Here is a 56,423-nt window from a genome sequence, read left to right on the forward strand (position 1 = left end):
TATGCAGTAGCGGCCATAGTCTGGAAGCCCGAAGGGAATTCAGTTCCCGAGTTCAGATTTTTTATTTGCAGAAGTGGTTTCCCGGTCTGGCTGCGACGAGCTTAGCAGAGATATCCTTTCTTAAACAAATCCCTACTCACCTTTAATCTTTCAAAAATAACTCCCCAACCCCATAGTCAAGGCCTCCAATATTTCCGGAAGATTGTCCTCGTTTTGGGTTTAGTATTGGGTAAAGGCATACTGAACCAATTCATTCAGGACCAAAAGTAAAGTAGCAAGAAGTAGATTAAAGACACTGTAGCCAGTATTTGTAGACAAGACCGGAAATTGAAATTGTAGATAACTTCTTCATGTAATGGATCTTCGTGTTTTAGGTAAAACTAGGCGTGAACATCCTTCCAGACAATCCCTACTAATGAAGATATTGAGCCAGCTATATCCTTGTACAGACTTCTTCTCAAACAATCTTTATCTTGAAGGTTGAATACTGTAAATTAACCCTCATGCAATCTCGTCTACAACTCATTTGGATTATCCTGATCATTATATCTTGTACTGGTGAATCTTTTGATAACACAGCAGAACCCATCAAAGGTTTACAGGAGGATGTTGAAATCGTGCGGGATAAATGGGGTATCAATCACATCTATGCGCAAAATGAACATGATCTCTTCTTTGCGCAGGGTTATGCCGCGGCAAAGGATCGTTTGTTTCAATTCGAAATATGGCGGAGGCAAGCTACAGGTACTGTAGCCGAAATTTTGGGTGAGCGCGAATTGAAAAGGGATATCGGAACACGTTTATTTAAGTTCCGAGGTAATATGACCACAGAGATGGAGCACTACCATCCCAATGGGGTAGAAATCATCACAGCTTATACCGATGGAGTCAATGCTTATATTGATGAAATCTTAAAGCAACCGGACCGCCTCCCAATGGAGTTTAAACTCCTGGGCATTCAACCAGAAAAGTGGACTCCTGAAGTGGTTATTTCTCGTCATCAAGGTCTTTTGGGTAATATCGTTGCCGAATTGCAAATCGGGAGAGCAGTGGCCTTGCTAGGAGAAGAAAAGGTCAAAGAGCTGCTTTGGCTTCATCCCATGGAGCCGGACCTTACAATGGATGATAGAATAGATCAAAACCTTTTATTTCATGATATCCTCGATCTGTACCAAGCCTACCGTAAAGTAGTCAGTTTTAGGAGCAGTGATGTACTGCCTCAATACCGTAACCTTAAAGTAGAGACGGCTTTTAACCAACAAAAGCAGCCCAATCTGGATTCCCTATCAATCGGAAGTAACAATTGGGTAATTAGCGGAAAACTTATGAAGGATGGGAACACCTATATGGCCAATGATCCTCATCGGACAGTCGCTGTTCCGTCTTTGAGGTATATGGCACATCTGGTAGCGCCGGGATGGAATGTGATAGGTGGCGGAGAACCAGAGATTCCCGGTATATCCATCGGGCATAATGAATACGGTTCGTGGGGACTTACGGTTTTCAGAACAGATGGAGAGGATTTATACGTTTATGACCTCAATCCTGAGAACCACGACCAATACCAGTACAAAGGGGAATGGGTCGATATGACCATTGTACAGGAACGCATCCCCGTTAAGGGGCAGGAAGCGGTAGAAGTGGATTTAAAATATACACGACACGGCCCCGTGACCTATGTAGACTCAAAAAATCACAAAGCTTATGCAGTGCGCTGCGCTTGGTTAGAACCAGGAGGCTCGCCCTACCTGGCCTCGCTGCGAATGGATCAAGCAAAGACTTGGGAAGAATTTAGAGATGCTTGTAACTACAGTCACATTCCTGGCGAAAATATGATTTGGGCCGACAGGGAAGGAAACATCGGCTGGCAAGCGGTTGGAATAGCTCCTGTGAGGAATAATTTTAGTGGATTAGTTCCCGTTCCCGGGGATGGTCGTTATGAATGGGATGGGTATTTACCCATAGTCCAAAAGCCCCATGCGGTTAATCCTGAAAAGGGTTATATAGCGACCGCTAACCAAAATGTAACTCCACGGGATTACGTTCATTGGAATGCGATCGGGTACTCCTGGTCAGATCCTTACCGAGGGAATCGAGTCAATCAGGTACTCGACTCCACCCCAGACATGACCATGGAAGATATGAAGTCTTTACAGGTAGACGTAACCTCATTGCCTGCCCAGAGTTTAATTCCATTCCTGGAACTTATTGAGTTTGAAGGTCAAGCTGCTCAAGCGAAGGAGATGTTGTTGAATTGGAATCATCAATTAAATTCAAACTCCATTGAAGCGGCAATTTATGTCGCTTGGGAAAACACCTTAAGGCATCTGGCCCATGAGCGTTTTGTTCCTTCTAATGCTCAGAATTACATCAAAAGTATACAGCTGAAGAAAGTGATTGATTGGATTCAAACTCCTGACAATAAATTTGGACCACAGCCTGTTCTTGGTCGAAATCAGTATTTAAGCGAGGCCTTCACTTTAGCCATTAGAGATTTGGAAACTCGATTGGGCACCGACATGAGTCAATGGCAATACGGGCAGAAAAAGAACAAGCGTACAGAATTAATTCACGCTTTAGCCGACGCGGTGAATGACAGTATTGCAAAGCAGCTGATCTTGGGGCCCTTACCAAGAGGAGGGAATGGCTATACCCCTGGCTCAACTAGTAATGATTACCGTCAAAGAACAGGAGCTACTTTTCGGTTAATTGTTAATACGGGAGATTGGGATGCTGCCCTAGGCACAAATTCACCAGGGCAATCTGGAGATCCGAACAGTCCATTTTATGATAACTTATTCGGCCCTTGGGCAAAAGACGAGTTTTTCCCGATCTACTTTTCAAAAACGAAGATTGATTCTGTAGCCGTCAGCAGAATCACCCTGCAGGCCTATTGATTGAATTACGCTTTAACCAAATGAAATCACAAAAGAAGTCCGCTCATTCGGCACGGAAATTAACCTCAGCAAGCCTTCGTGGTTGCGAATGATCTGCTTCGATTGGCTAAGCCCAAAGCCGGCACCCATACTCGTGGTGGTAAAGAAGGGCTACTAGGGGAATCAGAGCCAAAATTCCCAAGAGAAATTTCCTTTAGCCTTTGGTTTATTCGGCGAGTAGCACAACCAAAATCCTCAGAACCCATAGCGCTTTCGGCTCAAATTGAAGGGTAATGGTCATGCCGCTAAAGATAGAACATGATCCAAAAGAAGCAAGCCCTTAAAGAAGTTCCTTTTCCATCGCGATTTTGATGATGCCTACGCTGTTTTTGGCTCCCAGTTTACTCATGATATTCATACGGTGGGTTTCCACCGTTTTCGGGCTGATAAAAAGCTTTTCAGATATCTGCTGGGTGGTCAGCTCTTCAGCAATGGCCTGAAGAACCTCGGTTTCGCGCCGGGTGAGTTTAGGTTGTAAGCCATTGTCAAAAGTTCCTTTGGAACTCACTTGATTCAGAAGGCGTTTGTGGATGTCACTTTGCAGAAAGAGTTCGCCGCCTTGGACGGTTTGAATGGCCTTTAAAAGCTCCTCCCGATCCGTGTTTTTTAGTAAGTACCATGGACGCCGTTTTTGAGCATTCTTTTGACAAAGGAGATGTCTTCAAAGTTGGTCAGGGCAATGATCTTGAGTTCGGGCTGGTCTTTCAGGAGCATCTTGGCTAGATCAATCCCGTTGATATCGGGGAGATTGACATCTAAGAGCAGCAAAGTAGCCTCGTCTTTTTGAATGTTGTCTAGGGTTTCTTGGGCCGAGTTGTAGGTGCCAACAACTTCAATTCCGTCTAATCCTTTAAGCATGGCAACAACGCCTTCCAGGACCATTTGGTGATCATCGGTGATGGCTATTCGGGTGTTCATGGCAGTAGATTTTTGTTCATACTCAAGGTATAGGAAGTCCCTTCCTGGTTCGAAAGCACATCCTTGTCGGCTTGGAGGTAGTCCACCCGCGATTGGATGTTTGAAAGTCCGATCCCGGATTTGTTTTGCGCCGAGGTGTCGAAGCCTTTTCCGTCGTCTTCCACCGTCAGCTGGATCTCTTCTTCTCGGCAACTCAGCTGAACATTGATCTGCTGAGCTTCCGCATGTTTTAGAGCGTTGACCACCAATTCCTGTACGATTCTAAAGATGTTGATTTCGGCATTTTTAGAAAGTCGGGGGTGTTCTCCCAGATGCTGAAAGTCAATTTCTGGCTGGTGGATGCCGTTGGTGTTTTCGATATACTCCTCCAAAGCCTCCACCAGGTTAAAGTTTTCGAGCGAAGGTGGGACGAGGTTGTGGGAAATCGCCCGGACCTGTTTGCAGGAATCGTCAATCATGGCGACGGCTTCCCCGATGGCCGGATTCTCTTTATCACTCAAAGCCGAAAGCTTGAATTTAATGGCTGATAAATCCCCGTTGACCCCATCGTGCAATTCGCGTGCGATGCGGAAACGCTCTTTTTCCTCCCCTTGAATCAGGGATTCCAGGGTCTTGATTTGGTGCTCTTTTTTAAGGGAGTCAATTTCTTGGTTCTTGCGTTTTTGGCGTTGCCAGAAGACATAGCCTAATAGTACCAGGCTAAAGAGCAAGAAATACAGCTGGGCATTTCGGGACTGCAGTCGACCGTTGGCCTGTTCGATTTCCAGGTTTTGGGCAAGGAGTTCCTTGTCCTTTTTCGCCGTTTCGTACTTGGTTTCGATTTCCGAAACGTTCTTGAGGTTTTCTTCCTGTAGAATACTGTCGCGATAAAGGGTGTGAAGCTTGTAACTTTCTAAGGCCAGGGCAGATTCACCGAGTTCTTCATAGGTATTGGAACGGGTCTGGTAGATTTTGGAAAGCAAGGCCTGATCACCCAACTCAAGGCCCAATTCCAAGGCACGGTCAAAATGGAATTTCACTTGGGCGTTTTGTTTGAGTTTTCCGTAAGTATTACCCAGTTCAAAATAGGTTTCGGTCAGCTCTTTTTTATCGGCCAGCTCTTCTCGAAGGCTAAAGGCCTTCTTTAAGTAATCCAAAGCCTCTGTATAATTCCCCAGCTTGGATTGGGTGGCACCGATGTTCTGGTAATTCCGGGCGATCTCTCTTTTATTTTCATTGGCTTTATTGGCTTCAAGAGAACGCTGAAAATAGGTAAGCCCTTCCTCGAGTTGACCCAGTTCTATATAGATAGCACCAACGCCGTTAAGTATTGTACCCGAGGCGTAGCGGATGTTGGGGTTTTCACTGTTTTCAGATATTTCTACCGCTTCCAAAAGAAGTTCGATGGACTTTTGCTTATTCTCCAGTATGCTATAGACATTGGCGAGGTTGTTTAGCTTGATGAATTTGCCGTATTCATTGCCTTCTTTTTCATCCTCTATAATCCCTTCATAATAAATTCTTACCGCCCTATCCAGTTTCCCATTGTTTTTGTAAAGCATACCCAAGGAGGAGTAGATTGCTGATTTCTTTAGCTCGTGTTTTTTGGCAATACCGAAGGCCTGTTTATAAAAGACTTCCGCCGAGTCCATTCTGTTCGAAAAGAGGAAGGCATTTCCTGTATAGAGTTTAGCGTTCGCCCGGACCTTGTGGTAACCGATTTCTTCGGCAAAATCATAGGCCTTGTGGCCATAGTAGACCGCGGTATCGGTGTCTTGGTAGAGGTAGTAGTAGGCCAGATCATTCAGCACCATGGCGCGGGTCGTATCGGCCTGATCCTTGACGAGCTCCAATTTCAGACTGTCAATAATGGACCCGGTCTGAGCGAAGAGCGAGCTGCTCATCAAAAAGAGAAATAATCGCATGAGAATACGCATAGGACAAAAATCAGTTAAGGAAAGATACTACTTCCGTCTACAAGTCTCAGGTCGAGTAATTAGTTCTCGCCAGAAAGATCATCAGTAGGTGCCCGGTCTTCAAAGTAGATGGTCCGTTCGGCTTCAGCCGTGTTTCCGGCGGTGTCTGCCACTAAATATTTTACCGTGTATTCGCCCGCTTCTGTGGTGCTGAAGTTTCTGAACATATCATAGGTTAAAGTTGTTTCTCGCATTGTTATTCTCCGGTTGTAGGCTTCTTGACCAGCACTGTTCTCTACAATGATTTGCACATAATCTATGGTGATGTCGTCCATGGCAATAAAATGCAGGTCGGCTTGTCTTCGTGGGCCTTCACTCGTGTAGAATACATCTCCATCGTCTGGGAGGATAACCTGTAAAGTAGGTGGATTGGTCTCTTCGGTAAATGGGTCTTCCTGTGCTTTTGTGCAACTGTTTAAAAGCACGATAGCACTCATTAAGGAGAAAAAGGCGAATAGTCGATTGATTTTCATGATTACTTTTTTTGAGTTCAATTACCTCCGCAAATTAGAATCCAGGGGTCTGAAAAGCCTGAGGGGATTCTCTGAAATCGAAAAACTCAGGGTATTCCCTTAAAAAAAGCCATTGGATTCGTCCAATGGCTTTGACGAAAATCTCAAGACCCTCTAGCCAGAGATCACCGAGAAGGAAATCCGATTAGAAGCCTTTTTGCGGATGAACTTAACCACTAAATAAATCGCGGCTACCCTAAACGTTTTACCCGCCGGTATTTTGAAGTCGAAGTACCGTTTGAAGAAAAATTTGGGTCGGATAAAGAAACCGATCTCACCCAGTTGTTGAACGCACTCTAGCGCTTTCTGACCTTAATATCGTAGAAATTCCAGCAGTTACCTCCGGCCTCAGCACAGCCAACTTCGGTCAATGAGTAAACGTTTTCCACATTCGAAATCTTGGCAAAATGCAGTTTGATTATACGCTCGGTATAGGCGGGAATACTAATTGAACCAAAACCTTGGGCTTCTGGTCCTCGCCAGCCTTCCTGATATTTTAAAGCGAATCGGTTTCCAAATTTATCACTTAAAACGTAAGGGTACTGCCCCCCCGGTGCATGCAAGGTTCCATTGATCGGATTGGTTGAATAAAATTCAATCTGGACGATGGTGGTGTAGTCATCATTGAATACATCTGTCACTTTCATGTAATCATAAGGGGCGGTCTTACCCACGGTAACCAGATTGACCGTCTTCGGTTTACTGACTTTCGAGGAGCTGGTATTTTTTTGACCCATGACCTCAGTTCCTCGCAAGAGGGAAGTGGGGCAAATCTTAACCATTTCAAACCCCATGAGTTCTCCTAGGGCGTTCATGTCGGCTTCATTGGAAATACTGTAGTGCTTTTGTACTTCCTTGGAGTGTGCCATCAGGGACTTGGAGAAACAATTCAAATATTCTGTTGAAAATTTCTCTTGACTTACATCATCGGCTATTTTTCCGATACAAGCGCAGACCTCTTTAGACATCGTTGTGATGTAGGGTTTGTCAGCTTGTGCTTGAAGAGAGAGCGTACTGATCAAGACGAAAAGGAGCGATAGAGGGTGGACTTTTTCATGTGAGGATGGTTATTTCGATTGAATATAAAGTAAAATCATAATAAATGACAGGTAAGGCACTACTTCTTCTTGTACCCCAGTTGCTTGTAGAGCTTTTTGGAGGCGTGTAGGAAGCGTTTTTGTGCCGTTGCTTCAAACCAGGCCTTGGCCACCAGTTTGTTATTGCTCAATCGAGCGTCTTTCCAATGTTCTATTCCGGCAATCGATAAGCTGGTCCAGTCTTCGTTGATAAAGCTGACCGCCTTGATGTTCTTTTTATGGATGAAGTTGAAGTAGGGGACAAACCACTCTTCCCAGACTTTGGTATTGTCCATATCAATCCCTTGAATCGGATTGGATTCTGCGATCATAACCGGCTTGGCGTGCTCCTTGGCAAAAGCCAAGACAGCATCGCATTCGGATCCAAAATCGTCTCCACCGTAAGCATGATCAAAGATGGAAACACCGACCCAATCGACATAATCGTCACCGGGGTACCAGTCTGCTATACTATAGTTCTTATAGGGCTTCGCTGCATAGGAATGCCATACAAAGGCAATGTTTTCAACGTTTTCGGCCCGAAAAAGATCCACGATACGTCTATAGGCTCGAATGTAATCCCGGGGTTCCAATTCGTTGTGCGGTCCATCAAATTCATATCCAATTCGCAGGTAAATAGGTCTGTTGACATTCTTCGCCCATCTCGCGTACTCTTTAATAACCCTATCGTAGGTGCCGAGTCCAGTTTTTTTGGCAATATCCAAAATCCCAACCATCCACATCGCACTATGGACAACGGTGTTCGGGAATTCGTCGACGAGCATCTGGTGATTCTGGGTGCTGCCGGTATTGTTTTTAAAAGCACTGGCCACTCCTTTGAATTCAGGGATTCCCCAGTAGGCCGACCAGCCTCCAGGTTGTTTTTCGTCACCGAAGTTGTTTTGATAATCGGTTATTCCCTCTTTGGTCTGCCCCATAATAAGCAGGGTCTTGCCAGTAGGAGGAACAAACTTGCTGCCTTGGTATTCGTAGATAAACTGGGCATCCGTTTCTGTCGATATGGCTGCTGCCATTTGTTCAGAAGATTGGCCGTGAAGGCCAGTAAATAAACCAAACAGACCCAAGAAAAGCAGGGTAGAGCTCAATTTCATGCTGCGATTTTTTTATGAAATTACTTTAGCTACTTCTTTAACGCAATCATTTCCTCTGGAATTGTAGAAAGGTGAAACCAAGAAAGGGACCAATGGCCAGCAGAAGGAAGAAATAGATGCTGCTATTATCGGTGCTCAAAGCGTTGAGTAGCTCGATACTGAGGATGGAAATGGCAAAACCAATGCAGTTGACCAGGGTTAGTGCTGTGCCTTTGATTTCTGCAGGTGCGTTTTTTGCGACCAAGGAGGAGAATAGAGGGGAGTCCGCGATCACCAGCATTCCCCAGACCAAGAGAAAAACCAGAAAAGCGACCGGATGGGCCTCATAGAATACCGTTGGGAAGAGTAGACAACAAATTCCGGAAAGAAGAAGAGCACCTTTGGCCACGCCTTTGTTGCTCAGTGCTTTCCCCAAGTAACCACTGATGATACAGGCTAGGCCACCCAAACCAATCACCAGGCAAGAAAGCAGAGAAACCGGGAATCCTAAATCCGGCCAGTAGTTGTTAAAGCGTTCGATAAAGAAGGGAACAAAGGCCCAAAAAGCATAGAGTTCCCACATATGCCCAAAATAACCCAAGGCTGCAGCTCTGAACTCCTTATTGGCAAAGACTCTTTGAAAGTCTTGAATATTTACTTTTTGACCGGCTTTTCTAAAGGGTCCATCGGGTACGCCCAGAAAGAGCAGAACACCCCCGAAGCTGGCGAGGCCAGAAGTGGTTAGAATAACGGCTTGCCAGGAATAATCCGTACTGAGCTCTTTGAGTAAATGCGGAAAGGCCGTACCCAGTACCAGGGCGCCTACCAAGTATCCCAAGGATACACCCAGGCCTTTTTCGAAATAGTCTGCTGCGATTTTCATTCCCACCGGATAGATGCCTGCCAAAAAGAAACCCGTGAAAAAACGGAGAGCTAAAAGACTACCGAGTTGGTTCCCCTCCCAGATGATGCCGACGTTTACCAGAGCGCCCAATAAGGCACTAATCATAAATACCTTGGATGGGGAGAAGCGGTCGGCAAAGGAAAGGAGGGCGAATACCAGGGTACCTGAAATAAAACCCAATTGTACCACAGAGGTTAAATAACCCATGGCTGCAGCGGGTAAACCAAATGCGGCCGATAGATCAGCCATCACCCCGTTACCGGCGAACCACAGAGAGGTGCATAAAAATTGAGCAAAGACAATTAAGAAGAGAACACGTCTGGAAGATTTCATACCCCGGCAACTTAATGAATTTTATTTGGAGCCAGATCTGAAACAATTTTAACACCCGGGATGGGAACCTCTATTTTGGGTTTAACGCTACCTTAGTACTGCATCTGAAAAAACAAAAACCTAAGCAGTAATACATGAAATGGCTTCAAGAATTTCGTCTTCAAGGGGAACATGTACGTTTGGAACCTTTGAGGCGAGAGCACCGCGATGAACTCAATGCCGCGGCACAGGACGGAGATCTTTACAACCTCTGGTTCACCAGTGTCCCCACCCAGGACAAGATGGACAGCTTTATCGAAACCGCTCTTCAGGGCTATGAAGCAGACCACAGCCTGCCCTTTGTGGTCAGGGAGCTCAGTACCGATCAACTGATTGGTTCGACCCGTTTTTTAAATGCCGATGCAAAGAACAGGCGGCTCGAAATAGGCCACACCTGGTATTCCAAAAGCTGGCAAGGAACCCGCATCAATAAGGAATGCAAATTGCTCCTGTTACAACACGCTTTTGAAGGATTAGAATGTATTGCTGTGGAGTTTCGAACCAACTTCCACAACTGGCCTTCGCGGAGAGCTATTGAATCTTTGGGGGCAAAGAAGGACGGGGTTCTGCGCAATCATCGGGTGGATGCTCAGGGACTTTTGCGCGATACCGTGGTTTATTCCATCATCGACCAAGAATGGCCAACGGTTAAATTCTCTCTACAACACAAACTGAAGCGATGAAGCGCTGGGGAGTTTTGTTAGTCCTTTCTTTTCTGTTGATGGGCATGACCTGCCGCAAGTTGCCCCACCCCAAGGTGTATTCCACTGATCAGCTTGAAATTATACAACTCCGGCAAGGACTTTATTTGCATATCTCACAGATCGCCCTAAGCAATGGAAGTACTTTTCCGTGCAATGGTTTAATCTACACCGACCAGGGGGAAGCCGTGATTTTTGACAGCCCGGCTTCGGATGCGGGAACGGCCGAACTGCTGTCCTGGATAGAAGCACAACAACTAAAACTTAAGGCGGTTGTACCCAATCACTTTCACGAAGACTGTGTTCAGGGCTTACCCCAGATGATTGAGAAAGGGGCCTTGGTGTATTTGAATATTCGGACTTATGTGGAACTGGATGAACCCAAAGACAACAGCCCGTATCGGGTTTTTGATAGTATTCAGGAGTTGAAGATCGGTCGCAAAACAATCGTAAACCGTTACTTCGGCCCGGCCCACACGAGCGATAATATTGTTTCTTACCTCCCCGCTGAAAAGGTGCTGTTTGGAGGTTGCCAGGTCAAGGCCATGGGGGCAGGAAGAGGCAATGTCGCCGATGCCAATACGGCTCTTTGGCCCATGCAAGCCAGGGCTATAAAAGAAGCCTATCCCGAGGCAGAACTCATCGTCCCCGGCCATGGAGGTATTGGTGGATCCGGTTTATTGGATTTTACCGCGGAACTGTTTTCTGAAAAGTGATTATTCCTTGATGCGCGCTTGCTTGATGTAGTCGAGCTTGGGCCATCCTTTGCGCAAGTACTCGTTGCCGAATTGAGCGATGGAATCCTGTTTATCCTGAATGTCGGCGCCATATCCTTTGTAAAGGGCGTCAACCACATCCATTCCTTGGGTCACTTTGGCAATCACCGGAAACCCTTTGACCTTATTAAAGCTGATGGTGTCCAGGCGGTTGTTGTCTTTTAGATTGATGTACAACTGTGAGGTGCGGGTTTGTGCCGTATCTCGTGCAAAGGCGATAGTACCTCGGTCATTCCCCTGAATAACCTCCTCATCCGGCACAGGAATGCGGTTCCAAGTGGCGTAGAGGGTACTGTCGTTGCTGATCCCAAACTGGGCAACAAAGTTGGGAATTACTCGGAAGAAGGCGATGTCCTCGTAGTATCCACTCTTGATCAAAACGTAAAGGCGGTCGACCGCAGCCGGAGACCATTCTCGTCGGGCCTCAATTTCGAAGGTGCCCTTGGTGGTTTCGAATTCCGCTACAAAGCGTTCTGGAGCCGTTTTCTTGGCCCATTGTGCAGGTTTGGTGGGGCCACAGGAGGCAACCAGAACCAGGGCAAAAAGGGCGATGGTGCAAAGAGTGGTGTTTTTCATCTGGGTGGGTTTATTCACAAATATAGCAGATTAGTCCGCTCCCCAAATTCGCTCGATCGGATGGGCAAAATCAGGATCAAAGACCAGCAAGGCATTGATCAGCTGAAATCCTTCGTACTCTTTCAGGTCGCTCAAGGTAATCCGTCTTTCTGTGAACAGGCCTTCCGACAAAAGTTTCGCCCTCTTGGTACCCGGCAATAAAGGGGTGTCAGGGGTAAACCACCTGCCTTCCTTCAAGAAAGCGATATTGGCGTAGGAGCTGTCTCGTATGACCCCGTTTTGATGTAATAAAATGTCATCCGCTCCCTCTCGTTTTTCAAAACAGGCTTGAAGTGGCTCTCGGTCTGACCACTTGATGGGGTAGGACCAATCTTGAATTTCGACAAGTTGAAGGGTGTTGGGGTGTTTGGGCGTGTAGGCCAGGATCTGTGTTTGTGTACGGTAGCGCCCATAGCGAATGCGCAATTTATAGCGCTGTCCTGCAGGAGGAAAGTGAATTCCCTTTAGGGCGGAGGACAGGCGGTAGGGAGGAGGGTTCCCGTAGAGGCTCTGTAGCTCTGCTCGAAGCGCCATTGGTGCCAGTTCAGGTTTTTGACCTGTCCATTCTCCAGGGCCAGACTTTCAAAGAGTGGGAATGTAGACTTTTTGGAGAAGCTCATCGAATTCGTGTTCGCATTGACTCAGGTGGGTTATGCCCCCACCGGCTCGGTAATATAGCCTATTGTTTTGGTTTTCAATATAGCGGATAGCCACCGCACTTTCGATTGTTTTTCCGTCATAGAGTCCAAAGACTCCTGTGTAAAAGCCCCGATCTTGGCCCTCTTCCCGGCGAATGATTTCGAGGGTTTGGGGTTTGGGGGCACCCGAAACGGATCCGGCCGGAAGCAGTCGGTTCAGGTAGTCACCAAAGTGGGTTTTCCAGTCCAGGGGAAGCTCGGCCTTGATGTGGCTGCTGGTTTGCCAGAGCCCGCCTTGGGGACGCTTGATTTCTTCCAGGTAGCGGTACTTTTCTACCCGCACCTTTTGGGCAAACTGCGAGAGGTCGTTGCGCAGAAGATCGACAATGGTGGCGTGTTCCGCTTGCTCCTTGTAGTCGGCCAATAATTCTTCTGCAGCCTCTTTGGAATGGGCGGATCGCGTTCCCTTCATCGGAAAGGTTTCTACCTCTTGGTTCTGAATACGAATAAAGGATTCGGGCGAGAAAACCGTAAATCGGCCTTCCCAATAGAGCTTAAATGGGGCCTTACTTTGCCAGAACACCTGTTCCAATCGGCCTTGAAGATCAACCTCTACCGGGAAGGTGAGGTTGAGCAAAAAGGAGTTTCCCCAATTGATTTCTTTGGTGACTCCTTCGAAGGCTTTTTGGTATCGCTCAAGTAGCTCCGTTTTTTTCTTGGGATCGACCTCTAGGTGGACGCCTATGGACTGCGCGTCGGCCGGTGGGCTGGCATTGGTGGTGCCTTTGATATTGTAAAACAAACCGGCCTCCGTGGCCTCTTTTTCAGAAAAAAGGTGCCAGTACTTTTTTTCAAAATCAATCAGAAAAATAAAGGGCCTTTCGGCTTCTAAGAAAGCCGTGCATTTTTCAGCAAATTCCGGGTAATGCATAGAAGTCTGCACGCTGTCGATTTTGGCCTTGCAAAGTTAGGACTATCGGCGCTTCAGTTGAAATTTAGATTGATGACGGTAGACCTCTCCCGCTTTTAATTCAGCACTCGGGAATTGCAGAAAATTAGGGGCGTCGGGGACGTTTTGAAACTCAAAGCAAATCGACGGAAAAGGCACTTGCTTTTCTTTGAGATCAATATTGACCTGCAAGTGTTCTGGCGCAAAAACCACCACAGCCGCTTGGTTGGTCCAGCCTTCCAAGGCAAGGTCTCCCTTGGTGGATTGGTATCGAATGGCCGGCTCCCCGGCCTTGATTTGATCCAGTAAAAAACAGTGATCCAGTCCGCCATAAGAGGGCAATGCTTCCAGGCTTTTCTGTTTTCTAAAGTCCTTCGCGTCTTCTTCCAAGGGGGTGAATCGTCCTGTAGGCAACAAATACTCATTGGTTTCAAGACAACGTGCTGAGGACAGTTGAAGCGACTGTTCGGTGAGGGGATTCCCGTCGAGATTGAAGTAGACGTGATTGGTCAAATTCAGCACAGTATCAGCATCTGAAACCGCGCGGTATTCCAATTCCAAAGAGTCATCGTCCTGCAAACAGTAACGGGCTTCAATCTCCAGAGCCCCCGGATAACCTCCTTCTCCGGCTTTTGAGCGGGTGTAAAGCACCAAAGTTTGAGGTAAGTCGGAAGCCTCTTCATCCAGTTCCCAGAGCTTTCGGTCAATGCCCTCTGCCCCCCCGTGCAAATGCACCCCCTGCTCATTGGACTCCAGGGGGTAATATTGGCCATTGAGGCGGAAACCTTCGCGAATTCGTCCGGCATAGCGCCCAATGGTGGCACCAAAGTAGTAAGGCACGCTTTCGAAAACGCTGAGGTAGTCCGAGATTTGATCAGGTCCAACGATAATGTCGCGCTCCGTTCCTCCTTCTTCCCGAATCTTCCAGCGGTGTAAAATAGCTCCTAAATTGAGGATTTCGACTTCCGTTCCTAGGCTGTTGTGCAGCTTGAATTTTTGGATGGAATTAACGCTTGGGTTGGGCAGCATGGAGTAATTTTAAGAATCCAATTCTAACAGTCCAAAAGTAATGGGATTCACAGTAACCAACAATGCAGAAAACAAGCGCTATCAAGCGGAGGTGGAAGGGCATCTGGTCAAGATCGATTACCTGGTTACCAAAAATAAAATCTACTTAACCCATACCGAAGTACCTCAGGTATTGGAGGGTAGAGGTATAGGGAAAACCTTGGTGGAAGCGGCTTTAAACGATATCGAAGCCCAGGAGAAGCAATTGGTTCCGCTCTGTCCTTTTGTCGCTGCCTACCTCAAAAGACATCCCGACTGGGCTAGAATTCTGGCTCCGGGTTTTAACGTATCTTAGAGGAAAACCACCACATGGCTGAAATTGTCAAAGACTACACCAAGGGCGACTTAACCATTCATTGGAAACCCGCCAAATGCATCCATTCGGAAATCTGTATAAAAACCCTGCCGGAAGTATACAAACCTTCAGAGAAACCCTGGATTCAGCCAGAGGGAGCTTCCGAGGAAGACCTGATGAAGCAAATCGACCGCTGCCCTTCGGCGGCCCTTACCTATATCAGGAAAGGTCAAGATGCTCAAGAGGTGGTCTCTAACACAGAAATCGAAATCATGGTCAACGGCCCTTTACTCGTAAAAGGGAACATCCGTCTGGTGCGCAAAGGGGAAACCGAAGAAAAGGAGGGTCCTGTAGCGCTCTGCCGATGTGGAGAATCAGCCAACAAGCCTTTTTGCGACGGCGCCCACAAGCGAATTGATTTCCAGGGATAAAGCCTACTTTTTTCGAAATTCGATTACCTTTGCGCCTCGGTATTTTTGAAGGAGAATTATGAGAGCGACTATTTGTCGAAAAGCCCACTTTAACGCAGCCCACCGCCTGTTCAATCCAGCATGGAGTGAAGAGAAGAACCGGGAGGTCTTCGGAAAGTGTTTTAGCCCACATTACCACGGCCACAATTTTGATCTCGAAGTGCGTATTCGCGGTGAGGTAGACCCAGATACGGGCTTTATTATGGATTTAGCTGTTTTAGGGGATCTCATCAAGACCGAGGTGGAAGAGCGATTTGACCACAAAAACCTCAATATCGAGTGTCCTGAGTTCGAAGGGATCATGCCCTCTACAGAATACTTTGTCAAGATTATATACGACTTGCTCAAACCCCATTTAAAGGGGGATCAGCAATTGCATATCACCCTGCATGAAACCAAAAAGAACTCCGCCGAGTACGGAGATTGGTAGACTTATTCTTCGAAGAGAACGATCTCTAAATCTTTGTTTTGTTTCTGAATCTCAATCAGATCCAACTCCCGAATATCCTCATTGGGTTTGAGGTGAATAACCAGTTTCAATAGGCTACCGGACTTTACTAGTTTACCCAAGTCATCAATTTTATCGGGCTTTACAAAAAGCTCCTTAAACGTACGGGTGTCCAGTTCCAGGAATGAAATTTTTGAATCTTCCCACTTGAGTTTTTCTACCTCGATCTTGTCAAATTGCAACTGATTATTGCCAAAAATGATAAGCGTGTCCAATCTCTGCACTAAGGTGTCAGAAAGATGAATGGTGTTGTAGAGATTGGAGTTATTGGTCAGTTCAAGAATTTTTAGACCCTCAAGATTCCCGAACTGCGGTAAGGTCGATAGTTTGGGGTTATCACTTATTTGAAGGTGCGTCAATTCGGAAAGATTCATCAAACCTGAAATATCTTCAAGACTTTTGTTTTCTATCAAGGCCAATTTTTTCAAAGAAGGCATTCCGTCCAGGAAGTTCACATCACGTAAATGCAAGTCGTTCCCCGCCAAAATCAAAGTGTCTAAGCTTGTCAATTTTGAAATTTGACGGTAGTCTTTAATGTTCATGTTATTCCTGAGCTCCAAAAAGTGGAGTTCCTTGTTCTCTAACAAGGAAGGAATGGCGCGTAGGCGCTCGTTATTAGCCAGAGTCAATTCTTTGAGTTTACTGAGCAATTCCAGTTTGGGGACTTCTCGAATTCGGGCGTTATTTGAAATGGTCAGTTGCTCCAGATTTTCTAGTTGAATAGATCCTAGGTCGATCCACTTCCCATTATCTTTTAGCGTCAAGGATTTTAGGGTCGGAATACCCGAAAAGCTAGGGCCTGTCCAATTGCCAGGAAGGTTGTCATTATGGCCATGAATAATAAGCTCTTCAAGAGATTTGAATTTTCTTCCTTCTTCTGTAACCAAATTGAAGTCGTATTTAAAGTAGGGGCCATTGACTTTTAGGTACTTTAATTTTTGAAGTGAAGCAATATTGTCAAAGCTATTTCCTTTCAGGAACCACTCGTCTCCCAGTTGGCTTATTTCCAAAGAATCAAGGTAGTTCGTTCCAAACCGAGCCAGAGGGCCTAACGCCTTGAACTTGGGCATGGAATCAAGTCTGAGGTAGTTGATTCTCCAACGGTTCCCAAGATCAGGTAGGTTTTCTAGATTTCTGTTGTTGCTCAAGATTAATCGCTTAAGGCCCCTTCCACCATAGGGAATCTTGATGTCTACCAGGCTACTGTTGTTGATAATCTGTGCGGATTGTACAGATTGCGGAAGAGTGACGGATTCTAACACCGTGTTTTTGTCGATTTCCGCATTTATCAAGTTTTTAAGCCGATAGAGATATACATTTTTTAGACTGCGATTTCCATTGAGGTAAAGTGTTTCAATACTACTCGGTAAAGCAGGTAGGTAAGCGAGTTCAGCTAAACCAATCTTTAAGGTTAAAAGAGAAGAAAGGCTGTCAATGTCTTCAAGCTTTTTGATTACCGGATTCTCTGTTATGGCAAGAAAACTCATTTTTTTAAGCCCATTCAAACCTTGAATCGTTTTCAGGTTATCGTTGTAATCAATGGTTAGTTTTGTGAGATTAGGAGATCGTTCAAGGCCTTGAACACTCTCAAGGAGGCTATTTCCAGAGATTACCATACTGTCTAGCGCAGCGGGCAGACTAACATCAAAATTTTGATAGGCATCATTCCCTACAAACCGTAACCCCTTCAATTCTTCCATGTTCGCTAGAGAAGGCATTGTGCTGAGTCCATCGTTGTCTTCAATGTTGAGGAACTCCAAACCTCTAGGCAAATCAATAGAGTCCAAGAAATTTAGACGCAGGTTTCGTTTTAATTCCAGTTTGCTCAGGTTGTCTAGTTCGCGGATTCCGTCCAAAGAAGAAAGTTTGTTCAGATGAACCAGCGACAGCGTTTTTAAATTGGTCTTGAGGGTGGTAAACTCGCTTTGCGTTTCCATCTCTGCCTTGACCTGATTAAAGTGCTCAATACGTGGATTATTCATGAGCTCCAGACCCTCTACATTAGCAAAGTACCTCAGGTTTTGCTTTAGCGGGATGTTGTACTTCAGTGAGTACTGGCTGTTGAGTTCTTCTAGGGTTCCGCTGGCCAGACTCAGGGTTTGGGGTTCCTGCAGACTTGCTTTGACCTTCAGAAAGTTTTTAAGCATCTCGGGGCGGGCATTCACCACATTGTTCAGGAACTGCTCTTTTTGGATGTAGGGTTTAAACGCCAAGAAGTAAAAAAGTGTCATCAAGATTCCCAGTAGGAAAGGAATCGAAAAAATAAAGAGCTGGCTTACCTTACTCTTACGCAAAAAGCGCTTGATAGAATGGTCGTAGAAGTCCTTGTTCTTTTGTTGCCAAAGTACCGCATTTCGCAGGCGTTTGCCACGGTAAAGACTGCCCTTCTTTTCTTCGTAATCCCGGACATCTCTGATTAGGCGTTTTTGCAATTTTAGGGCTTCGCGTCTTTCTTCAACCCACTGCTGCAGCTTCGGCCATTTGCTGATAAGTTCCTCGTGCACCAAGGTGACACAAGAACCTGTTTCGGTTCCTTCTAAAGAATCGCAATTACTTTCTCTTCCCGTAACTAAAAGGAGTCGACTCTTTTGACTGACGAGTTCTTCAAATACCTGCTCCACATCCATGGTTGGGTAGTGATCCAGTTTTTCAAACAGTTTTTTTTTGGAAAGGGTGCGCTTGAGATCTCCGTGCTCATCACTTACCTCGACCAGGTTGAGCAGCATGCTTTTGAGAATGTTTTCGCGAACCTTGTCTTTTCCCTTTTTGGAAATTTTTGAGGCCACCGAGTTGGCGTGGTTCTGCAGCAAACCAATTATTCCTTTACCCTGCGAAAGCTTCAGCAATTCGGAGTATTTGATCTGGTGATCTTTGATCACTTTGGGATCCCAGAGCTGGTACAACGTCATTTGCAGAATGGGCAGGCATCCATCGAGGTCTTCGAGTTCCTGAATCAAACTACTGACCAGTTCCGATTCCAAACTCACCCCGTGTTTTTCGGCAGGGGCGGTGATGATCTCTGTAATGCTCTGTTCCCATTGGGCGTTGTTCTTCTTGAAGTCAAAGCTCTTGGGATAGAATTCCTGAGCATGTACCCCGACAAAAGCATGCTGAGATAAGGTTTCTGCAAAATCACTGCGGTAGGTCAAGAACAGGAGTATATTCAGATTTGGATGGGAGGCCAGCTCATTCATCAAGCGAATAAAGGCTTCCTTTTCTTTTGCTGATTCCTCCGTATGTCCCTGAGTATAGAGTTCTTCGAGTTGGTCGATGAACAAGAGCAATTTAGCTCCTTCAAAGTTCTTTGCAGACAATTCCTGATCGTGAATTCCCGCGTGACGTCTCAGTTGGTACTTGAGGTTGGTCAGAGGCTGCTCCCCTGGGCGGAAGATGAGCGGGATGTGCTCGGAATAGCCCATCACTTCCTCTGCAACATGCGGTGCATAACCCCGGCGCGAACAAACGAACTCTTACCGATCCCTGAATCCCCTACTACCGAGAAGACCCGCTCATTTTCGGTGGTCAGGATGAGTTTGATGAATTTTTCAATTTCGAGTTCACGGCCAAAAAAGTAACTGCCGTCTTCGATCTGAAAGGGGTTCATTCCCCGGTACGGGTTCTCTGTATTGATCTCCTTGAAGTGATTGAGGAGGCTTTTAAGGAAGATCCCTTCCAGTTCCGCTTCATCGTTGAAGTAAGTGACGTGTTTCCCTTCAAAGGAGTCCCGCAGTGCTTTGTGTTTGACCGGATCGTCAATGGTCTTTTCGTCAATATTCTCGAGTTGCAGGCGGTAGATGAATTTATCTTCCTCCATGGCCGTCTGGTACTCGATCTCGGTATAGGTGCGGCTTTCATTTGGGGGATAAGAACCAACAGAGTTCCCCAAAATGATAAAGTAGATATCGCATTCTTTGACGGCAGCTACGCATTCCTCAACATAGGTGGAGGAGGACCCATCATCGAACATGTGCTCCATGATCTCGCAGAGCTCAAATTTGCCCTTGAGTTGCTTGTGGAAAAGACTGATCAAAGTGGTCCTGTATTCCTTAAAGTCTTTATAGGTTGAGGAGATGTAGACTTTTTGCATGGTGGTTGGTTCTCAGCAAATTGACGCCAGAAAGTAGGCAAATAAAATGGTTCCCCCTAATAATGTTCGTAAAATGGAATCACTCTTGAAAACTGCATTCAGAAAATTGTCATTTTTCAGTTACCTTTGCCGTCCTCAGAACAGGGACATTAGCTCAGTTGGTTTAGAGCGCTGCCTTGACAGGGCAGAGGTCACTGGTTCGAATCCAGTATGTCCCACATCAAGCAGAAAATCCATGCCAAAAGGCATGGATTTTTTTATTCCGGACAATCGAAAAGCTTGCTTTATCGATTGGGAGGGATAAAGAAATCAGGCGCGCCTGCGCCTGGATTTTCTATTTGCAGGAGCGGTACAGATGGAAGCCCGCAGGGAATCCAGCGCCTGCGCCTGGATTTTCTATTTGCAGGAGCGGTACAGATGGAAGCCCGCAGGGAATCCAGTCAGCAATTTGTAACACTATCCCTAACTTACCTACTGATCAGTAAACCGCAATGCATGTTCAAATTCTTTCGAAATCTGAGAAGAGGCTTTTTAGAAGAAAACAGGATTGGGAAGTACTTCAAGTACGCCTTTGGGGAAGTCATCCTGGTGGTCATTGGTATTTTGATCGCACTTCAATTGAACAACCTCAACGAGCAGGATAAGCTTCGCAAGGCCGAGAAAGTACTACTGGAAGATTTACTGGAAGAAATGAATTTTAACCTGGAGGAGATTGAAAGGGCACGGCAAATAAATAGCATGAATATAGAAGGAACCGGAGAGTTTTTATCTCTTTTTCCGCCTGAGATTCATCAAGAAAAAACAGACATTGAAATTGCTCTTACCCTCACAAAGTCACTACAGGAGAAAACTGAATTTCATCCTCGATTCAGTGTGATCAACTCGGGTCGTCTCGACCTTCTTTCCAATAACAGCTTGCGAAATGATTTACTACGATTACCTCCTTCCGTCGATCGTTTTAATGATGCCGAACGAACCGTAATTCAGATTCGTTGGGAATGTACACAACTCGTTACCGAAATCGGAAATATGCGCCGAAATATTGATTCCATCATGGATACCTCCGGCTGGTATAGTAGCCCCACGAGCGCTTTTGAAAATACGACCCGTGAACTCTTTAAGTCTCGCGTATTCGAAAACAAGCTTACCCTCTTTCTTGCCACTTCCATAAATGCTGATCAGATTTTTTTAAGCCCTATGAATGATACCCTCCAGGTAATACAGCAGAGGATCACCAAGGAATTAGAACGGGATTTTTGAACAGAGATCTATGAGCGATTACATTTCCTAACCATTCTTCTTCCCCAAACTCACCAGACCGTAATGTAAAGGCAAAATGAACCACAAAACGCCGATTACTCTGGTGTCCATCTCGTAATAGGTGCCGATAAGGATAAAGGCAATGACAAGGGTAAACATGACCAGTCCGGCTGTTCGGCCCACCCGGCCCTTACCTGAAATACTCGAAACCAGGTAGATCAATCCAAAAAGAGCAGAACCGAATTTGCCGATGGTATAGAGCGGAAGAACAATTCGACGCACAGATTCAAAAGGTGCAGGCTGTGTATCGTAAATCTCTAGGGCGGAACCGTAAGAGGTTTGGGTTATGATCATAGAGACAACCAGCAAGACCCCGCAAACCGAGAGCAAGGCCCAAAGGATCTTTAATCCCCCTTTACTCAGTCGGAAGTACGAGATATAGGCCAGCATAAAGAAAAAGTAACCCAGTGCCTGAAGCATCCAGATAGGCGAGAGGTCTTTCCAATTCTCCACCATAAAGTCAATATTCCCTTCGGCGCTCCTCTCTTCACCGATCCAACCAATTTGGTATTCAAAATAGATACTACCTAAAACGAGGATACTCGCGAGGACCATCATCGTGCCTGCAAAACTGTTGGATTTCATGGGTGGTTGGTTTTTTGTATTCCTCTAAAGGTACTAAACTCAGGGACTGTTTGTTAGCTTAATAGAGTAATGGTCACATCTGACCAATTTGATAGTCTTCTCGGAAGGCCGTAACTTTTATACAGCCTAGTCCAAAGAAAATGTTTATTCATGAAAATTTTACTGACCGGAGCCAACGGGTATATTGGGATGCGGCTGTTGCCACAGCTGCTGGATATGGGGCATCAGGTGGTTTGCGCGGTACGGGACGAAAAGCGCCTATCCATCGATCAGGAAACCCGCGAACGGGTAGAGGTGATTGAAATTGACTTTTTAAAAGAGGTTCAAGACCAGCTTTTGCCCGAAGACATTGAAGCTGCCTATTTTTTGATCCACTCCATGAGTTCAAGTACCAAGCACTTTGATGAGCTGGAAGCCCAGGCTGCACAGAATTTCAATACCTACCTCCAATCCACCCAGGTGAAGCAGGTGATCTACCTCAGTGGTATTGTCAATGATGAGCAGTTGTCCAAACACCTCAGTTCAAGAAAGAAGGTCGAAGACATCCTTTATCAGGGTTCATTTAGCCTGACGGTCCTTCGTGCCGGTATCATTGTGGGATCAGGCAGTTCCTCCTTTGAAATTATCCGGGATCTCTGCGAAAAGCTTCCCATCATGATTACCCCGAAGTGGGTTTTAACCAAATCCCAGCCTATCGCCATACGCAACGTCATCGCGTTTTTAACCGGGGTGCTAGGTCGAGAAGATACCTACAACGATTCCTTTGATGTCGCCGGACCGGATGTGCTCACCTACAAAGAAATGCTGCACCAGTATGCGGAGGTCAGGGGATTCAAAAATTGGATTTATACCGTCCCCGTGATGACGCCAAAGCTTTCGTCTTATTGGCTGTATTTTGTAACCTCAACCACTTATAAACTCGCCTTGAATTTGGTAGACAGTATGAAGATTGAGGTCGTCGCTAAGGATCAAAGACTTCAGGATTTATTGGGTATAGAGCCCTACAGTTACAAGGAAGCGATCGAAATGGCCTTTCGTAAAATCGCGCAAAACATGGTGGTGAGCAGTTGGAAAGACAGTATGGTCAGCGGTCGTTTCAACAAGAGCCTTTCCAAATACATTCAGGTGCCTCAGTATGGAGTGCTCAAGGATATTCAAACCCGAAAAATTGAAGATGTGCCCGCCACCCTGGACAATATATGGAGTATAGGGGGCGAAACCGGATGGTACTACGGCAATTGGCTGTGGAAAATCAGGGGTTATATTGATAAGCTTTACGGAGGCCCAGGCCTCAGAAGGGGCCGCACCAATCCCGATAAGATCTACCCCGGAGATGCTTTGGATTTTTGGCGCGTCCTTTTGGCTGATAAGAAGAAAAAAAGGCTGCTCCTCTTCGCAGAGATGCGATTGCCTGGGGAGGCTTGGTTGGAGTTCCGCATCGATGAGCACAATGTGCTTCATCAAACGGCCACTTTCCGCCCCAAAGGCTTGCGCGGGAGACTCTACTGGTACAGTGTTTTGCCTTTCCACTTTTTCATTTTCGGTGGGATGATTGACAATATCGTAAAGCCTAAAAAGGCTTAAGGGGATTCTCCTTTGTACATCTCTGCCCGACGCATGGGCATTCGATCGATGAGCTCAAATAACTCGGGGGGTTTTACGATTCTTTCTTTCCGCAATTTTACTCCCCCGTCCAGGCCGATTAGAACGACCTCGAATGGAGCATCTGATTTTTTGTAGCGCTTATATAAGTCCCCATTGGAATCAGCGGACGACTTGTTTATGCCCTTTTTGACTCGGGAGGAGCTGATCTGGTACACGACAATCTTTCGCTCTTTTAGAGCTTTTTCAGCCTGCTGGAAAAGTTGGAGTTGTTGTTTTAAGGTGTCTGAATCTAAGGAATCGCTGATGAGTAAAACGATCCGATCTTCCCAACGGTGTTTTCGCAAGTCCTGGGATTGAGCAGTTAGGCAAGTGAAGAAGAGCAGAACAGTAAGTAGTTTACCAGTCATTTTGGAAGTAGATAAAGCCAAAGACCAAAGCAAATACGAGGAGAAGGGTTAGTCGTTTGGCCATCTGGTGTAAAGTAATAAAAAAAACCGCTCATGGCGGGGTTAAGTGCGTTGACGAAGTTTTACAATTTGAAAACAGCCCCTACGTTCAGGCTGCTTCCGGCATTGGTGTTTGAAAAACCTTCTTCAGACTCGTCCACGATATTGGTCAACCCCAAAATACCCTGGCTAATCCCGAAGTTGAGGAACCACTTGCGCGTACTTCCGAAGTGCCAGCTGAGAGGTTATGACGAAATCGAAGCGGCGGATCTGGAACGGGAGGGCTGAGCACTTCTGCGATACGATTACCTCGATTTATCGTTGAGTTTTGAATACCAGCTGCCTTTGAAGGGACTCTTTTTTATAGGAGAGGGCTTTAGTTGGGAAAGAGAAATCAACACCCTCTCTTTGCGTTCCCAATCCTTTCGGGATTACCTTACCTATTATGCCGGATTGGGATTACGTTGGAAGCCATAAGGCTTTAAATCCAATCTTGGTCGTTTTTGGTCAGGGCCGATTCCACCTCCCCGGTATGTTTGGTTTCGCCGGGTTCGAAAAGCAGGATCCAGCATTCTTTTTCGGCCACTGGTCGGTGTTCAACACCTCTTGGGACAACGAGCATTTCGCCCTCCTGAAGGCGCACTTCTCGGTCCCGAAACTCAAGTGAGAGTTCTCCTTTGACGATGTAAAATAACTCGTCTTCATTTTCATGGGAATGCCAGACGAAGTCCCCTTCTACCTTGGCCAGCTTGACCTGTTGCCCGTTGAGCTCAGCCACAATTTTTGGGGTCCATTGCTCTTGAAAAAGATCGAATTTATGGAGGAGGTTGATTTTGCTCAAATTCATAATTGTTCAATTTTTTTGTCCAAAATCTCTAATAATTCCCAGTGAGTATTACGGATTTCGATGTAGAGGGGATTCAATTGATTGGAAATTACTTTTTGATTATCAACCATATTCAAGAAATAGGTGTCCTTCATCAATTGATTAAGAAGTTCTTCTGTCAAAAATTGCTGATTCAGACCATTTTTATATAAGGGGATGTGTTTTGTCATGAAGTCCATTCCTTCTTGTGCAGAATCTTGACCCAATCGTTCCCATTCCTTTGTAAATTTTATGTTAGACTCCCAACTGACTATGGATTGACGTAATCGATCATCTTGAATAATATTTACGTCCCCCGAGGCAAGAATGTCTTCAATGGTCCCATCTGAACTTTGGAATATGGTGTAAAACCCGATCGTTACGATGTGGCTTTCGATGGTATCTATCGGTATTTCAATTTGTTTTCTTTGACTCCATTGCAAAAGAGAATCCATCCTTTGAACGGTTTCTTCTCGCTTGCAAATAACCCGATCCAATTCGACCAGATTATTCAAGAGATCGACTCGATAAGCCTCCAGGTATTCCTTTTCTTTTTTTCGGTCCGCATTATCCTCATAGATACCGTTGATTTGAATGGCAATCAGAATACCGATGGTTACCAAGAGAATTTCGCCAAAAGCATAGGTGAGGTATTGGCGCAGTTTTCCTTGGGAGAGGAAGTGTTTACGCAGTTTTCGGAAGAGTCCAGTCATTGTGCATGATCGATTGAACGGAGGAAGATGGTTTGCAGCTTCAAGTTACGTATTCCCTTGATTTAAAGCCGACTTAATGAAAATCCATTATATTGGCGGGTAATCAACCAACAATGAACCGCGAAGGTCTGCTCTTTTTGACGCTGTCCTTGTGCTTTGCTTTTTCCGTCCGTGGGCAAATTAAAGTCACCCAGAAACTCGCTATTGATCGCTTTTTAGCAGAGATCGAGCTGACCAGTAATGGAATATCCCCAATTCCCGCTTTTTCTTTGGGCGAACCAGCCTGATCATGACCTCCAATTTTGGTAAGAATCGCTTCAGTGTAGAGCCCATGATCGCGATTTCCATGAAGAATATCAAGCCTTGGTCTGTAGGGGTCTTTGCTCGGTATAACTTGGTGGAGCAGGACTATTTCACCCTCCGTGTCGGTGTAAATCCGTCGGTTAATTTTCAGGTCGAAAACTACATACAAGACGGCAAAGAAGTCGAGTTAATTCAATCCCGTCGGTATTTTGGAGCCGAAATTGCTCCTCTATTCACCGTGATGAAAAAGTGGCGGGTAGGTTTTTATTACCTCCGAGCCAATGGCTTCGATGAGGGGCCCAAAAATGGGCACTTTTTTGGGTTCAACACCTCCATCAGCCGGGTGCGCCTATCCCGGTATTTTTATTTCAGTATGGTGCCTCAAATTTTTCATTTGCGTATAGATGACTCGGAGGGGTATTACGCTTCTGCAAGGCTGTCTTTACACTTTAGCGATTCGGCTTTTAGTCTGGCTTCTACCTTGAATCATTCCCTTAAAACCGAATTGGGTCCTGATTACGACCTGACCTGGAATCTCTCTTTGATTTACCGCATGGATTAAAGTAGGTCCAGAATACGTTCAAGGGCCATACCTCGGGAGCCTTTGATTAGCAAATGGGTGGGCGAGAAAGGGTTCTGTTTAACAAATTGAGCGAAGTCTTCATAGCTCTTGAACTGAGGGAAATCAGAAGATACACCGGCAAAATTCTTTCCTACCAAAAAGGCCCCGTCCAATTCCATGGATGTCAATTGATCGGCAATGGCCTGGTGCTCGGCTTGTGCGGCTTCTCCCAATTCAAACATATCACCCAACACCACATACTTAGACGAGGCGTCTACTTGCCCAAAGAGGCCAAGTGCGGCCGCCATGCTTGTGGGGTTGGCGTTGTAGGCGTCCAGCAAAATACAGTGCCCGGATTTTTCGACCCATTGGGTTCTCATGTTCTGGGGAACATAAGATTCGAGCGCCCTCTGAATAGACTTTAAGGGAACACCAAAGTACTTTCCGATGGTAATGGCCGCTGCGCAGTTGGTAAAGTTATAAACTCCGCTGAGTTGGGTCTGGATCTGAATGCCTTCAACTTCCAATTCGAGGGCAGGACTTTCTTTGAGGAGCTTTATATTGAAATAACGCTCGTCAGTTCGGCTGTAGCCCACTTTTTTGACATAGCCTTCCAGTTTCTCGCCTTGAATAGGATCATCTGCATTCAGAAAGACCGTCTTGTCTTGGGAGAGCAGGTAATCGTACATTTCACTTTTGCCTTTGATTACTCCTTCGACTCCGCCAAAGCCTTCGAGATGCGCTTTGCCAAAGTTGGTGATGTAGCCATAATCCGGTTCAGCCAGGCTGCAGAGAAAGGCAATTTCTTTTTGGTGGTTGGCGCCCATTTCAATCACCCCGATTTCGGTTTCTTTTGTCAGTCGTAGCAGGGTCAGGGGTACTCCAATATGATTGTTGAGGTTACCGGCTGTCGCGAGTGTCACTTTGCTTTGGCTTAATACAGCAGCGATAAGTTCCTTGGTGGTGGTCTTGCCATTGCTCCCAGTCAAAGCGACCAGGGGAGTTCCCAATTGTCGGCGGTGGTGTGTGCCCAATTCTTGTAGGAACGACAAACCATCATCAACCAACAAGAGTCGCTTCTTTTCTTCTTCGGTTAATCCTTCTGAGGCCAGGCCCCACTCATCAACCACAGCAAAGGCAGCTCCTTCTTTTAGTGCGTATCCGGCAAAGCGATTCCCATTAAAGTTGGGCCCTTTTAGTGCAATGAACAAGCAGTTCTCACTGAGTTTTCGAGTGTCGGTGCACACATCACTGCACTGAAGAAAGTGCGCATACAGCTGGTCAATTTTCATGGATTCTCTTAGAAGGTCTGACCGCAAAAATACGGACTCAACAAAGAAAAAGCCCCTGCAGATTAATCTGCAGGGGCTTTTTAATTGATGGAGCTTTATAGAGCTTGTTTATCTCGTGCGCTTTTTATGGCGTACGGTTTTGTTCTTTGTTTTGGACTTCGATCCGACACGGGATACCGCGCAACGGAATCCAATATCGTCAGTAGCCATATACTGTGGCAAGTAGCGACGCTGTGCTGGGTCTAGCCAGTAAGCGCGATCTCTCCAAGAACCTCCTTTGTACACACGAACTTCGTCGTCGATAAGGGAAGTACGGTAATTGGATTTATCGTAGTTGCGCAACAGTTTGCCAGTAGAGTCTCTCTCGACTTTATGGTCTGGCGAATCGTACATTTTACGGTTGTTTTCGTCGTCACTGAAACGCTCGTAGAAACGAGATGAGCCAGCGTCACCATCGCGGAATCCGCGGTTGTCGGAACGATCAAAGTTTGTTCTCAGGTAAGTTTCATCTGCACCTACAGGGACCATTTTGATTTCCCCTGGAAGGTTCACGGCAACGATGCGTCCGTTGGCTAAAGTGTCATAGACTACAGAGTCACGAAGCACCTTTACTTTGCCGTCTTCACCAATTGCTTTTTTCATAAAGATGTTTCCTCGGTAGTAGTTGAAGTCGCTGATTTCGTCATCAACGATAGGACGGTATACATCCGCTACCCATTCGCTTACGTTACCAGCCATATCGTATAGACCAAAATCGTTTGGCTTGTAGGATTGAACCTCCGTGGTGATGTCTGCACCATCGTCAGACCATCCGGCAATCCCGCCGTAATCACCTTTACCTTGCTTGAAGTTCGCCAGCTGATCTCCGCGACCTACACGCTGACCACTACGGGTGTAGTCTCCTTCCCAAGGGTATTTTTTACGCCCTCGGTAGTTGTTGTATTCCCGTGTACCAATCAGGGCCTGAGCAGCGTATTCCCACTCGGTTTCGGTCGGTAGTCGGTATTCTGGTGTAAAGACTCCACTGCTTCGCTTAGCAAAGACACTGGTAGAATCTTTCTTTAATTTTCCTTGAAGAGAATCGATGGCACCACCATAAACCGACTCCGGGTTGTTGATGTATGCTTCTGTGCTAAAGGCCCCTTGTACGTCACCGTTGTAGGCTGCGTAAAGTGCGTCCTCGGTCAGGTACCCTTCTTTGGTCAATAACAGTTCGTTTACACGATCTGTTCTCCATTCCGAGTACTGAGCTGCTTGTACCCAGTTGACACCGACTACAGGATATTCAGCATAGGCCGGGTGACGCAAATAGGTATTGGTCAGGGCCTCGTTAAATCCTAAACGGTTTCTCCATACCAAAGTATCTGGAACCGCCCCTTTGTAGATATTGGTGTACTTGGGATCCTCCGGTGGGTATACCGCCTTGATCCAATCCAAGTACTCGAGGTACATCTTATTGGTCACCTCTGTTTCGTCCATGTAGAACGACTGCACGTGTTGTTGTGTCGGGGAATTGTTCCAATCGTGCATGATATCATCCTGCACCTTTCCTTTGGTAAAGGTACCTCCTTCTATAAATACTGTTCCAGGGGGGGTAGCCTGCTCTTTAAAACTGGAGTTGAACTGAAAACCTCCGTCCTTTGAGTTAATTTTCCATCCAGTTGCTCTTGATACATTTCCTGAAGAGGAAGAGGACTTGGAGCAGCTTGAAAATCCACCGAGTACCAGCAGAAGAGAAAAAAGAGCTGAAATGTAATTTTTCATAGTAAGACCTTGAGTTCGATACCCGCATGTTCTCGCCAATGTTGGGCATTTTTTAATTTGATTGTAATCGTGTTTGCATTAAAACGGAAAGCAAGCCACATTATTTTGTTGTGCAAAAATAAATATGCCTATTCCGATTCCCGCTCTGAAAACCGAAAAACATAACGCTAAAAAAATGGGGCTAGTATCTCTTTATTCGTATTTTGCTTTTTCAAATGGGCTGTAAAATATGCAGTTCAACTAAAATTGCAGAATTAGAACACGAAAACATTGTATGTGGCGTTATAGTGCATGATATTTGCGCGCGAGCGAGAACTAAACGTCTGCCTATTACGTATAACTACACTACTAATCCTAATCATGTAGAAAATGAAAAAGATATTGGTTTATGCCCTACTCCTGTCTGCTTGCGCTCTAAAAGCACAGGAAACCAATCGCGTTATCACAACGGCCGTACCTTTCCTTACCATCGCCGGTGATGCTCGTTCTTCCGGAATGGGCGATATGGGAGTTGCGACCTCTGCTGATGCCTTTTCGGCTCAATGGAACGCTGCGAAAATGGCCTTTTCTGACCAAAGAATGCACATCGGTGTGAGCTACACGCCTTACCTAGAAAGTATTGTAAATGATGTTTCTCTTTTATCGGCCAACTTCACCAACAAGATTGACGACAAGTCAGCCTTCGGTTTGAGTTTGCGCTACTTCGGTCTGGGAAGCGTAGAATTGCGTCAGACCATCGACCAAGTGGCGACCATCGTCAAGCCAAACGAATTGGCTATTGATGGTCACTATGCCTTGAAGCTCAGTGAGACCTTCTCTATGGCTGTTGGTGGACGATTTATCAGTTCCAACCTGCGGTTTCAAGAAGGAACACAGGATTCTCAAGCGGCGAACTCTTTTGCTGTCGACGTTTCTGGTTTCTACCGCTCTCGTGAAATGGCCTACAACAGCTTTGACGGACGTTGGAGAGCAGGTTTCAATATCTCCAACCTTGGAGGAAAGATTCAATACGATGAAGGAGGTCAAGAAAACTTTTTGCCGACTAATCTGAAACTTGGAGTTGGATTTGATTTCATCTTTGACCAAGACAATGTTTTGGGACTACACACCGAATTCAACAAACTTCTCGTTCCAACTCCTCAGGATTTTGACGGAGATGGTGATATCGATTCAGAAGACAACAACACCTACCAGAACATCTCTTTCTTTAACGGAGTGTTCGAATCTTTCGGAGATGCCCCTGACGGATTCAGCGAAGAGTTGCAGGAAGTGACTCTGGCCTTAGGTGCAGAGTACAAGTACCAGGACGCTTTTATGTTGCGTGCCGGTTACTTCAGCGAAAACGAAAATAAAGGATTCCGTCAGTTTTTCACTTTGGGTGCTGGCTTTAAGTTCCGTTCTGCTCAGGTAGATTTGTCTTACCTGTTCTCTACTTCACAGGTACGTAACCCGCTGGAGAACACCTTGAGATTCTCTCTCACCTTTGGATTGGGAGAAGAGTTTTTGAACGACTAACGAGGTCCTTCTTACAAGAGATTAGAAACCCACCGGTCCGGTGGGTTTTTTTATGAAAACGAGCTGCAGAAACAAATTTGTGAAACCTCTACAAATCTTTTTGCAAAACAGATATAGTTGTATTTTTGTTTTCTTTGAAAATTAGCTCTATTTCAAATTTCGATACATGAAAGAAATCACCCAGGAAGTTTACCTCAAGTGGTACGAAGACATGCTCTTCTGGAGAAAGTTTGAAGACAAGCTCGCTGCTGTCTATATCCAACAAAAGGTTCGCGGCTTTTTGCATCTCTACAATGGTCAAGAAGCGGTTCTTGCCGGATCACTCCACGCTATGGAGTTGGGTAAAGACCGAATGATTACCGCTTATCGAAACCACGTACAGCCCATCGGTATGGGAGTGGATCCCCGCAAGGTAATGGCCGAACTATACGGTAAGGTTACCGGTACCTCAAAAGGGATGGGAGGATCTATGCACATCTTTTCGAAGGAACATGGTTTTTTTGGTGGACACGGAATTGTAGGAGGTCAGATTCCGCTGGGTGCGGGAATGGCTTTTGCTGATAAGTACTTCAAGAGAGATGCTGTAACCCTCTGTTATATGGGAGACGGGGCCGTTCGTCAGGGGTCTTTACACGAGACTTTCAATTTGGCCATGCTGTGGCAATTGCCAGTTGTTTTCATCTGTGAGAACAACGGGTATGCGATGGGAACTTCGGTAGAACGTACAGCACACACCACTGATATTTACAAATTAGGTCTTGGGTATGAAATGCCTTGTGGAGCAGTAGACGGAATGGATCCGGCTGTTGTTGCTCAAGAAGTTTATACAGCTGTGGAACGTGCGCGTTCTGGAGGAGGACCCACTTTCTTGGAAATGAAAACATACCGCTACCGCGGACACTCCATGTCTGATGCGCAGCATTACCGTACCAAGGAAGAAGTAGAGGAGTACAAGAAAATCGATCCAATTACTCAGGTAAAGGAACACCTTCTTGAGAATGGCTTCGCCACCAAAGACGAGATCAAGGAGATCGATCGCCGTGTGAAGAGTTTTGTTTCTGAATGCGAGAAGTTCGCTGAGGAGTCTGATTACCCACCGGTAGAACAACTCTACAACACCGTTTACGAACAACAAGATTACCCCTTTTTACCTCATAAACTCTAGTTAAGCACTATGGCAGAGATTATAAAAATGCCCCGCTTGAGCGATACCATGGAAGAAGGTGTCGTGGCCAAGTGGTTGAAGCAAGTAGGTGATTCGGTCGAAGAAGGAGATATCCTTGCCGAGATCGAGACAGATAAAGCAACCATGGAGTTCGAATCCTTTTACGAGGGTACCCTTTTGCATATCGGTATTCAAGAAGGGGAAGGAGCTCCTGTTGACGCTCTTTTGGCCATTGTTGGAGAAGAGGGTGAAAATATTTCTGCCCTTCTCGGGGGAGGTGAGTCTCCTGCCGCTCCAGCCGGGAGTGTTATTGAAGAAGATTTTAGCGCAGAAGAGCAAAACAGTTTGGATTCTGCTTTGGGTCAAGCGACTTCTGAGCCAGCACCCGCTGCTGCTCCGGCTGCCATTCCAGAAGGGGTTGAAATCGTGAAAATGCCACGATTGAGTGACACCATGGAAGAGGGAACGGTCGCTTCCTGGCTAAAACAAGTGGGTGATGAGGTGGAAGAAGGAGATATCCTTGCCGAGATCGAGACCGATAAAGCAACAATGGAATTCGAGTCTTTCTACTCTGGAAAGCTCCTTCATATAGGTATTCAAGAAGGAGAGTCAGCTCCTGTAGATTCTGTATTGGCTGTGATTGGACCAGACGGTACTGATGTTACTGCCGTTCTAGCAGGAGGAAGTGCTCCTGCCGCCGCTCCAACAGAGCCTGCCGCTCAAGAGGCCCCAACCGCTCCATCCGCTCCAGCTCCTGCTGCGCCTGCCGCAGCTCCTGCGCCTGCCGAGACTTCATCTGGAGATCGTCTATTTGTTTCTCCGCTTGCTAAGAAAATGGCAGAAGAAAAAGGCATCAACCTGCAACAGGTTAAAGGAAGTGGAGACCACGGCAGAATTGTGAAAAGAGATATTGAAACATTCGTGCCTGCAGTTAGTGCACCAGCACCGGTTGCTGCTCCTGTTGCCGCGACTGCTCCAGCTCCAGCTGCACCAGCACCGGTCAGTTTGCCTGGTGGTACCGAAGGATCTCGCGAAGAGAAAAATTCTCAAATGCGCAAGGTGATTGCTAAGCGTTTAGGAGAGTCCAAGTTCAGTGCACCGCACTATTACTTGACCATAGAGGTTGAAATGGATAACGCCATTACTTCCAGAAAGCAAATGAACAACCTGCCCAACACCAAAATTTCGTTTAATGATATGGTGTTGAAGGCTTGTGCAATGGCCCTCTTGAAGCACCCTCAGGTCAACACCAGTTGGAATGGGGATACTACCCGTTACTACGACCACGTACACATGGGTGTTGCCGTTGCCGTTGACGAAGGACTCGTCGTTCCTGTGCTAAAACATGCAGATCAAATGAATCTGAGCCAGATCAACGCCCAGGTCAAAGATATGGCGGGTCGTGCTCGGGATAAGAAACTCACTCCTCAAGAAATGGAAGGCAGCACCTTTACGGTGTCAAACCTCGGGATGTTTGGTATTGTGGAATTCACCTCTATTATCAACCAGCCGAATTCCGCTATCCTTTCTGTTGGAGCTATTGTTCCTCGTCCAGTGGTGCGCGAAGGCGAAATCGTGGTGCGCAGCATCATGAAGCTGACCTTGGCTTGTGATCACCGTACGGTAGATGGCGCCACCGGGGCTCAGTTCCTGCAAACCGTCCAAGCGTATTTGGAGAATCCGGTTATGATGTTGGCCTAAGTCATAAAAAGACGTGAAAAAAAGCACCTTCTGAAGGTGCTTTTTTATTTTTATAGGCATCACAAACACACAAGAAAATGAAACAATTGCTCAGCCTCTTCTCCGGTCTCCTCTTATTGGGAGCCTGCGGGAGTTCACAAAAGACCAGCAAAGAGCCTCAAGAAGTAGATCCTAGTACATCCCAAGAAGTGCAAACCCATATGGATTATTTGGCTGCGGACGCTTGGCTGGCCGGGAAGCCGGTACTCCCGGGATTGAATTGGCTGCAGTGTATATCGAAAACTTCTTCAAAAAGCACGGCATCCAACCTTACTACCCTGCTTTTCGGGATACCCTGACCAACTTTGAGCCGACGGCTTTTAATGTGGTGGGTTATTTGCCCGGTTCGGATCCTTCTTGGGATAAAGAAGCCATAATTATAGGAGCTCATTACGACCATATCGGGATGGGTAAACCTGTCGATGGAGACGAGATTGCCAATGGGGCCAACGACAACGCCACCGGAACCACAACCGTTTTGGAGCTTGCTCGGTATTTCGCCCAACGCAATAACAACAAACGTCCTTTGATTTTTGTCCTATTTAGTGCTGAGGAAAAAGGCCTTCTCGGCTCAAGACATTTGGCGGCTAGAATGAAGAAAGAAGGGCTAAGCCCCTACTTGGTCTTGAATTTTGAAATGACAGGCGTTCCCATGGCGGATAAGCCTTACCGAACCTATTTGACCGGATACAAAATGTCAGACCTGGCCCAAAAAATGAATGCTTATGCCGGGGAGGAATTGGTTGGTTTTTTACCTACGGCAAAAGCCTACAACCTCTTTATGCGTTCTGATAATTACCCTTTTTACGAGGAATTTCAGATTCCGGCGCACACCTTTTCAACCTTTGATTTCACCAATTTTGATCACTACCACCAAGTGGGGGATGAAGTCAACATCATGGATATGAATCACATGAGTGCATTGATCAATGCCATGGCTCCTTCGATAGAGCAATTGATTAATGACGCGAGTAAAGTAAAAATGGTCGATGGCGACAATAGTAGTAACGGGATGTAGCCGAGGGATTGGTTACGAGCTCATTCAAGTACTGAGCGAACAGGGGCACCGGGTTTTTGCCCTTTCCAGAAATCAAGGCCCAATCAATGATCTCAACCTCCAAGGGGTGGAAGGATTAGAATGCGATGTAGCGAATGAGGCGCAGCTTCAACAGGTCAAGGATCGCTTGTCTTCTGAAGGACCAATCCATGCCTTGGTGCACAATGCAGGTCGCTTACTGAACAAGCCATTTCTGGAAATTGAGTCCGATGAGTTCGAGGAGGTCTACCGGGTGAATGTCTTTGGGGTGGCTCGTTTGACACAGCTCGTCCTTCCTCTGATGGATGGGGCAGGGCATGTGGTCAACATCAGCTCTATAGGGGGTGTGCAAGGCAGTGTGAAGTTTCCCGGTCTTTCGGCCTACAGTTCGAGTAAAGCGGCCCTTATTGGCCTTACCGAGATGTGGGCAGAGGAATTCAAGGAAGAGGGTCCAGCCTTCAATTGCATCGCTCTGGGAGCGGTGCAGACCGAAATGCTGGAAGAGGCTTTTCCGGGTTATCAGGCCCCTGTAGGTCCTCGTGCTGTAGCCGAGTACATTGCTCACTTTACCCTGACGGGTCAGGAATTGTACAACGGCAAAGTCTTACAACTGAGTAAGAGCGTTCCTTAGTAAAATATCCTTTACTTTGTATTCCATGGAGGAAGTCTTGCAGCGCCATTTGCCCCCACAGGCCGTACAAAGCTGTATGGAATTGATCAAAACGCATGGCGTTCATTTGAAGATCACTCCTTTGCGCAAAACACGCCACGGTGACTACCGCCGTTTAGCCGATGGCCGGCACCTGATAACCGTCAATGCTTCCGGAAATCCCTACCGATTCTTAATAACCCTGATTCACGAAATAGCGCATTTGGTTGCCTTTGAACGCTACGGGAGAGGGATTAAGCCGCACGGGAAGGAGTGGAAGTATTGTTTTCAAAAATTAATGCTGCCTTTTATTCGCCCCGAGGTGTTTCCGCAAAAGTTGCTGCCCGTTTTGGCCAGGCACTTCAAGAACCCGCGAGCGACCAGCAGTACCGATGCTCAACTGTCCCTGGCTCTCAAGGCTTTTGACCCCCAAGAATCCTCCCAATCCGTCATTCAGGAAATCCCTTTGGGATCTCAATTCAGAGCAGCCAATGGGAAGGTGTTTTTAAAAGGAAATAAGCGCGTGAAGCGTTATGAGTGTAAAGAGCTTCAAACCGGCCGCATGTACTTGTTCCAACCTCATGCAGAGGTGGAGCTGATTGCATAATTTTTATACAGTTTTGGAGTTAGCAGATAGAAACCAACAATAAAATAGAAAAAGAAATGAATTCAAATTATTACGCAGTGCTTATGGCAGGTGGTGTGGGATCGAGATTTTGGCCCGTCAGTACCTCGACTTATCCCAAGCAGTTTCACGATATGCTGGGAAGCGGCGACACTTTGATTCAGAAAACATTTAAGCGGTTGAACCGATTTATTCCGGCAGAGAATATCTTGATCTTGACCAATGTAGCTTATAACGATATCGTTTTGGAGCAGCTGCCGGCTGTTAAGCCTGAGCAAGTCGTACTGGAACCGGCGATGCGCAATACCGCACCTTGTATACTTTATGCCGCCCTCAAGATTCAGAAGATGAATCCAAATGCCGTAATGATCGTGGCACCCAGTGATCACTGGATAGAAGATGAGGCAGCTTTTGAGCGCGATGTGAAGCAGTGTTTTGATAAATGTGAAAAGGAGGAAGTCCTCTGTACATTGGGTATTCAGCCGACCTTTCCCAATACCGGTTTTGGGTATATCGAATTTGACAAGCAGAGTCCTGAAGGACTTAAGAATGTGGTTCAATTTAGAGAGAAGCCAGACATCGAGACGGCGAGAGAATTTTTGACTCAAGGGAATTTCTTGTGGAATGCGGGGATTTTTATGTGGAGCGTAAACTGCATTGTGAATGCCTTCGAAAAACACCAGCCAAGCCAACACGCCCTTTTCTGCTCGGGAAACGAGGTGTATAATACTTCGGAAGAACAGGCTTTTATCGATGAGAATTACCCTAAGGCAGAGAATATCTCGATCGATTACGCTATTTTAGAACAGGCCGAGGCGATCTATACCCTCCCTGCCACCTTTGATTGGAACGACCTGGGAACCTGGGGAGCGCTCTATGACAAGCTGGATAAGGACCAGTATCAGAATGCCGTTGTACAGGGCCGAACCGTTCTTAAAGACTCCAAGGGCAACTTGGTAAGAAGCAGTGCCAATCGCATTGTTGTGTTGGACGGGCTAGAAGATTTTATCGTCGTAGATCACGACGAAGTGCTCTTGATTTTCCCCAAATCAAAGCAACAAGAGATCAAACAAATTCGCAACGAAGTAAAAGACGAATTTGGGGATCATTATGCTTAGAACCCTATGAGTGAACATCTATTCGCTGGGCCGCAAGGACCCAAGGGCGATGAAACGCCAGAATCCACAGAAGAGGTAAAGAAGGACTTTAAAGGATTTGTAGAAAGTTCCCGGAAGTTTTTGCAAGAGCTTTTGGAACTGAGGTCCAATACAGATCAAGCGGCCACCCGGGAATCCATTATTGCGGATATCCCCTTTAAAGGCCATACCTCCTGGATTTTGATTTGTTCCATCTTTATCGCCTCTATTGGGTTGAATGCAGATTCCACAGCAGTAGTGATCGGAGCGATGTTAATCTCTCCACTTATGGGGCCTATTCTGGGTACCGGAATGTCTTTGGCGATCAACGATATTGATCTGATGCGCCGTTCCCTGCGGAACTTCCTGGTTATGGTCGTCTTGAGTGTCCTGACCGCTTTTTTGTTCTTCGCTATTTTTCCGCTTAGAGATGAGTCTTCCGAACTCTTGGCTCGAACCAAGCCGGACATTCGGGATGTGCTGATCGCCTTTTTTGGTGGATTAGCACTCGTCATTGCCCGCGCGAAGAAGGGAACCATCGCCAGCGTGATATTTGGGGTAGCGATTGCGACCGCCCTGATGCCACCCCTCTGTACAGTGGGTTATGGACTGGCTGTCCGCCGATTCGACTTTGCCTTGCAGGCCATGTACCTCTTTACCATTAACAGTGTCTTCATTGCTTTGGCAACCTATGTAGTAATCAAGTACCTGCGATTTCCGATGGTGCGTTATGCCAATTCCCAGCGCCGTCGATTAATCGCCCGCATGATTACCATTGTCGGTTTTGGAGTGATGATCTTTCCGGTCTATACCTTCTACAAGGTTTTGCAAGAGTCTTTGTTTGAGCAACAGGCGCGAGAATTCCTAAAGGAAACAGCAGAAACACACCCTTATCAGGGCAGCACCCGATACGAGGAAGACCTGACCAAGATCGAATACAACTCAGAAGAAGGCTCTTTAATTGAAATTACCCTACTGGGTAAGGAAGGGGTAGACGAAGAGGTCGAAAATGCCTGGAGAGCCAAACTGCAGAAGTTCGATCGTCTGGAAAGCTGTTCTTTCCAAATCTTTCAGGGAGGGGAAGGGCAGGCGGCCAAGGACTATCAGTACTTGCAGGAACTTTATACCAACCAAAAGGAAACCATGAGCTCCAAGGAGGATCGCATTCGCGTTCTTGAAGAAGAAGTAGGTCGTTTACGAGCTAGGACTTTTGAGGAGTTCGATTTTAGCCAGATCAGCAAAGAAAGCCTGATTAACTACCCGGATTTGGCCAGTTTGCGCTTTGCTTATGTTCAACAGTTTGATGTGCAGAAACAGGTCAAAGACAGCCTGCCTGTACTCGATACCCTCCCTGTTTTTGAGGTGCGTTGGAAAGAAAGCCTTAAAGCGGCTGATCAGCCAAAACAGTGGAACAAATGCAAAAATGGCTACAAGAGCGTTTAGCGAATAAGAAAATTCAGGTGATTACCCTCTCCAACCTTTAGTTGCGTTCTTCGATATACATCTGACGTACCTTCTTGAAGAGCTCTGAAGAGTATACAAAATCAGTAACCGCTTGGTTGTCGGTTTTAAAGATCTCTTTGTTGGTTCCTTCCCAAGCCTTTAATCCATCTTTGAGGAAAAGAATTTTTTGTCCGATCTCCATGACCGAGTTCATGTCGTGGGTATTGATGACCGTGGTGATGTTGTATTCCTGGGTAATTTCCTGAATCAGATTATCAATTAAAATAGCCGTTTTGGGATCTAGTCCAGAGTTGGGTTCATCACAGAATAGAAAGTTGGGATTCATCACAATAGCCCGTGCAATGGCGACACGCTTTTGCATCCCACCTGAGATTTCGGCCGGAAATTTTTTGTGGGCATCAATGAGGTTCACCCTCTCGAGAACGGCATCTACGCGGTCCTTCATTTCGCCCTTACTCTGGTTGGTAAACATCTCTAAGGGGAAAGTAACGTTTCCTTCCACCGTCAAGGAATCAAATAGGGCACTGCCCTGAAAGACCATCCCCATATTTTGTCGGAGTTCTCGGCGATCTGCCTTGTTGAGGTCTGCATAGCGGTCTCCGTCGTAAATAATGCTTCCCTCTTCCGGCTCGAAAAGACCCAAAAGACACTTGAGGAAAACCGTTTTACCCGAACCACTCTGACCGATGATCAGGTTCGTCTTGCCTTGCTCAAAGGTGGTTGAAATCCCTTTGAGTACGTGGAACTCTCCGAAGGACTTGTGTATGTTATCGACTTCGATCATCCGAGCAAGAGTTGGGTTAGGGTATAGTTGAGAATGATAATAACCACAGAGGTCCAAACAAAGGAAGTTGTGGCGGCCTTTCCTACTTCAAGAGCTCCACCTTTCATGTAGTAGCCGTGAAACGAAGGAACCGTGGCGATCACAAAGGCAAAGACCAGGGTCTTGATCATGGCATAGGTGACATGAAAAGGAATGAAATCAATCTGTAATCCTTTGGTGAACTCCGCACTTGGGGCAAACTCTCCAAAAACGGCGGCTACCCATCCACCCAATATGCCCACATACATGGCAATGGCGACAGCAAAAGGATACATCATCATCGCGATAATCTTCGGAAAGACCAGGTAATTGATCGAGTTGACTCCCATAACTTCCAAGGCGTCAATCTGCTCGGTTACCCGCATGGTTCCAATACTCGAAGTGATGTAGGATCAACTTTTCCGGCCATGATGATGGAGGTGAAAGTGGGGGCAAATTCCAGAATTACCGATTGGCGGGTGGCAAAGCCAATCAGGGCTTTGGGTAAAAAAGGAGAAGTGAGGTTCAGAGCCGTTTGTATGGTGACAACTCCCCCGATAAAGAAAGCAATGAATACAATGATTCCCATGGAACCATAGATCAGTTCGTCGATTTCTTTAAAAATGAGGTTCCGCATGATGCCCCATTTGGTGCGCTTACGGAAGACCTCAAAGATCATTAAAAAGTACTTGCCAATGGCTTCGATATACTTCATGCCTTGCTTCTGGGGTCAGAATCAAAAATACACATTATGACCGGCTTTTAACCTTGTCTTTAAGTTAGATCTGACGGAAGGAGTAGATTTGTAAAAGTATTGCTGCATTGTCAGTGAATGCCCAACCCAAACACAAGAAAATGAAAAAATACGCCCTACTGGCCTTGGTTGTGCTTTTTGCAACGACCAAAGGCGCAGCGCAGCGCAAGAGAAAACGCCAAAAGGAGCAGATCCAAAAAGAGGTGATGTCTACCCCCGCCGAAATGGGTTTTGAAAAGCATCCCAAACTCATTGTGGGTCTTATCGTAGATCAAATGCGCTACGACTACCTCACCCGCTTTTGGAACCGCTATGGTGAAGGCGGGTTTAAGCGTTTAGTGCGTCAGGGATTTAATGCCAAGAACCACCATTTCAATTACGCACCGACCAGTACGGGGCCAGGGCATGCTTCGGTCTATACCGGGGCAAGTCCGTCGAGTCACGGGGTGATCGGGAACAACTGGTACAGCAAAGTACTCGGGCGCTGGGTTTACTGCGCAGGAGACAGCAATTACCAAACCGTTGGAAGTACCTCCAACGCGGGTAAAATGTCGCCTCACCGCATGCAGACCACCACGATGACTGATCAGTTGCGCCTACATACCCAGCAAAGAGGAAAGGTGATCGCCGTGGCGATTAAGGACAGAGGAGCGGTGCTACCGGGTGGGCATTCCGCCAATGCGGCCTACTGGTTCGAAGGAGGAGCCTCCGGCAATTGGATCAGCAGCAGCTATTATATGGAGGAGTTGCCTACGTGGGTTAAGGCCTGGAATGATTCGGATGCCGTAGAGCAGTACAAAAAGGATTGGACGACCCTGGAACCTGTCGAAACTTATACAGAAAGCGGAACGGATGTGAACGCCTATGAAGGCTTTTTTAAAGGGGAAAAAGACAGCGGTTTTCCGCATAAATTGAGCAAGTATTGGGAGTTTAACGGGCAGTTCAGCATGCTGCGCGCCACTCCTTACGGAAACAGCCTGACCATGGATTTTGCTCTGGAAGCCCTGAAGCAAGAAGAATTGGGGCAAGACAAAGACACCGACTTTTTGGCGGTGAGTTTTTCGAGTACGGATTATGCGGGTCACTTTTTTGGAGTCAACTCCAAGGAAGTGCAAGACGTGTACATGCGTTTGGACAAAGAGATTGAGCGTCTGCTCAATACACTTGACGCTCAGGTAGGAGAAGGGGAGTACACCCTTTTCTTGACGGCGGATCACGGAGCTATTCACGTACCGACTTATCTAAAGGATCAAAAATTGCCGGGGGATTACTGGGATAAAAGTGCCATGAGGGAAAAATTGACCTCCTTTTTGGAAGAGCAGTACGGAACCGATAAGGTCGTGAGTGAAGTGGGGTATAGCGATGTCTTTTTGAATCGCCCTGTTCTGGACAGTTTGGATTTGGAACTCGATGACGTACAGGAAGAAATTGCCGAGCACTTTTTGTCGTATGAACAAGTCTACAAGGTCTATACCGGTACCCAACTCTGGGAGCAGGATTACAGCAGAGGTCTGGCGAGAACCGTACAGAATGGCTGGCATCAAAAGCGCTCAGGCGACGTAATCTTCTTATTTAATCCGGGGGTTATCGATTACCCAAGAACCGGTTCTACGCACGGGTCCGCTATGATTTATGATACCCATGTTCCGCTCTTGTTTTATGGAGCAGGGATTCGTTCCGGTTCTACGGCGGAGCGTACAGAGATCCCGGATATCGCCCCGACGATTTCGGTTTTGATCGGGATGGCTTTTCCGAGCGGTACAACCGGCCAGCCGATCAGTGCTGTTTTGAAGTAAGGGCTTGCCAAACTCCTTTCCAGCGTTGGCCTCGAATGAAGTGGCCTTGGGCTCTAGTCACCAGGTGATCGGAGCCGAAGAAGCCTTTCCAATACCCAGAGTACATTCTTCCAAATTGGCATAGTAGGGATAAAGGGTTCGAGGAAGAATGCCGTGCGGTTTTGAGACAAGCCAGGGCTCCCAAGAGGGGGTCAAAGCGCATCCTTCCCAGCACCTTACCTTTTTCGCTTATCCTTTGGGCTGTATAGCCGGCTCCCGTTGGGCGAAGGTGTTTCACCTGAAGGTCTTGGAGCGTTTTTGTGGTAAAACCCGCAAATTCGATCTGCCAGCGGTCTACGCTGTCCCATCCTCTGCTTTGAGCCAGGCCGCCTATGGCTTCAAGGGCTTCTTTCCGGTAAAGTTTTATCGGGCCCCGAACATGGTCTTTTTTAGCGATGTTTTCATAAACCCAATCCGTTCCCTTTTGAACGAAGAGGAGTCCTCCTGCAAGACCCAAGCGTTTCTCTTTTTTAAAGAGTTCTTCCATCTTTTGAAAGTAGTCGGAAGGCAGAATGAGGTCGGCGTCGAATTTTCCGAGGAGATCACAGGCTTTGAGGTGTTCTTTTCCTTTATTGAACGCTTGAATTACCTTGGCGCCCGGTTGGTGCTCTGCACTGCTTTGGTGCTCAATGAGCTCGATAAAGGTGTGCTCGGCAGCAAATTCTTGGGCTATGCTTTGCGTTTGATCCGTGCTGTTGTCGTTGACGATGATGAGTTGGTCTGGTTGCCGACTTTGCTCGACAAAAGAGCGCAAGCAGGTCCTCAGGTGTTCTGCTTCGTTATGAGCCGGAAGAACCACTGCAATTCTCATGCGCGTTCGGCGTAGATGAGGTAGTAACGGGGTGTAAAGGTGCGGAGCAGGGGGCGGAGGCCAATTTTCTTGACCGGATGGGCCCACTGAATAGAATCTTTGATTTCCCAGCCGGATTTTTCCATCAGCCAATCGAATTGCCAGTCCTCGAACTCGTGGTAGTGGCGATCCCAGGGATCAGTTTTGCTGCGGTAAGCGGTCGAAAACCACAAGCGCAATGGCACACTAGCCAGAAGTTTTTTGGGTTTATCGATGGCGCGCAAAAGATTAATTGGCGCCAACATATGTTCAAAAATTTCGAAAGCCGTGACCACATCGGCCTCGGTTTGCTGAACCACGCCAAAATCCAGGTCCAGGTCTTCCCCACTGGTGTTGTGAACCTGAAAACCTTTCTGCTGTAAAATTTCAGAAAAAGGATTGCTGACCCCCAAGTCCAAAATGGTCTCGGCGGGGTCTACGTGTTTTTGAAGAAAGTCAAATGTTTTTTCGTACCGTCGGGTCGGAAAATTGTTTTCGTACATCTAATAGCGGTAGACCAGGGCGTTGATGTTCATCCCGGCACCTACGCTCGCAAAGATAACAACATCCCCTTCTTCCAGTGCATGTCCTTCGACTTGACCTTTACGCACCATATCCAAAAGGGTAGGTACGGTGGCCACTGAGCTATTGCCCAGTTTTTCGATGTTCATCGGCATGACGTTTTCTGGCACTTGGGCGCCGTACAGACGATAGAAACGCTTAATGATGGCAGCATCCATTTTCTCGTTCGCCTGGTGGATGAAAATCTTTTTAACCTCATCAATTGATACGTCTGATTTATCCAAACACGCTTTCATGGCCTGAGGAACTTCGGTACAGGCGAATTCGTAAACCTTGCGGCCTTGCATTTTGATGTAACGCGTATCGGTATTCCGGCTGTCCTGGTTGTTGGATTTGTCAAAGTACAGGAAGTAGGCCTCATCCATGGCAAAAGTGGCCGAGTGGTGCGCTAAAATACCGGTTTGAAGGGCGTCTGTTTCTTCTGAATCTTGGGCTTCAATGATGGTTGCGCCGGCACCATCCGCAAAGATCATACTATCTCTGTCATGACAGTCCACGACACGTGAAAGGGTTTCTGCACCAATAACCATGCAGCGTTTGGCCATGCCGCTCTTGATGAAGGCTTGTGCCTGTATCATTCCTTCTACCCAGCCTGGGCAGCCAAAAATGAGATCATAGGCAACGCACTCAGGATTTTCAATACGCAAAAGATGCTTGACGCGAGAGGCTAAGCTGGGAAGCATATCTCCCTGATTTTCGCCATGAATGACATCGCCGAAATTGTGGGCAACAATGATGTAGTCGAGGGTTTCCGGATCGATTTTAGCGTCCTGTATGGCGTTTTCGGCTGCAAAACCCGCTAGGTCAGAAGCCTTGAGGTCCTTTCTTGCATAACGTCGCTCACGAATACCGGTGATGGCTTTGAACTTTTCAATGATGGTTTCATTGTGGGTGTCAAAGGCTTCACCGTTTTCAGCGTAAAAATCGTGCTCCAGGAAATCTCGGTTCAGTGTCACTATGGAGGGCACATAACATCCTGTTCCGGTAATGATCGTCTTCATAAGTATAACGTTCTCGATCGGAAGATACATTCGGTCAATTCTTGTTATGCGTGCATAGCAAAAAACGCTACGATGCCCAAACCCCTATTTTGAAGTGCTTAGGATGCTGGAACCGCCTCTTCATAGGCTTCCATGGGTGCGCAGGTACACATAAGATTACGGTCTCCAAAGGCTTCATCCGCTCTTCTGACGGTTGGCCAGAACTTGTTTTCGACCACAAAAGGCAAAGGAAAAGCTGCTTTTTCTCGCGAATACGGAAAGTCCCAATTTTCTGCCGTCAGCATACCCAAGGTGTGAGGCGCATTGCGCAGGACGTTATTGGGTTCTTCCAAAACGGCGTCCTCAATCTCTTGGCGGATCGAAATCATCGCATCACAGAAGCGGTCCAACTCGTCTTTGGGTTCACTTTCAGTCGGCTCGATCATCAAGGTTCCAGCAACAGGGAAAGAGACCGTTGGCGCGTGGAAACCATAGTCCATCAAACGCTTGGCGATGTCCGTAACTTCAATTCCGTGCGCTTTAAATGGACGGCAGTCGATAATCATTTCGTGTGCCGCACGTCCGCGTTCCCCAGAATAAAGAACCGAGTAATGCCCGTCTAAACGCTCTTTGATGTAGTTCGCATTCAGGATCGAAATAATGGTGGCATCGGTCACTCCTTCAGCGCCGAGCATACAGATGTAGCCATAGGAAATCAAACAGGCCAAGGCACTACCCCAGGGAGCTCCTGAAATAGCTGTAATGGCTTGGTCACCTCCGGTAGGAACTACGGGGTGGCCAGGCAAGAAAGGCTTAAGCTGCTCAGCAACACAAATCGGACCAACACCAGGTCCTCCACCTCCGTGTGGAATTGCGAAGGTCTTGTGGAGGTTCAAGTGGCAAACATCCGCACCAATAGTGGCGGGATTGGTCAAACCTACCTGAGCATTCATATTGGCGCCATCCATGTACACTTGCCCACCGTACTGGTGGATCAAGCTTGTGATTTGTACGATAGAGGATTCAAATACCCCGTGCGTGGAAGGATAAGTAACCATCAATGCCGCCAAGTTTTCTTGGTGCTGTAGTACTTTTTCTTCCAGATCCGCAAGGTCGATATTCCCTTTTTCATCCGTTTTGGTGACCACGACTTTCATTCCTGCCATTACCGCTGAGGCCGGGTTGGTCCCGTGTGCAGAGGCGGGTATGAGGCAGATGTTTCGGTGCCCTTCCCCACGGGATTGGTGGTAGGCGCGAATAGTCATCAATCCGGCGTATTCTCCTTGAGCTCCGGAATTCGGCTGCAAGGAAGTTGCGGCGAAACCAGTTATCTCTGTAAGGTAGTCCTCTAGTTTTTGAAGCATGTATTGGTACCCTTGCGCCTGATCGATCGGTACAAAGGGGTGCAAGTGTGCCCATTTACCCCAACTCAAGGGTAACATTTCGGTGGCAGCGTTCAATTTCATGGTGCAGCTACCCAAGGCAATCATGGAGTGATTAAGGGCCAAATCCTTGCGCTCCAGTTTTTTGATGTAGCGCATAAGAGCCGTCTCACTGTGGTATTGCCGGAATACCGGGTGATCTAAAAAGACAGTTTGGCGCTGCAGATTGGCCGGGATAACCTCTTCAGAAGACTCTTTCGCTGTAGCGCTGTCTTTTCCTAAAAAGGAAGAGAAGCAGTCTACGATCTCTTGAAGATCAGCGGCAGTGGTCGTCTCATTGACAGAGATGCCCACTTGTCCCTCCGGAGTGTAGAGGAAGTTTAGACCGGCTTTTTCAGCGATCTTTTTTAGACCTGTACTATTTTCTACTTCGAACAGCAGGGTGTCAAAGTAAACGGAGTTCAGCTGCTGAAGTCCCAGACCTTGTAAAGCTTGATCCAGGGATTTTGCACGATTGTGAACCCGGATCGCAATGTCTTTAAGACCTTCTGGTCCGTGGTACACGCCGTACATTCCGGCCATCACAGCAAGAAGTACCTGAGCAGTACAAATATTGGAAGTCGCCTTGTCGCGTTTGATGTGTTGTTCGCGGGTTTGAAGCGCCATACGCAAGGCAGGAGCACCATCCGTGTCCTTGGTCATCCCAATAATACGACCGGGAATATTTCTTTTGTAGGCTTCGCGAGTAGCGTAGAAGGCTGCGTGTGGCCCACCATATCCCAAAGGAATACCAAAACGTTGGGTGGTACCAACGACAACGTCAACTCCCCACTCTCCAGGAGCTTTTAACAACACAAGGCTAAGGATGTCAGCCGCTACGGCCGTTTTAATTTCTAAAGCTTTTGCATTTTCGATAAAAGCAGAAAAATCTTGGATATTCCCATATTTACCGGGGTACTGAAGCAAGCATCCAAAGTAATTTTCGTCCAGGGTCTGCTCATCAGGATTCCCAATAACGAGCTCAATATTCAGTGGTGTCGAGCGGGTTTTAAGCAAACTCAAGGTTTGCGGTAATACGGCCTGATCAACAAAGAACTTAAGTATTCCTCGTTTCTTTTGGTCTCGACTCCTTACGTCAAACAGCATGGTCATTGCCTCTGCCGCCGCAGTGCTTTCATCCAAAAGGGAGGCGTTGGCAATCTCCATTTGAGTCAGGTCGCATACGACGGTCTGGAAGTTCAAAAGAGCTTCTAAACGCCCCTGAGCTACCTCTGCTTGATAAGGCGTATAAGCAGTGTACCAACCTGGATTTTCGAGAATGTTTCTCTTGATAACAGATGGGGTGACACAGTCGTGGTAACCCAATCCGATATAGCTTTTGAACACCTTGTTTTTGTCGGCGAGTTCCTCGAGATGAACCAGGAATTCCTGTTCGCTTAATGCCGCAGGAAGGTTCAGAGATTGTTTCAATCGGATATCGTCTGGAATGGTTTCGAAAATCAACTGTTCGAGATTTTCTGCTTTAACTACTTCCAGCATTTCTGGGAGATCTTCGGGACGAATCCCGATATGCCGCTGAGCAAAGACTTCTGTTTTCATTAAGGTATCTTTGAAAAAACTTTACAAAATTAGCGAAAACTTCTATCAAATCAGGCATTTAAAGGAGGCTTACTGACCGCTTATCGACCCAAATTGGCCACAGATGGCCGTTGAGCTAATTTTGTCGAATGCTCGGAATTAAGCGGCTTTTGAATTTTTACCTGGACGCCAGTATCCACGTGGCTCTAGCGGTTCTTGCCTTGTATTGGACGAGCGTCTATTTGTTAAACATACTGCCCAATTATTTATTAGCAGGTTTTCTCTTTTTTTCAACAATTGGTTATTACAACCTGGTCAAATACGGTGGACACCTCAAAGTTCCGGCTCAAATGGAGCCTACGAGCTTCGTTATGATCCGAACCCTCACCTTGGTTTCCCTCTTTTTGACCATGGTTTTTAGTGTGCTGATCGACTCAAATTGTATACTATTCTCGGCATCCTGTTTGTGCTGGGAGTCCTTTACGTTATCCCTCTTTTTCCACAGAAGAAGAGTTTGAGAAGTTGGGGACTATTGAAGATTGTTATTGTGGGCTTGGTTTGGACAGGGACAACGGTGGTACTGCCGGTGGTGGATACGGGATTGCCCTGGCACATTGACTTGTTCTTTTTTGGTCTTCAGCGCTTTGTTTTGGTTCTGATTTTGATGATCCCCTTTGAGATTCGGGATAGGAAAGCAGATTCTAGAGAGTTGTATACGCTACCGCAGCGTTACGGAGTTAGGCCTACACAGTGGATTGGGTATCTTTTAATCCTGTTCCTGTTCGTGCTAACCTTTATGCGCAGTCGGTTTTCCGAAGGAGAAGTACTGGTGCGACTGGGTCTTTCGTTATTTCTTTTTGTACTGATTTACTTTTCTCGAAATCAATCAGGAAGGTACTATGCTGGTCTACTGGTAGAAGCTGTGCCGATTTTCTACTGTGCTGCTTTGTGGTGGGTTCTTTACGGGTTGAACTAGTCTAGTTGTTGCTCTTTTCCAATTCTGCCTTCATCTTCGCTTTTTCTTCCTCGCTGAGTATTTGAAGTTTGGACTCGTTACACAATTTGGTGAGCTTGGTGTTTTTGGTCGTGAATAGTTTGCAGGTTTTGCAAATAAAAATGTGATACTTCAACTTGATAATTTCCATTAACGAAGCCTCCCGGTATTGGGATTTGTTGCAGATCTCTGCCGCTTGTTCACACGAAATTTTCATTTTAAAACCAACTTTGATTTAAGCATCCCATGAGCGAGGTTCGCGCTCTATGGATCATTACCCACAGATTGGACGGATTTATACCCAACTCTTTACAAATATCTTCTGTACTCATGCCCTGAATGGTTTTCATGGTGAAAACCCGGGATTGTTTTTTTGGCAATTTATCGATGCAGTTTTGAATGGCGAGGCCCAGTTCTTCATTTTCGATCTCCTGGTCTCCACCTTTGACAAAAGGATCCGCAACGCGTTCCTCGAGCCACTCTCCTTCGGCATCGGTCTGGTCGCTGTACTGGATACGGACTTCAGCCTTGCCTTTTTTGGAGTTGATCTTGCGGTAGTGATCAATGACCTTTCGCTTTAGGATGGCAATGAGCCAGGTTCTTTCTGCGGCGTCCCCTTTAAAGTTCTTGGCCGAATTGAGTCCGGCGATAAAGGTTTCTTGAACGAGGTCTTTAGCGATTTCAACATCGCTGACCTTGCCTATAGCGTAATTAAATAGGTAATCGGCATGCAGCTCTACCCATTTGTCAGGTTGCAATTCATTTGCAATCATAGCAGATAGCAATTTTTTAATGGCCGTGTTTAACCATTTAAAAGTATCTAATTATTATTTAATGCCTAGTGAGCTAGCGGATTTTACCTTTCTGTTAACGCAAACCAGCACGTTTTAAAAGTGCTTCTTGGCGCGGTTCACGACCTCGGAACTTGCGGTAGAGCTCCATGGGAGCTTGTGTTCCACCCTTACTCAATATATTCTCTTTAAAAGAGTCGGCGGTGGCCTGATCAAAAATGCCGGCTTCCAAAAAAGCCTCAAAGGCGTCTGCATCCAGTACTTCAGCCCATTTGTAGCTGTAGTAGCCTGCCGAGTAACCGCCTTGGAAAATATGACTAAAGGCTGTGCTCATACAGGCTTCGGCGACGGGTGGATAAAGCGAAGCTTTTTCCATCGCCGCAGTTTCGAAAGTTTTTACATCCTCAATCGAGGCGTGCTCGGTGGTGTGCCAAGCCATGTCCAAAAGTCCAAAACTAAGTTGGCGCGCGGTTGCCAGTCCTTCCAAAAAGCTACCCATGGCTTTGATCTTTTGGACTTCCTCCATCGGGAGAGCCTCTCCGGTTTCGTAATGCTTGGCAAAGAGCGCCAGAGCCTCTTTTTCGTAGCACCAATTTTCCATAATTTGACTGGGTAGCTCCACAAAATCCCAGTAAACCGATGTGCCTGAAAGTCCTGGAAAGGTTGTGTCGGCCAACATGCCGTGCAGGGCGTGACCAAATTCGTGGAAAAGAGTGAGCACCTCGTCAAAGGACAATAAGGCCGGAGCTGATTCGGTTGCTCGGCTGAAGTTACAAACGATCGAAATGTGCGGGCGGCGGTTTTCGCCATCTTTTCGAGACTGGGATTTATATGAGGTCATCCAAGCGCCAGGACGTTTGCCTTCGCGGGGGTGGAAATCGCTGTAAAACAAAGCAACAAAATTGCCTTCCCCATCGTATACTCGGTAACAGTCGACCTCCTCGTGGTAGGTTGGGATAACCTTGTCCAGGTTGAAATGCAAATCAAAAAGTTTACCTGCAATGGTAAAGACACCCTCCAATACCTGCTGAAGAGGGAAGTACGGTTTAACGGCCTGCTCGTCAAAAGAAAAGCGAGCCTGTTTGAGTTGTTCGCTGTAAAAAGATGCATCCCAACGTTCCAGGGTTTCGATCTGGTCCTGTTCTTTGGCCAGGTCCTGCAGAGCTTTCAGGTCTTTTTGTGCGGCAGGGAGCGCTTTGGATAAGAGTTCTTCTAAAAAGGATTGAACAGTAGCTGGTTTTTCGGCCATTCGTTCGGCCAAGACAAATTCAGCGTGGTTGCCAAAGCCGAGCAGGCGCGCTCTTTCTTCTCGTAGACCAACGATCTCAAGAAGCACCTTTTTGTTGTCGTGATCATTGTCTTGAAACCCTCGTTTGCCGAAAGCCATCGCCATCTCCTTGCGTAGTGCACGGTTTTTAGCGTACTTCATAAAGGGAACATAACTCGGGTAATCCAAGGTAAATACCCAGCCGTCCAGTTCTCGTTGCCCCGCAATCGCTGCCGCCATTTGGCGTAAGCTCTCCGGTAGTCCCTCCAGGTTAGCTTCGTCCGTAATGTGCAGCTGATAAGCGTTGGTTTCGGCTAAGACATTTTCCCCAAACTGCAATTGAAGTCTTGAGAGTAAACCGTCGATTTCACGCAGACGGTCCTTGGAGGCTTCATCCAGTAAGGCCCCGTTACGGCTGAAGGATTTATGTGTTTTTTCTAAAAGGCGATTCTCTTCCGCATTCAGATCCAGTGAAGCTCTTTGGTTCCACACCGAATTGATCCTAGCAAAAAGCTCTTCATTCAAAGTAACATCATTAGAAAAGGCACTGAGCAGAGGCGAAATATCTTGGGCCAGAGCTTGGATCTGCGGATTGGTTTCGGCCGAGTTCAGGTTGAAGAAAACACTGCTCAACCGACCCAGGTGCTCTCCGCTATAATCCAGAGCGGCGATCGTGTTTTCGAAGGTAGCTACTTCCGGGTTTTGGGCAATGGCGTCAATTTCTTTGCGGGCATCGGAAAGGGCAGCATCAAAAGCAGGTTTAAAATGCTCGTCTTTGATTGCGTCAAAAGGTACCTGATCAAAAGAGGTTAATAAGGGGTTACTCATCTTAGGAATTGCCTTGTTTGCGGACTTCTTCAGAGCCCTTAATCACTTTTTCTTTGAGTTGTTCTTTGTACTCACTTATGCGTGTCTGAAGATCGGGATTGGTGCTGCCCAGGATTTGAGCCGCGAGAATTCCCGCATTTTTAGCACCATCCAAAGCGACAGTAGCAACAGGGACTCCGCCCGGCATTTGCAAGATGGAAAGAACAGAATCCCAGCCATCGATTGAATTTCGGCTTTTGACCGGTACACCAATAACGGGCAGGGGAGAAAGGCTCGCCAACATGCCTGGCAGGTGGGCTGCCCCTCCTGCTCCAGCGATGATCACCGAGATCCCTTCTTTGTGTGCGTTCTTGCCGAACTCAAACAGTTTTTCTGGAGTGCGATGGGCCGAAACAATGTCTACCATGACCTCAATCTTGAAATCTTGGAGAATTTCGACGGCTTCTTGCATTACGGGCAGATCACTGGTGCTGCCCATGACGATGGCTACTTTGCTCATAATAATTCACTTAACGCAGACGGAATTCCCGAAACTGCATGCTTTTTGTCTTTTTGGTCAACTACAACCAAAGTTGAAGTTTTCTATTTATTTTATTTTCGACTAACCACTTTCACGGTCCCGGTCACCTTACGCGCAATGCTCATGCCCTTGTTGAAGTCCCGGTTAACAATGGTGATATGCCCCATTTTTCGAAAGGGTCGGGTTTGTTTTTTGCCGTAGAGGTGTGGAGTAACCCCTTCCATGGCAAGAACCTCATCAAGGTGTTTGTATTCTACCTCCACTTTCGTTGGGTTCTCCGACGAGATTGACCATGATGGCAAAGGCTTTGCTGCCTGTGTACCCCAAGGGGAGATCGAGGATGGCACGCAAGTGTTGTTCAAATTGATTGGTAAAGCTCCCTTCAATGCTGAAGTGACCACTGTTATGGGGCCGTGGAGCGACCTCGTTGACCAGTACCTGATCGTCTTTGGTCAGGAACATTTCGACCGCCAAGAGACCGACATGACCATAGGCTTCGGAGACCTGTAAGGCCAATTCCTGCGCCTTGTGGGCCAGCTTAGAATCGATATTAGCCGGGCAGATGACGAATTCTACCTGATTCGCTTCCGGGTGAAATTCCATTTCGACCACCGGGTAATTGGCGACCTGCCCAGACGGGTTACGTGCAACCACCACCGCTAGTTCGCTTTTAAAATCCACCAACTCTTCAGCAATACATTCCACATTGGGAAGCCCGTCCAAATCCTCCAACTTACGGATAATCTTTACTCCACGACCGTCGTAGCCCATGGAAGCACTCTTCCAGACAAAAGGCAATTGAACGCCTCCGTTGGTCATACTGTCTTTGATTTCTGAGGTGTAGGCAAAACGGGTGAAAGGGGAGGTTGGAATTCCCTTGTCCGTATAAAAAAGCTTTTGAGTGGCCTTGTTTTGAATGGTCCGCAGGTTCCGTGTCGGCGGATAGACTTTAAGCCCTTCTTCTTCCAGTTTTTCCAAAGCGTCCAAATTGACATTCTCGATCTCGATGGTCAACAAATCCAGTCCTTTACCGAATTGGTAGACTGCATCGAAGTCCAGTAGGTCCCCTTGAATAAATTCGTTGCATGCCAGTCGAGAAGGGGCCTCCGGAGAGGGGTCCATAACCCGGGTATAGACATCCCACTTGCGTGTTTCGTACAGGAGCATTTTGCCCAGCTGTCCACCGCCCAGAATGCCCAGCTTGAAATCAGAAGAAAAATAGGGTGTACTCATAGTGCTTTAAAACTCAAAAATACGGTGAATTATACGATTCTTCACTCCTGTCTGCCTAGCTCTACCCGGGCTGGAATAAAAAAATGTATCTTTGTCGACCCCAATGAACAAGCGACCTTGATTAAACTTCACGACTCTTATTTCGAGCTTTTTCTCTCGGAGGAAGAAATCCAGGAGGCCGTTGGCAGCCTGGCCGAGAAAATTGCGGCGGATTACAAGGATGAGGTTCCCATTTTTGTGGGAGTCCTCAACGGCTCTTTTATGTTCGTTTCGGACTTTTTAAAGGCCTATCCGCACGATTGTGAAGTTAGTTTTGTCAAGCTCAGTTCATACCAGGGACTCACTTCCACCGGCATCGTTGAAACCCTGTTGGATGTTTCGGAAGATATTGACGGTCGAAGTGTGGTGATTTTGGAAGATATCATCGATACAGGGCGGACCTTGCAGGAATTGGTGCATCTCTTTACCAATACCAATGTAAAGGAGTTCCGCATTGCCTCGTTGTTTTACAAGTCCGAAATCTACAATGGAGAGTACAATATCGACTATGTGGGCTTGGAGATTCCAAACCGCTTCATAGTTGGTTATGGATTGGATTATAATGAATTGGGGCGGAATTTAACCGCTGTTTATCAGTTAAAACAAACCGATATGATGAATTTGGTGATTTTCGGGAAACCTGGGGCCGGTAAAGGTACCCAAGCCGGAATCCTAAAAGAAAAATACAACCTGGTCCATATTTCTACCGGAGATCTTTTCCGCTACAATATGAAGAACAAAACTGCACTGGGGCAGTTGGCTCAGTCCTACATCGATGCGGGCGATTTGGTTCCTGATCAGGTCACCATTGATATGCTGCAGGAAGAAGTGGAGCGCAACCCGGAAGCTGCCGGATTCATTTTTGATGGCTTTCCGCGAACCACTGCTCAGGCCGAAGCCTTGGACCAGTTCTTGGAATCCAAAGGGATGATGGTCAATGGTTGTGTTGCGCTGGAAGCGGATGATGAGGTGCTTACTCTGCGTCTACTCGAAAGAGGAAAGGAAAGTGGACGTTCGGATGATCAGGACGAGTCCAAGATCCGCAACCGCTTTGCGGAGTACAACGAAAAAACAGCGCCGCTAAAGGATTACTATACCAATCAAGGAAAATTCCACAGCATTAGTGGTATCGGAGCTATTGAAGAAATCACTGAGCGCTTAAGTGCGATCATTGATCAATTGCCCAAGTAAGCGACTCACTTATTTAATTTCTCATGACCGAAGGCAACTTTGTTGACTACGTTAAAATCCATGTGGCTTCCGGAAAAGGAGGGCAGGGATCGACGCATTTGCGGCGTGAGAAGTTCGTGGCCAAAGGAGGTCCGGATGGAGGAGATGGTGGCCGCGGAGGGCACGTCTTGGTCCGGGCAAATAAAAACCTCTGGACCCTGCTAAACTACAAGTTCAAGCGGCATTTTAAGGCTGGGCATGGGGAACATGGCGGAAAAAGCAACAGTACAGGAGCCCAAGGAGAAGACATCATTTTGGAGGTCCCATTGGGTACGGTTATCCGAGATACAGAAACCAATACTGTACTCTATGAAATTACTGAAGAAGGGCAGGAAGAAATCCTTCTTCCTGGAGGCTTAGGAGGAAAAGGAAACTCCCACTTCAAATCTCCGACAAACCAAACCCCACGTTATGCTCAACCTGGACGTCCGGGTGAAGAAAAAGACATCACCCTCGAGTTAAAGGTGCTGGCTGATGTAGGTTTGGTGGGCTTTCCGAATGCCGGAAAATCGACCTTACTCTCGGTATTGACGGCAGCCAAACCCAAAATTGCGGACTATCCTTTTACCACCCTCAAACCCAATCTCGGTATTGTTAAGCACCGTGGATTTCACAGCTTTGTGATGGCTGATATTCCCGGGATTATTGAAGGGGCGGCCGAAGGAAAAGGCTTGGGACACTATTTTTTGCGGCATATCGAACGCAATGCGACCCTTTTGTTCTTGCTACCGGCCGATAGTCCAGACTTACGTAAAGAATACGAGGTGCTTCTTTCTGAATTGGAGCGCTACAATCCGGAGATGCTCGACAAGAGCCGTTTGGTGGCCATCAGCAAAACGGACCTCTTGGATGAAGAATTAGAGAGCATGCTCAAAGAGGAGGTTCGCGAAACCTTTAAAGATGTCCCGGTACACTTTATTTCTTCTGTTGCCCAACAGGGTTTACAGCCGCTTAAAGACGCCTTGTGGGAAATTATCAGCCCGGATAAGAACGCGGAATAGCGTATCTTTATAAGGCTATGAGTCGTTTATTTCTGCCCTTTATTTTTCTACTCTTATTGACCTCCTGTTCTGCCGTTTCGGTTCGAACGGATTACGATGCAGACGCCCCCTTGTCTGAAGTCCGCACCTATCAATACCAAAATGAAGGTCCTACTGGACTGAGCGAATTGGACGAAAGACGCTTGTACCGCATGATGGATTCCGTATTGACCAGCAAGGGTTGGCGCAAGAAGCCCCTGCCGGATGTGATCATCGACGTACAAGCTGAATTGGTGGAATCCTCTGGCAATGCGGTGGGCGTTGGGGTCGGCGGTACCGGTGGCCAGGTAGGTGGCGGTGTGCAAGTGGGTATTCCTCTGAATGGACGTTCCCAAAAACGACGAATAACCTTTTTGGTGGTGGATTTTCGCGAACAAGAAGTGATTTGGGAGGCAAGAGCGCTTGGCCCCTTCAGCGAAAACTGGAAACCATCCCAAAGAGAGGAGCAGCTTAGAAATTTGGTTTTAAGGACATTAGACAAGTATCCTTTCGAATCTAACACCCCTTAATTCTCCTTTTTTCGGTTTCGGTCGATTCTTTTGACCGTTCACTCCAAGCTTTTGACCGCTGGTCATAATTTCATTGATGTCCGCTGGCTTCTGCAATAGATTTGTCTCGTAATCAATCATCAAAACGAACATGTTTATCCTATTCAAGTTACTTATCAGTCTGATATTGAATGTTATATTTTGAAACATCAATCGTCTATAAAGAACAATCATCAATCAATCAAAATCGATCAATCATGAAAAATTTAGATGCCACCAAAAAAACTGTTTTAGCTATTGGAGCCCTTAGTACACTCGCCGGAGTAACCGGTGCAGTGCTAGCCGGAAACCTCTTGGAGTTCTTCTTGCCGGTCTACGCTGGATTTACGCTAGTGGGTACTGTGGTCTTCCACCGAGGAGAAGCGGCTGTTGCCTAATCTCCTACAAAACAGAAAAGAGATCAATCAACTCAACCATTGCTGACAAGATTACCGGTGCTTCCCTCTCCAGAAGTGCAATTACCGGAGGTGCCGGTATCTTCAGCCATTTTATTATCCGCCTCATGAAAACTCAGCCATCCACACTTCGGGTATTT

General features: G+C 46.7%; 54 protein-coding genes, 1 tRNA gene and 2 pseudogenes. 27 read left to right on the forward strand and 30 right to left on the reverse strand.

Annotated features, from left to right (window positions below; translation table 11 throughout):
- Positions 1-503: 503 nt before the first annotated feature.
- Positions 504-2,897 carry a penicillin acylase family protein gene (locus tag BST99_RS00060; protein ID WP_104999979.1) on the forward strand — a complete coding sequence of 798 codons (2,394 nt, stop codon included), beginning with the start codon at positions 504-506 and terminating at the stop codon, positions 2,895-2,897.
- A 319-nt stretch (positions 2,898-3,216) separates the two neighbouring features.
- On the opposite strand, the gene BST99_RS00065 is transcribed toward BST99_RS00060, so the two are convergent.
- The 7 genes from BST99_RS00065 to BST99_RS00095 form a co-directional block, all read right to left on the reverse strand.
- Entirely contained in the window at positions 3,217-3,444 is a 228-nt protein-coding gene (locus tag BST99_RS00065; protein WP_181044116.1) for a response regulator transcription factor, read from the reverse strand.
- Positions 3,445-3,542: 98 nt separating this feature from the next.
- A complete protein-coding gene (locus tag BST99_RS00070) occupies positions 3,543-3,854 on the reverse strand; it encodes a response regulator (RefSeq protein WP_104999981.1) in 312 nt (103 codons plus the stop codon).
- A complete protein-coding gene (locus BST99_RS00075; RefSeq protein ID WP_181044117.1) occupies positions 3,851-5,758 on the reverse strand; it encodes an ATP-binding protein in 1,908 nt (635 codons plus the stop codon). The genes BST99_RS00070 and BST99_RS00075 overlap by 4 nt, the downstream gene beginning before the upstream one ends.
- Positions 5,759-5,829: 71 nt before the next feature.
- Entirely contained in the window at positions 5,830-6,282 is a 453-nt protein-coding gene (locus BST99_RS00080) for a DUF5011/hyalin repeat domain-containing protein (protein WP_104999983.1), read from the reverse strand.
- A gap of 335 nt (positions 6,283-6,617) precedes the next feature.
- Positions 6,618-7,289, reverse strand: a complete 672-nt coding sequence (locus tag BST99_RS00085) for a hypothetical protein (protein WP_146106158.1) — start codon at positions 7,287-7,289, stop codon at positions 6,618-6,620.
- Positions 7,290-7,438: 149 nt separating this feature from the next.
- On the reverse strand, positions 7,439-8,509 hold the full coding sequence (locus tag BST99_RS00090) for a glycoside hydrolase family 26 protein (RefSeq protein ID WP_104999985.1): 1,071 nt from the start codon (positions 8,507-8,509) through the stop codon (positions 7,439-7,441).
- Positions 8,510-8,555: 46 nt separating this feature from the next.
- The gene (locus BST99_RS00095) at positions 8,556-9,725 is read right to left on the reverse strand and encodes an MFS transporter (protein ID WP_104999986.1); all 1,170 of its coding nucleotides are present in this window, start codon (positions 9,723-9,725) and stop codon (positions 8,556-8,558) included.
- 134 nt (positions 9,726-9,859) lie between these two features.
- Here BST99_RS00095 and BST99_RS00100 point away from each other — a divergent pair, with 134 nt between their 5' ends.
- Both BST99_RS00100 and bla read left to right on the forward strand, forming a co-directional pair.
- On the forward strand, positions 9,860-10,447 hold the full coding sequence (locus BST99_RS00100; RefSeq protein ID WP_104999987.1) for a GNAT family N-acetyltransferase: 588 nt from the start codon (positions 9,860-9,862) through the stop codon (positions 10,445-10,447).
- Positions 10,444-11,181, forward strand: coding sequence for a subclass B1 metallo-beta-lactamase (gene bla / locus BST99_RS00105; RefSeq protein ID WP_104999988.1), 738 nt, complete (start codon positions 10,444-10,446; stop codon positions 11,179-11,181). Before BST99_RS00100 ends, bla begins: the two co-directional genes overlap by 4 nt.
- On the opposite strand, the gene BST99_RS00110 is transcribed toward bla, so the two are convergent.
- Genes BST99_RS00110 through BST99_RS00125 form a run of 4 tightly spaced genes read right to left on the reverse strand, consistent with a single transcriptional unit; the run spans position 11,182 to position 14,472 of the window.
- On the reverse strand, positions 11,182-11,817 hold the full coding sequence (locus BST99_RS00110; RefSeq protein ID WP_104999989.1) for a peptidylprolyl isomerase: 636 nt from the start codon (positions 11,815-11,817) through the stop codon (positions 11,182-11,184).
- A 30-nt stretch (positions 11,818-11,847) separates the two neighbouring features.
- Positions 11,848-12,390: an aminotransferase class IV gene (locus BST99_RS00115; protein WP_104999990.1), complete on the reverse strand. Its 543-nt coding sequence runs from the start codon at positions 12,388-12,390 to the stop codon at positions 11,848-11,850.
- A gap of 48 nt (positions 12,391-12,438) precedes the next feature.
- Positions 12,439-13,437, reverse strand: coding sequence for an aminodeoxychorismate synthase component I (locus BST99_RS00120; RefSeq protein WP_146106159.1), 999 nt, complete (start codon positions 13,435-13,437; stop codon positions 12,439-12,441).
- Positions 13,438-13,467: 30 nt separating this feature from the next.
- Entirely contained in the window at positions 13,468-14,472 is a 1,005-nt protein-coding gene (locus BST99_RS00125) for an aldose epimerase family protein (RefSeq protein WP_104999992.1), read from the reverse strand.
- A gap of 40 nt (positions 14,473-14,512) precedes the next feature.
- On the opposite strand from BST99_RS00125, the gene BST99_RS00130 reads away from it, so the two are divergent.
- Genes BST99_RS00130 through BST99_RS00140 form a run of 3 tightly spaced genes read left to right on the forward strand, consistent with a single transcriptional unit; the run spans position 14,513 to position 15,706 of the window.
- Positions 14,513-14,806 carry a GNAT family N-acetyltransferase gene (locus tag BST99_RS00130; RefSeq protein ID WP_104999993.1) on the forward strand — a complete coding sequence of 98 codons (294 nt, stop codon included), beginning with the start codon at positions 14,513-14,515 and terminating at the stop codon, positions 14,804-14,806.
- Between the two features lie 14 nt (positions 14,807-14,820).
- Positions 14,821-15,237: a (4Fe-4S)-binding protein gene (locus BST99_RS00135; RefSeq protein WP_104999994.1), complete on the forward strand. Its 417-nt coding sequence runs from the start codon at positions 14,821-14,823 to the stop codon at positions 15,235-15,237.
- A 58-nt stretch (positions 15,238-15,295) separates the two neighbouring features.
- Complete coding sequence (locus tag BST99_RS00140) at positions 15,296-15,706, forward strand: 6-pyruvoyl trahydropterin synthase family protein (RefSeq protein WP_104999995.1); 411 nt, start codon at positions 15,296-15,298, stop codon at positions 15,704-15,706.
- Between the two features lie 2 nt (positions 15,707-15,708).
- On the opposite strand, the gene BST99_RS00145 is transcribed toward BST99_RS00140, so the two are convergent.
- The gene (locus tag BST99_RS00145; RefSeq protein ID WP_104999996.1) at positions 15,709-19,203 is read right to left on the reverse strand and encodes an nSTAND1 domain-containing NTPase; all 3,495 of its coding nucleotides are present in this window, start codon (positions 19,201-19,203) and stop codon (positions 15,709-15,711) included.
- Complete coding sequence (locus tag BST99_RS00150; protein WP_104999997.1) at positions 19,203-19,871, reverse strand: nSTAND1 domain-containing NTPase; 669 nt, start codon at positions 19,869-19,871, stop codon at positions 19,203-19,205. The genes BST99_RS00145 and BST99_RS00150 overlap by 1 nt, the downstream gene beginning before the upstream one ends.
- Before the next feature lie 143 nt (positions 19,872-20,014).
- Here BST99_RS00150 and BST99_RS00155 point away from each other — a divergent pair.
- Both BST99_RS00155 and BST99_RS00160 read left to right on the forward strand, forming a co-directional pair.
- Positions 20,015-20,089, forward strand: a tRNA-Val gene (locus BST99_RS00155).
- Between the two features lie 277 nt (positions 20,090-20,366).
- The gene (locus tag BST99_RS00160) at positions 20,367-21,131 is read left to right on the forward strand and encodes a hypothetical protein (protein ID WP_146106160.1); all 765 of its coding nucleotides are present in this window, start codon (positions 20,367-20,369) and stop codon (positions 21,129-21,131) included.
- A 27-nt stretch (positions 21,132-21,158) separates the two neighbouring features.
- Here BST99_RS00160 and BST99_RS00165 read toward each other — a convergent pair whose 3' ends face one another.
- On the reverse strand, positions 21,159-21,776 hold the full coding sequence (locus BST99_RS00165) for a hypothetical protein (RefSeq protein ID WP_104999999.1): 618 nt from the start codon (positions 21,774-21,776) through the stop codon (positions 21,159-21,161).
- 150 nt (positions 21,777-21,926) lie between these two features.
- Here BST99_RS00165 and BST99_RS00170 point away from each other — a divergent pair, with 150 nt between their 5' ends.
- Positions 21,927-23,360 carry an SDR family oxidoreductase gene (locus BST99_RS00170; protein WP_105000000.1) on the forward strand — a complete coding sequence of 478 codons (1,434 nt, stop codon included), beginning with the start codon at positions 21,927-21,929 and terminating at the stop codon, positions 23,358-23,360.
- On the opposite strand, the gene BST99_RS00175 is transcribed toward BST99_RS00170, so the two are convergent.
- On the reverse strand, positions 23,357-23,788 hold the full coding sequence (locus BST99_RS00175; protein ID WP_105000001.1) for a DUF4174 domain-containing protein: 432 nt from the start codon (positions 23,786-23,788) through the stop codon (positions 23,357-23,359). The genes BST99_RS00170 and BST99_RS00175 overlap by 4 nt on opposite strands.
- A gap of 384 nt (positions 23,789-24,172) precedes the next feature.
- Between BST99_RS00175 and BST99_RS14730 the strand changes: the two genes are divergently transcribed.
- Positions 24,173-24,304, forward strand: a complete 132-nt coding sequence (locus BST99_RS14730) for a hypothetical protein (RefSeq protein WP_262494639.1) — start codon at positions 24,173-24,175, stop codon at positions 24,302-24,304.
- A 4-nt stretch (positions 24,305-24,308) separates the two neighbouring features.
- Here the strand turns inward: BST99_RS14730 and BST99_RS00180 are convergent, their stop codons facing one another.
- Positions 24,309-24,674, reverse strand: a complete 366-nt coding sequence (locus BST99_RS00180; protein ID WP_105000002.1) for a cupin domain-containing protein — start codon at positions 24,672-24,674, stop codon at positions 24,309-24,311.
- Complete coding sequence (locus BST99_RS00185; RefSeq protein ID WP_105000003.1) at positions 24,671-25,405, reverse strand: DUF6090 family protein; 735 nt, start codon at positions 25,403-25,405, stop codon at positions 24,671-24,673. Before BST99_RS00185 ends, BST99_RS00180 begins: the two co-directional genes overlap by 4 nt.
- 92 nt (positions 25,406-25,497) lie before the next feature.
- On the opposite strand from BST99_RS00185, the gene BST99_RS14250 reads away from it, so the two are divergent.
- Together BST99_RS14250 and BST99_RS00190 are read left to right on the forward strand one after the other, a co-directional pair.
- Complete coding sequence (locus tag BST99_RS14250) at positions 25,498-25,692, forward strand: hypothetical protein (protein ID WP_181044118.1); 195 nt, start codon at positions 25,498-25,500, stop codon at positions 25,690-25,692.
- 2 nt (positions 25,693-25,694) lie between these two features.
- Positions 25,695-26,270: a hypothetical protein gene (locus tag BST99_RS00190; protein ID WP_105000004.1), complete on the forward strand. Its 576-nt coding sequence runs from the start codon at positions 25,695-25,697 to the stop codon at positions 26,268-26,270.
- Here the strand turns inward: BST99_RS00190 and BST99_RS00195 are convergent.
- Positions 26,267-27,562: a UDP-N-acetylmuramoyl-tripeptide--D-alanyl-D-alanine ligase gene (locus BST99_RS00195; protein ID WP_105000005.1), complete on the reverse strand. Its 1,296-nt coding sequence runs from the start codon at positions 27,560-27,562 to the stop codon at positions 26,267-26,269. The two genes, BST99_RS00190 and BST99_RS00195, sit on opposite strands and share 4 nt — an antisense overlap.
- 108 nt (positions 27,563-27,670) lie before the next feature.
- Positions 27,671-29,326, reverse strand: a complete 1,656-nt coding sequence (gene gldJ / locus BST99_RS00200) for a gliding motility lipoprotein GldJ (protein WP_105000006.1) — start codon at positions 29,324-29,326, stop codon at positions 27,671-27,673.
- A gap of 369 nt (positions 29,327-29,695) precedes the next feature.
- Between gldJ and porV the strand changes: the two genes are divergently transcribed.
- The 8 genes from porV (at position 29,696) to BST99_RS00240 (ending at position 38,635) form a co-directional block, all read left to right on the forward strand.
- The gene (gene porV / locus BST99_RS00205) at positions 29,696-30,841 is read left to right on the forward strand and encodes a type IX secretion system outer membrane channel protein PorV (RefSeq protein ID WP_105000007.1); all 1,146 of its coding nucleotides are present in this window, start codon (positions 29,696-29,698) and stop codon (positions 30,839-30,841) included.
- A gap of 166 nt (positions 30,842-31,007) precedes the next feature.
- A complete protein-coding gene (pdhA, locus tag BST99_RS00210; RefSeq protein ID WP_105000008.1) occupies positions 31,008-32,006 on the forward strand; it encodes a pyruvate dehydrogenase (acetyl-transferring) E1 component subunit alpha in 999 nt (332 codons plus the stop codon).
- A gap of 9 nt (positions 32,007-32,015) precedes the next feature.
- Entirely contained in the window at positions 32,016-33,707 is a 1,692-nt protein-coding gene (locus BST99_RS00215; RefSeq protein WP_105000009.1) for a pyruvate dehydrogenase complex dihydrolipoamide acetyltransferase, read from the forward strand.
- 223 nt (positions 33,708-33,930) lie between these two features.
- A complete protein-coding gene (locus BST99_RS00220; RefSeq protein WP_245916140.1) occupies positions 33,931-34,764 on the forward strand; it encodes a M20/M25/M40 family metallo-hydrolase in 834 nt (277 codons plus the stop codon).
- Positions 34,736-35,413, forward strand: a complete 678-nt coding sequence (locus BST99_RS00225; protein WP_105000011.1) for an SDR family NAD(P)-dependent oxidoreductase — start codon at positions 34,736-34,738, stop codon at positions 35,411-35,413. The genes BST99_RS00220 and BST99_RS00225 overlap by 29 nt, the downstream gene beginning before the upstream one ends.
- A 25-nt stretch (positions 35,414-35,438) precedes the next feature.
- A complete protein-coding gene (locus BST99_RS00230) occupies positions 35,439-36,038 on the forward strand; it encodes a SprT-like domain-containing protein (RefSeq protein WP_105000012.1) in 600 nt (199 codons plus the stop codon).
- A 56-nt stretch (positions 36,039-36,094) separates the two neighbouring features.
- Complete coding sequence (locus tag BST99_RS00235; RefSeq protein ID WP_105000013.1) at positions 36,095-37,174, forward strand: mannose-1-phosphate guanylyltransferase; 1,080 nt, start codon at positions 36,095-36,097, stop codon at positions 37,172-37,174.
- 6 nt (positions 37,175-37,180) lie between these two features.
- Positions 37,181-38,635, forward strand: a complete 1,455-nt coding sequence (locus BST99_RS00240) for a DUF389 domain-containing protein (RefSeq protein WP_317046080.1) — start codon at positions 37,181-37,183, stop codon at positions 38,633-38,635.
- 37 nt (positions 38,636-38,672) lie between these two features.
- Here BST99_RS00240 and BST99_RS00245 read toward each other — a convergent pair whose 3' ends face one another.
- Entirely contained in the window at positions 38,673-39,440 is a 768-nt protein-coding gene (locus tag BST99_RS00245) for an ABC transporter ATP-binding protein (RefSeq protein ID WP_105000014.1), read from the reverse strand.
- A pseudogene (locus BST99_RS00250) lies at positions 39,437-40,173 on the reverse strand (MlaE family ABC transporter permease). Before BST99_RS00250 ends, BST99_RS00245 begins: the two are co-directional and overlap by 4 nt.
- Before the next feature lie 140 nt (positions 40,174-40,313).
- Here BST99_RS00250 and pafA point away from each other — a divergent pair.
- Positions 40,314-42,008, forward strand: a complete 1,695-nt coding sequence (gene pafA, locus BST99_RS00255; RefSeq protein WP_105002376.1) for an alkaline phosphatase PafA — start codon at positions 40,314-40,316, stop codon at positions 42,006-42,008.
- On the opposite strand, the gene BST99_RS00260 is transcribed toward pafA, so the two are convergent.
- The 4 genes from BST99_RS00260 to gcvP all read right to left on the reverse strand — a co-directional run bounded on the left by BST99_RS00260 (position 41,989) and on the right by gcvP (position 47,419).
- Positions 41,989-42,858: a glycosyltransferase family 2 protein gene (locus tag BST99_RS00260; RefSeq protein WP_105000015.1), complete on the reverse strand. Its 870-nt coding sequence runs from the start codon at positions 42,856-42,858 to the stop codon at positions 41,989-41,991. The two genes, pafA and BST99_RS00260, sit on opposite strands and share 20 nt — an antisense overlap.
- Positions 42,855-43,379 (reverse strand): methyltransferase domain-containing protein, encoded by a 525-nt coding sequence (locus BST99_RS00265; protein ID WP_105000016.1) that lies wholly within the window; start codon positions 43,377-43,379, stop codon positions 42,855-42,857. Before BST99_RS00265 ends, BST99_RS00260 begins: the two co-directional genes overlap by 4 nt.
- Complete coding sequence (locus tag BST99_RS00270) at positions 43,380-44,459, reverse strand: 3-oxoacyl-ACP synthase III family protein (RefSeq protein ID WP_105002377.1); 1,080 nt, start codon at positions 44,457-44,459, stop codon at positions 43,380-43,382.
- Between the two features lie 98 nt (positions 44,460-44,557).
- On the reverse strand, positions 44,558-47,419 hold the full coding sequence (gcvP, locus tag BST99_RS00275) for an aminomethyl-transferring glycine dehydrogenase (protein ID WP_105000017.1): 2,862 nt from the start codon (positions 47,417-47,419) through the stop codon (positions 44,558-44,560).
- 128 nt (positions 47,420-47,547) lie between these two features.
- On the opposite strand from gcvP, the gene BST99_RS00280 reads away from it, so the two are divergent.
- Together BST99_RS00280 and BST99_RS00285 are read left to right on the forward strand one after the other, a co-directional pair.
- Complete coding sequence (locus BST99_RS00280) at positions 47,548-47,916, forward strand: hypothetical protein (RefSeq protein ID WP_105000018.1); 369 nt, start codon at positions 47,548-47,550, stop codon at positions 47,914-47,916.
- Positions 47,917-47,930: 14 nt separating this feature from the next.
- The gene (locus BST99_RS00285; RefSeq protein WP_146106161.1) at positions 47,931-48,374 is read left to right on the forward strand and encodes a UbiA prenyltransferase family protein; all 444 of its coding nucleotides are present in this window, start codon (positions 47,931-47,933) and stop codon (positions 48,372-48,374) included.
- Position 48,375: 1 nt separating this feature from the next.
- On the opposite strand, the gene BST99_RS00290 is transcribed toward BST99_RS00285, so the two are convergent.
- The 5 genes and pseudogenes from BST99_RS00290 to BST99_RS00310 all read right to left on the reverse strand — a co-directional run bounded on the left by BST99_RS00290 (position 48,376) and on the right by BST99_RS00310 (position 53,031).
- Positions 48,376-48,609, reverse strand: coding sequence for a hypothetical protein (locus BST99_RS00290; protein WP_105000020.1), 234 nt, complete (start codon positions 48,607-48,609; stop codon positions 48,376-48,378).
- Position 48,610: 1 nt separating this feature from the next.
- The gene (locus BST99_RS00295; protein ID WP_105002378.1) at positions 48,611-49,165 is read right to left on the reverse strand and encodes a sigma-70 family RNA polymerase sigma factor; all 555 of its coding nucleotides are present in this window, start codon (positions 49,163-49,165) and stop codon (positions 48,611-48,613) included.
- 94 nt (positions 49,166-49,259) lie between these two features.
- Positions 49,260-51,278, reverse strand: coding sequence for a M3 family metallopeptidase (locus BST99_RS00300; protein WP_105000021.1), 2,019 nt, complete (start codon positions 51,276-51,278; stop codon positions 49,260-49,262).
- Position 51,279: 1 nt separating this feature from the next.
- Positions 51,280-51,777, reverse strand: coding sequence for a 5-(carboxyamino)imidazole ribonucleotide mutase (purE, locus tag BST99_RS00305; protein WP_105000022.1), 498 nt, complete (start codon positions 51,775-51,777; stop codon positions 51,280-51,282).
- A gap of 92 nt (positions 51,778-51,869) precedes the next feature.
- Positions 51,870-53,031 (reverse strand): annotated as a pseudogene (locus BST99_RS00310) (5-(carboxyamino)imidazole ribonucleotide synthase).
- A 117-nt stretch (positions 53,032-53,148) separates the two neighbouring features.
- Here BST99_RS00310 and BST99_RS00315 point away from each other — a divergent pair.
- The 4 genes from BST99_RS00315 (at position 53,149) to BST99_RS00330 (ending at position 56,265) form a co-directional block, all read left to right on the forward strand.
- Positions 53,149-54,261, forward strand: a complete 1,113-nt coding sequence (locus BST99_RS00315; RefSeq protein WP_105000023.1) for an adenylate kinase — start codon at positions 53,149-53,151, stop codon at positions 54,259-54,261.
- Positions 54,262-54,284: 23 nt separating this feature from the next.
- Positions 54,285-55,301, forward strand: coding sequence for a GTPase ObgE (gene obgE, locus BST99_RS00320; RefSeq protein ID WP_105000024.1), 1,017 nt, complete (start codon positions 54,285-54,287; stop codon positions 55,299-55,301).
- A 17-nt stretch (positions 55,302-55,318) separates the two neighbouring features.
- Positions 55,319-55,849, forward strand: a complete 531-nt coding sequence (locus BST99_RS00325) for a DUF4136 domain-containing protein (protein WP_105000025.1) — start codon at positions 55,319-55,321, stop codon at positions 55,847-55,849.
- Positions 55,850-56,085: 236 nt separating this feature from the next.
- The gene (locus BST99_RS00330; protein WP_146106162.1) at positions 56,086-56,265 is read left to right on the forward strand and encodes a hypothetical protein; all 180 of its coding nucleotides are present in this window, start codon (positions 56,086-56,088) and stop codon (positions 56,263-56,265) included.
- The last annotated feature ends 158 nt before the right edge of the window (positions 56,266-56,423 follow it).

The sequence above is a fragment of the Aureicoccus marinus genome (genome assembly GCF_002954325.1).
Classification (GTDB): Bacteria; Bacteroidota; Bacteroidia; order Flavobacteriales; family Flavobacteriaceae; genus Aureicoccus; species Aureicoccus marinus.

Excerpts from the sequence above, each read along its gene's own strand:
- BST99_RS00060 (WP_104999979.1), top strand. The coding sequence starts at position 504 with ATGCAATCTCGTCTACAACTCATTTGGATTATCCTGATCATTATATCT.
- BST99_RS00070 (WP_104999981.1), bottom strand. The coding sequence starts at position 3,854 with ATGAACACCCGAATAGCCATCACCGATGATCACCAAATGGTCCTGGAA.
- BST99_RS00075 (WP_181044117.1), bottom strand. The coding sequence starts at position 5,758 with ATGCGATTATTTCTCTTTTTGATGAGCAGCTCGCTCTTCGCTCAGACC.
- BST99_RS00080 (WP_104999983.1), bottom strand. The coding sequence starts at position 6,282 with ATGAAAATCAATCGACTATTCGCCTTTTTCTCCTTAATGAGTGCTATC.
- BST99_RS00085 (WP_146106158.1), bottom strand. The coding sequence starts at position 7,289 with ATGTCTAAAGAGGTCTGCGCTTGTATCGGAAAAATAGCCGATGATGTA.
- BST99_RS00090 (WP_104999985.1), bottom strand. The coding sequence starts at position 8,509 with ATGAAATTGAGCTCTACCCTGCTTTTCTTGGGTCTGTTTGGTTTATTT.
- BST99_RS00095 (WP_104999986.1), bottom strand. The coding sequence starts at position 9,725 with ATGAAATCTTCCAGACGTGTTCTCTTCTTAATTGTCTTTGCTCAATTT.
- BST99_RS00100 (WP_104999987.1), top strand. The coding sequence starts at position 9,860 with ATGAAATGGCTTCAAGAATTTCGTCTTCAAGGGGAACATGTACGTTTG.
- bla (WP_104999988.1), top strand. The coding sequence starts at position 10,444 with ATGAAGCGCTGGGGAGTTTTGTTAGTCCTTTCTTTTCTGTTGATGGGC.
- BST99_RS00110 (WP_104999989.1), bottom strand. The coding sequence starts at position 11,817 with ATGAAAAACACCACTCTTTGCACCATCGCCCTTTTTGCCCTGGTTCTG.
- BST99_RS00115 (WP_104999990.1), bottom strand. The coding sequence starts at position 12,390 with ATGGCGCTTCGAGCAGAGCTACAGAGCCTCTACGGGAACCCTCCTCCC.
- BST99_RS00125 (WP_104999992.1), bottom strand. The coding sequence starts at position 14,472 with ATGCTGCCCAACCCAAGCGTTAATTCCATCCAAAAATTCAAGCTGCAC.
- BST99_RS00130 (WP_104999993.1), top strand. The coding sequence starts at position 14,513 with ATGGGATTCACAGTAACCAACAATGCAGAAAACAAGCGCTATCAAGCG.
- BST99_RS00135 (WP_104999994.1), top strand. The coding sequence starts at position 14,821 with ATGGCTGAAATTGTCAAAGACTACACCAAGGGCGACTTAACCATTCAT.
- BST99_RS00140 (WP_104999995.1), top strand. The coding sequence starts at position 15,296 with ATGAGAGCGACTATTTGTCGAAAAGCCCACTTTAACGCAGCCCACCGC.
- BST99_RS00145 (WP_104999996.1), bottom strand. The coding sequence starts at position 19,203 with ATGGGCTATTCCGAGCACATCCCGCTCATCTTCCGCCCAGGGGAGCAG.
- BST99_RS00150 (WP_104999997.1), bottom strand. The coding sequence starts at position 19,871 with ATGCAAAAAGTCTACATCTCCTCAACCTATAAAGACTTTAAGGAATAC.
- BST99_RS00160 (WP_146106160.1), top strand. The coding sequence starts at position 20,367 with ATGTTCAAATTCTTTCGAAATCTGAGAAGAGGCTTTTTAGAAGAAAAC.
- BST99_RS00165 (WP_104999999.1), bottom strand. The coding sequence starts at position 21,776 with ATGAAATCCAACAGTTTTGCAGGCACGATGATGGTCCTCGCGAGTATC.
- BST99_RS00170 (WP_105000000.1), top strand. The coding sequence starts at position 21,927 with ATGAAAATTTTACTGACCGGAGCCAACGGGTATATTGGGATGCGGCTG.
- BST99_RS00175 (WP_105000001.1), bottom strand. The coding sequence starts at position 23,788 with ATGACTGGTAAACTACTTACTGTTCTGCTCTTCTTCACTTGCCTAACT.
- BST99_RS00180 (WP_105000002.1), bottom strand. The coding sequence starts at position 24,674 with ATGAATTTGAGCAAAATCAACCTCCTCCATAAATTCGATCTTTTTCAA.
- BST99_RS00185 (WP_105000003.1), bottom strand. The coding sequence starts at position 25,405 with ATGACTGGACTCTTCCGAAAACTGCGTAAACACTTCCTCTCCCAAGGA.
- BST99_RS00190 (WP_105000004.1), top strand. The coding sequence starts at position 25,695 with ATGACCTCCAATTTTGGTAAGAATCGCTTCAGTGTAGAGCCCATGATC.
- BST99_RS00195 (WP_105000005.1), bottom strand. The coding sequence starts at position 27,562 with ATGAAAATTGACCAGCTGTATGCGCACTTTCTTCAGTGCAGTGATGTG.
- gldJ (WP_105000006.1), bottom strand. The coding sequence starts at position 29,326 with ATGAAAAATTACATTTCAGCTCTTTTTTCTCTTCTGCTGGTACTCGGT.
- porV (WP_105000007.1), top strand. The coding sequence starts at position 29,696 with ATGAAAAAGATATTGGTTTATGCCCTACTCCTGTCTGCTTGCGCTCTA.
- pdhA (WP_105000008.1), top strand. The coding sequence starts at position 31,008 with ATGAAAGAAATCACCCAGGAAGTTTACCTCAAGTGGTACGAAGACATG.
- BST99_RS00215 (WP_105000009.1), top strand. The coding sequence starts at position 32,016 with ATGGCAGAGATTATAAAAATGCCCCGCTTGAGCGATACCATGGAAGAA.
- BST99_RS00225 (WP_105000011.1), top strand. The coding sequence starts at position 34,736 with ATGGCGACAATAGTAGTAACGGGATGTAGCCGAGGGATTGGTTACGAG.
- BST99_RS00230 (WP_105000012.1), top strand. The coding sequence starts at position 35,439 with ATGGAGGAAGTCTTGCAGCGCCATTTGCCCCCACAGGCCGTACAAAGC.
- BST99_RS00235 (WP_105000013.1), top strand. The coding sequence starts at position 36,095 with ATGAATTCAAATTATTACGCAGTGCTTATGGCAGGTGGTGTGGGATCG.
- BST99_RS00240 (WP_317046080.1), top strand. The coding sequence starts at position 37,181 with ATGAGTGAACATCTATTCGCTGGGCCGCAAGGACCCAAGGGCGATGAA.
- BST99_RS00245 (WP_105000014.1), bottom strand. The coding sequence starts at position 39,440 with ATGATCGAAGTCGATAACATACACAAGTCCTTCGGAGAGTTCCACGTA.
- pafA (WP_105002376.1), top strand. The coding sequence starts at position 40,314 with ATGAAAAAATACGCCCTACTGGCCTTGGTTGTGCTTTTTGCAACGACC.
- BST99_RS00260 (WP_105000015.1), bottom strand. The coding sequence starts at position 42,858 with ATGAGAATTGCAGTGGTTCTTCCGGCTCATAACGAAGCAGAACACCTG.
- BST99_RS00265 (WP_105000016.1), bottom strand. The coding sequence starts at position 43,379 with ATGTACGAAAACAATTTTCCGACCCGACGGTACGAAAAAACATTTGAC.
- BST99_RS00270 (WP_105002377.1), bottom strand. The coding sequence starts at position 44,459 with ATGAAGACGATCATTACCGGAACAGGATGTTATGTGCCCTCCATAGTG.
- gcvP (WP_105000017.1), bottom strand. The coding sequence starts at position 47,419 with ATGAAAACAGAAGTCTTTGCTCAGCGGCATATCGGGATTCGTCCCGAA.
- BST99_RS00280 (WP_105000018.1), top strand. The coding sequence starts at position 47,548 with ATGCTCGGAATTAAGCGGCTTTTGAATTTTTACCTGGACGCCAGTATC.
- BST99_RS00290 (WP_105000020.1), bottom strand. The coding sequence starts at position 48,609 with ATGAAAATTTCGTGTGAACAAGCGGCAGAGATCTGCAACAAATCCCAA.
- BST99_RS00295 (WP_105002378.1), bottom strand. The coding sequence starts at position 49,165 with ATGATTGCAAATGAATTGCAACCTGACAAATGGGTAGAGCTGCATGCC.
- BST99_RS00300 (WP_105000021.1), bottom strand. The coding sequence starts at position 51,278 with ATGAGTAACCCCTTATTAACCTCTTTTGATCAGGTACCTTTTGACGCA.
- purE (WP_105000022.1), bottom strand. The coding sequence starts at position 51,777 with ATGAGCAAAGTAGCCATCGTCATGGGCAGCACCAGTGATCTGCCCGTA.
- obgE (WP_105000024.1), top strand. The coding sequence starts at position 54,285 with ATGACCGAAGGCAACTTTGTTGACTACGTTAAAATCCATGTGGCTTCC.
- BST99_RS00325 (WP_105000025.1), top strand. The coding sequence starts at position 55,319 with ATGAGTCGTTTATTTCTGCCCTTTATTTTTCTACTCTTATTGACCTCC.
- BST99_RS00330 (WP_146106162.1), top strand. The coding sequence starts at position 56,086 with ATGAAAAATTTAGATGCCACCAAAAAAACTGTTTTAGCTATTGGAGCC.